A 56,866-nucleotide genomic window follows, 5' to 3' on the forward strand; every position below is an offset into this window, starting at 1 on the left:
ACGCTCGGCGCCTGTGGCGGGTGGCTGCGGATGGCGCGGGGCCACAGGCCCGCTTCCGCAACCCGTTTCCACAGGTCCGACGACGTCGGTAGGTGCTACCGCGACCGGACCCGCACCCTGGTGACAGGACCGGTGCCCAGCGGGGGCCGCGCACCAGATCGGAGGAGGCGCCATGGAGGCAGCCACGCAGGCAAGCGCGTCGACACTCATGCAGGTCGCCCCGGAAACGGGGGAGGAGGCCCTGGCACCGTCGTCGGTGCCGGACGTATCGGTGGGGGTCGCACCCGCCCGTAGAGCTCCCACGGCTCAGGTCCTGGCCATCACCGGTGCCCGTGGGGGCCTGGGGGTCAGCGCCCTGCTGCTGCACCTGGCCTGGGCGCTGAGCCGGGCCGGGAGGCGGGTGGCGATGATGGACCTGGACCCTGCCGGCGGCCTGGACCTCCTGTGCGGGCAGGCCGTGCTGACCGGGCTGCGGTGGGCGGATCTCCCGGTGGAGGAGTCGGCCTTCCGGCCCGGTCACCTGGTCGGGGCGCTGCCCGTGTGGCACGCCATACCGGTGCTCACCGGTGACGTCCGCGGCGGGCCGACGAGCTGCGCGGACGCGGTTCTGGAGGCGATGCGCGCCGAGCACGACGTCGTCCTGGTGGACCTGCCCCGCGGAACGCCCCCGCCGTCGGAGGCCCGGGTCCTGCTCATGACCGGGCTCGACCTGCGCTCGGCCGTCGCCGCGGAGAGCCTCATCCCGCGGCTGCGCAGTTCTCAGCCGGGCAGCCGCGCCCCAACGGTCCCTGGTGGCCCTAAGGGGGCGACCTCGGGGCCGCGGGTGTGGCTCGTGGTGCGTCACAGGGGCGAGGACGTCGCCGCCGAGGACCTTGAGCTCATCACCGGCTGTCCGGTCCTGGGGCGGGTCCCCACCGACCGGGTCCTGACCAAGCGCCTGGCCCTCGGAGAGGACCCGGTGCGGGCCCGCTCGGCCACCCGGCGCGCCGCCACCGCCCTGGCACGGGAGCTGCTGGCCCGGGTCCTCGTCGCTGAGCCGTCCGAGCTGTCCGATCCGGTCCCGGCCGGCCGGCGGAGCGTGGGACATGAGCGGGGGAGCGCACCATGGCCCCGGTGAATCTCGATCTCCCCGGCGCCGCTGCCACCCGCGCCGCCCCGGGTCCCGACGGCTCCGAGCTCGCCCGGGTGCGCAGCGCGCTGGCCCGCGGTGCCGGGATGGACGAGGCCCTCAACGACGCCGCCGACCCCACGACCGGCCAGGTGGGTATGGCCCGCCTCGGTGAGCGGGTGCGCGCCGACGTCGACGGTGCCGGTCCGCTGCTGCAACCCCTCGTTGAGACCGACGGCGTCACCGACGTCCTCGTCAGCGGTGGTCGCACCTGGATCGACCGGGGACGCGGCCTCGAGCCCGTCCCCGCAGCCTCCATGGAGGAGCCCCAGGTACGGGCCCTGGCCGTGCGCATGGCCGCCTCCGCCCACAAGCGCCTCGACGACGCCTGCCCCGTCGTCGACGCGACCCTGCCAGACGGCACCCGTCTCAACGCGGTGCTGCCGCCCCTGAGCGCCGACGGCACCCTCATCAGCCTGCGCACCAAGCGCCGACGCGGCTTCACCCTGGCCGAGCTCGTTAAGGCCGGCACCATCGCTCCAGGCCTCGACGACGTCCTGATCGCACTGGTGACCGGCCGCGCCAGCTGCCTGGTCACCGGAGCCACCGGAACCGGCAAGACCACCCTCCTGGCCGCCCTGCTCGGGCTCGTGCCGGAGGACGAGCGCATCGTGTGCATCGAGGAGGCCAGCGAGCTGCGCCCCGACCACCCCCACGTCGTCCACCTTCAGGAGCGCGGTGCCAATGTCCAGGGCGTCGGCGCGGTCTCCATGACCTCCCTGGTGCGTACCGCCCTGCGCATGCGCCCCGACCGGATCGTCCTGGGCGAGTGCCGCGGCCCCGAGGTGCGCGATGTCCTCACCGCCCTCAACACCGGGCACGAGGGCGGCTGGGCCACCCTCCACGCCAACTCGCCCGCCGACGTCCCCGCACGCCTGACCGCCCTGGGAGCGCTCGCGGGACTCGACGAGGCCGCCGTTGCCGCCCAGGCCGCCAGCGCGCTCGACGCCGTCGTCCACCTGCGCCGGCAGGCAGGCGCCTCCGGGGCGCGGCGGTACATCGCCTCCGTTGGTGTGCTGCGGCGTGAGACGACCCCCGCCGGTGCGGTCCTGGTGTGTGAGGAGGCACTGCGCGTGGACGAGGGCGCCCACCTGAGTCCGGGCCCGGCCGCGCCCGCGCTGCGAGAACGGATCGGCTCGCATCCCTTCTCCCGCCGTGGTCTCGCAGGCTCGCTCGCCCTGGGGGAGGGCGGGCCGAGATGATGAGGGCGGCTGCTGTTCTGCTCGTCGGTCTATCCACGACTGCTGCGATGGGTGATGCCGCGCCTGGCCGGGTGCCCGTACCGGTGGCTGTTCCGGTCAGCGGTCCACCGGGCGCGGGCGCCTGGATCGCCGCGGTCCTGGTCGCTCTGGCCACCGCCGTGCTCCTGCTGCCGGCCCGCCGTGGGTTACCGCGCGGCTGGGTCACCGATGCCTCCCCGGGCGGTGCCGGTGCGCGGGCCCCGCAGAGCACTCTCAGCCTTCTGCGCTCCCGGTGGAGGAGCTCACCTGAGCCGGACCTCGGGCTGCTGCTCACCGAGGTTGCCAGCCTCCTGCGCGCTGGTGCCACCTCACAGAGGGCCTGGACGCGCTCTCTCCAGCGCGCCGGCCTCACCGAGGGCACCGAGCCCGATGACGACGGCGTGCCGCCCGCGCTCCACGCGCTCGCGGACCTCCAGCACGACTCCTGGCTGCCTCGCCGGCGCGACGGCCACCTGCTCTGGCGCCCGCCTCCTCCGGGGCGGCGGGCCCGGCAGCGGCGCGCCACGGCCGCCGCGGTACCGGGAGCCATTGCCTCCTGTCGTCTGTCGACCGCTCTGGGGGCGCCCCTGGCCGACATCCTCGAGGCCGTGGCCGGTGGTGTCGCCGAGTCGGGTCACGCCGAGGCCTCCCGCCGGGCGGCCCTGGCCGGCCCGCGTACCACCGCCCGGCTCCTGGCCTGCCTGCCGGTGGTCGGCCTGGGGCTGGGAGTGCTCGTGGGCGCCGACCCCACGGCCCTCCTGCTCGATGGCGGGGCCGGCAGCGCCCTGGGTGCACTCGGCGTCATCCTCATGGTGGTGGGCCACCTGGTCACTCGGCGCTTCGTGCGGGCCGCGACCGCCGACGGCGACGTCGTCGACGAGGCCCTCGTCCTGGACCTGGCCGCATCGGCCCTGAGCGCCGGGGCCTCGGTGCCCGGGGTGCTGACCGCCCTGGGAGAAGCCCTTCAGGAGGAGAGCGCCGGTGTCGTGGGCCGGGCTCTGCTGCTGGGGGCCTCGTGGAATGAGGCCTGGTCGGCACCCGATGATGAGCAGTGGCGCCGTCGGCGCAGTCGCCTGGAGTCGTGCCTGCGCCCCGGATGGGAGGACGGTGCCTCGCCGGTCGCCCTCCTGGAGGCGACGGCGAGGAGCCTGCGGGCAGGACGGCGCGCCCGCGACGAGGAGGCCGCTGAGCGCCTGGCGGTCCGCCTCGTCCTGCCGCTGGGCGCCTGCCACCTGCCGGCCTTCGTCATCCTGGGGATCGCACCGGTCGTCGCCTCAGTAGGCATGGGCATGCTCACCGGCTGAGGGGCGCTGCCCCGCCGGTCCTCTTGTCGTACGGGTGCGCGAACCCCCGACACCCTGGCACGATGGTGAGCATGGCAATGTCGAAGAAGCTCCTGAGCCGCGACGAGGTCGTGGTACGGCACATGCACACCCACATCAAGGTCCTCCTGTGGCGGTTCGTCGTCGAGATCCTTCTGCTCGTGGTCGGCGTCGTCGCCTCGGTCATGGCCCCGACCAGCTGGCAGCCCTGGGGCGTCCTGGCGATCTGGGTGGTGGTCCTCGTCCTGAGCGTCCCCCTGCTGCTCGTGCCGTGGCTGCAGTGGTACATGCATACCTACACCGTCACCACCAAGCGCATCATCACCCGCTCGGGCATCTTCAGTCGCATCGGTCATGACCTGCCCCTGACCCGGATCTCCGACATCCAGCTGGACAAGGACGTCACCGACCGCTTCTTCGGCTGCGGCACGCTGGCCCTGCAGACCTCCGCCGATGACCCGCTCCTCCTGCACGACGTCCCTCAGGTCGAGACGGTCCAGGTCGAGATCTCCAACCTGATCTTCGACGACACCCAGGGTGCCATCGACGCCGACCCCCGCAGCTGAGCAGCACGGACGCATAGATACATAGACAGACGGCGGCCGCCCGCTCCCGATGAGGAGCCGGCGGCCGCCGTCGTAGTTCTCAGCCGAAGGGTCAGTCGAGGGTCTCGACGACGCTGATGGCCTGGGCCACGCCGGTCAGGGTGGCGGCGATACGCACGGCCTCCCAGACCTGCTCGGTGCTCAGGCCCTCGCCGCGCACCGTGGCCTCGTGTGCGGTCACGCACTTCTCGCAGCCGTTGATCGTGGACACGGCCAGGCTCCACAGCTCGAAGTCGACCTTCTCCACGCCGCCGGAGGTGCCGATGATGTTCATGCGCAGTCCCATGCGCTCGTTCTCGTAGGCCGAGCCCAGGAAGTGGCGCGTGCGGTAGGCGACGTTGTTCATCGCCATGATGGAGGCGGAGCCCAGGGCGGCGCCAATGGCCTCCTCGGACAGGTGGGTACGGGCGTCCTCCATGACCTGGACCAGGACGGACTCGTTGCGGGTCGCGGCGGCCGCGGCCACGAAGGTGCCCCACTGCTGCTGCTCGGTCAGCGAGGAGGAGCGGGACAGGGTGGACAGGTTGAGGGAGAGGTCCTTGGCCCAGTCAGGCAGGGCGGAGCGCAGGTTGTCGATGCTCATGTGTTCTCGTTTCGTCGATCGGGTGCTGGAGAGGAAACCGGGGCGTGCGCCCGTCAGCTCATCTGGCCCAGGGCGTCGATGGTGGCGGCGCCGGCCTGCCAGTTGCAGGCGCACAGCTCGTCGGACTGGAGGGCGTCGAGCTGGCGCAGGACCTCCTCGGTGTTGCGGCCCACGGAGTCGGCGGTCACGGAGACCGACTGGATGACGTTGTGGGGGTCGATGATGAAGGTGGCGCGGTCGGCCTCACCGGTGGCGCGCTTGATGCCCAGGGCCTCGGTGAGCTCACGGTTGAGGTCGCTGGCCATGGGGAAGGGCAGGTCCTGGAGCTTGTCATGGCTGCGGCGCCAGGCGTAGTGGGTGTACTCGTTGTCCACGGAGACGCCCACGACCTCGCAGTCGCGGTCCTTGAAGTCCTGGTAGAGGTCGCCGAAGGCGGCGATCTCGGTGGGGCACACGAAGGTGAAGTCCTTGGGCCAGAAGAAGACGACGCGCCAGGTCCCGGCGGGAACCTGCGAGGAGACGGTGGTGAAGTAGTCCTCGGGCTTGCTGGCCTCAACCTCCTTGAGGTTGCCGGGAACGACGGCGGTGAGCTCGTAGGCGGGGAACTGGTCTCCGATGGTGAGAACGGCCATGGGTGCCTCCTGAATCGTGCGAATCGTGGTGCGCGGTGGTGTGAGCCGGTGCGGGTCGGGCCTGCGGCGACCTGCGCGGGGCCGGCGCCGTGCGGCTCCGTCGACCCAACCGTAGGACGAGAAGCCCATAGGTGCAACCAAAACTTCTCCTATGTTTAAGAAGGTATACCTTATCTAGTGACGCTGTGGTGACGCCGGCCAGTCCCGGCCGCGTGAGCCCGAACCGGCCGGGGACCTTCGATGCCGTCGGGGGCGGGGATCCTGTGCCCGTGCGCGTGAGAGGCCCTCGCTGGGAAGGTGGCGGAATGAGTCGCTGCCTGCTGGTGTTACTCCGGTCATCCGGGCCCGGCCGATCCATCCTGGCCTGGCCCCACCACCACCGCGCACCAGGTCAGGAGAAGCCATGAGTCCTTGTCTCAGCCGGATCAGCGTCCTGGAGCAGGTTCCCCTGTTCGAAGGGGGAGAGGCCCGTCGGACTCTGGAGGACCTCGTCCGCTTGGGGCGCGGACTGGAGGAGTCCGGCTACCACCGCCTCTGGCTGGCTGAGCACCACAGCACTGGATCCTTCCTGTCCTCCGCGCCCGACCTGCTCATGATGCACATCCTGGACGCCACCGGCCGCATCCGGGTGGGCTCGGGTGGTGTCATGGCCATGCACTACGGCTCGCTCCAGATGGCCGAGCGCTTCGCCACCCTGGCCACCCTCCACCCCGGCCGCGTCGACATGGGCCTGGGCCGCGCCCCCGGCGGCGACATGCGCGCAGCCGGAGCCCTCAACCAGGGCCGCGTCATCGACCCCGACGCCATCAACACCCTCATCGAGGAGACGGTCGCCCTCCTGCGCGACGACCTGCCGGCCACCCATCACTACGCCTCCATCGAGGTCCGGCCCCGTCCGGCCCGGATGCCGGAGGTCTGGCTCCTGGGATCCTCGGGCCAGTCGGCCGCCTGGGCCGGCGCTCACGACCTCAATTACGCCTACGCCCAGTTCTTCACCGGTCGCCAGCAGGTCGAGATCATGGACCACTACCGCGCCCACCTCCCCGACAACCCGGAGACCCGGGGCGACGGCGCGCACCACCGCGGCGGCAGCGCCGGCCACGACTCCATCCACGGGGGCCAGACCCTCTCCGCCCTGTGCGTCAGCGCCGCAGCCACCCGCGAGGAGGCCCGTGAACAGGCCCTTGTGGCCGCCGACGCCCGCTTCAGCCTGCGCACCGGCCGTCCCATGCGCTTCCGTGACCCGGCCACCCTCGACGCTCCCTACCGCGCCGAGATCGAGCGCTACCTCGAACGCGACACCGCCATCATCGTGGGCACCTACGACGAGGTCGCCCATGCCCTGTCCTCCTTCGCCGAGAACCACGGCACCGAGGAGGTCATGCTCGTCAGCTACATCGACGACGTCGAGGTCAAGATCCGCCAGTACGCCGAGCTCGCCTCCCGGCTCCTGTGAGTCGGTGCCCGCCGGCATTCTTCTGCGGCGGGGTGCCCGATGCGATCGGTGCCTCGCGCTACGGTCGGTTTCATGAGCCCCGCGAGCACCCGGTCCGCGTCCGAGCCGTCATCGTCCTTCCCGCCTCCGGTTGTGACACCCGAGCAGGCGGCGAGCCTGCGGGCGGACCTGTCCAAGTCCGGCTGGGGCGTGGAGGCAGTGGCCACGCTCCTGGGCGAGGCGGCCGACGCCGCCCTGCGCCGGGAGATCCGCCTGCCCGCCCTGCGCTCCGTGCGCGCCGCCCTGGCCGCCGGGACCGACTCGTCTCCCGTGGCCGTCCTGACCGCCCTGTTCATGCTCGGTGAGCCGGTCCTCGCCACCGTGCTCGACGCGGCCCTGCCCCGCACCGGAGCGGCGGGTGCGGCCGTCATCGGCCTGGTCGGCGAGCCCGATGAGGCCGGATACGTCCGCGCCCGCGTCGACCTGCGCCCCCATGAGGCCGTCGACGACGCCGGTGAGATCCGCTGGTGGGTGGCCTCTGACCTGGGCGAGCTGGTCACCGGCCGGGCCCTGGCCCCCGACCACGTCCTGGGCATCGGCGGCGCCGGCCTCACTCTGGCCGGCCTCACGCCGCGCACGCGGGTCCGTAGCGCTCTGGACCTGGGCTGCGGCTGCGGCATCCAGACCCTTTACCTCCTGCGGCACGCCGAGCACGTCGTCGCCACCGACATCTCCGAGCGGGCCCTGGCCTTCACCGCCTTCAACGCGGCCCTGGCCGGCGTGTGCGTTATGGGCGACCCCGATGCCGGCTCCGGGGGCGGAGGCGGTCGACTGGAGCTTCTGCGAGGCTCCCTCCTGGAGCCAGTGGCCGGCCGGCGCTTCGACCTCATCGCCTCCAACCCGCCCTTCGTCCTGACCCCTCCCGCGGTGCGCGAGGCCGGTCTGCCCCTCATGGAGTACCGCGATGCCGGCGGCCCCGTCCTGCCGGAGCTCGTCGCCGGGCTGAGGGAGCACCTCGAGCCGGGCGCTGCTGCCGTCATGCTCGGCAACTGGGAGCACCGTGGTGCTGACTCGTGGCGCGAGGCCGTCGCCACCTGGATCCCCGAAGGGCTCGACGGCTGGGTCATCGAGCGCGAGGTCCAGGACCCGGTCGAGTACGCCACCATGTGGCTGCGCGACGGCGGCCTGACCTCCGAGCGCGACGCCGAGGGCTTCGACGCCGCCCTGGGGGCATGGATCGACGACTTCGAGGTACGCGGAGTCCAGGGCGTCGGCTTCGGCTACCTCATCGTCCATCGTCCGCTAAGGCCCCGTGATCCCTGGCGTCTCCTGGAGGAGGTGACCACCTCCGGTCAGGGGGTCCTGGGGCATCATGTCGCCGAGGTGCTGGAGGTCCGGGAGCGGCTCGCCGGTCTCGACGACGACGCCGTCGCCGACCTTCGTCCGGTGCTGGCCCCCGACGTCACCGAGGAGCGCCACCTCATCCCGGGCGCCGCCGAGCCCACAGTCATCCTGCTGCGCCAGGGAGGCGGGCTGGGGCGTACGATCCGGGCCTCCACCGTGGTGGCCGCCTTGGCCGGGGTCGCTGACGGCGAGTTGAGCGTGGGCCAGATCGCCTCCGCGGTCGTCGCACTGACGGGGGAGGACGCCATCGGACTGCGGGCGGAGATGGTTGAGGCGACTCGGCACCTTATTGCCGTGGGCTTCCTCACTATCGATTGAGAATTGCATGCCGAAAGAAAATCAAAAAGACGTCGGCCTCCGATAAGTGTGTGGTAGGTAAACTCTTTTTTTGAGACCGACGATTCATGTTCACCGCCTCTTCTTAATTGTCGTGACCTCCTCACTGTTAATGATACGCAACTGCGACACGGGTTGATTGGCGATATTTCGGGGGAAAGTGGTTGCGTCGCGCAATGATGTGCGATTGTTGTTCTCTGAGGGGCGTCTCGGGTGTCGGGATGGCTGTGAGGGCTCCACATTTCTCAGCAGTCAAGTTTGTGGTGCGTCTCAGTGCTCCCGTCCCTCGTGGTCGGAATTATATCGGCATGCCCCTCGTATCAATATGTTCGCGACGTGGACATGAAGGACTTCTGTGCAAATTCTCTGCCGCGTTCATTTCTGTTGCCATTGTTGTGGTGACGGTGGTGGCTTTTCCGTGGCCGGCTCCGTCTGCGGATGCAGCCACGAGCGACTTCAGCGTCCCTCTGGGGGAGACTTCGGCACAGATCTCCTACGTGCGCAACACCGAGGGGAGCGACACCGTCACCGATCTGGCGGGCGGCTACTACTACTCGACGCTCCCGTGGCAATGGGCCGCCGCGCGCGCCTGTATCCGCTACTCGCCCGCCGGTGGCGACTACTCCACCAGCGTCGTCAAGGGGGGGGCAGCGGAGCCTACGCCACCGTCGGCTACGGGCGCTAGGAGCTCAATGGGAGCTGTCCGGACTTCGAGGGAGAACCCTCCTGGGGCAGTCAGTCCTCCCTGGGGTTCCAGCCCTCCAACACCACGTCCATCAAAGCCGGCCAGGTTTTTCTTGTCGGAATGATGAGGCGCGTCAACCGTCCCATCTGCTCCGATACCAGCGCGGTCACCAACCCGGCCAGGCCGGAGACGGCCTACTACAGGAGCTTCAATGTTCGGACGGCTGGAACGATCGAGGCGAACTTCCCCTGGGTGGAAAAAGACACGATTAACACCTGTACCGGAAAGATCGATTCTGACGGCAGGCTGATCGTTGGAGACTACGGTAAGGAGGAGGATAGGGTTCCAACTTCTTACGCCTATGACTCCAAGGGGAATGTTGGACATTATGGGGCAACTACGTCTATATGTATCAGAATAACCGTCCGGTGCGATTCGACGGATATATGACCCAGAACTATACGGACAAGAGCGGGCGCAGCTGCTCGGACGACATCCTCGATATCAAGTCCGACCGTTCGGACACCGCCTGGACCGACCCGAGTACCGGTATCAGGTACGAGCTGAAGCTCTGGGGCTTCGTCAACAACGGGAGCTCCGGCAGATGTCAGGCCCAGCTGTCCACGGCTCGTTGACGATTCCTCAGTTCAGCTACCTCAACGCCTCGCCGGAGGGCACCTACGGCCACGAGAACTGGGGCACCCCCTCCGGTCTCACCCCCACCTGGAGTGGCGAGGCAGTGGACCCGCGGACCTACAGCCTGCTGGCCCCTCACGACGCCGCCACGGTTCAGGAGGCGGGCACCAGCCCGCAGGCCGTCGTCGACCGCGACACCGGCGATGTCCGGACTTCCGGTTGGTTCCTCTGCAACGTCACCTGTACGGCGGGGAGTCGGGGAACGCCGCTGCTGCGCCGTGATGGAACCACCCGCCTGGACCAGTCCGACTCGGTGGACCTCAACAAGCGCACGATCCGTCTCGATGAGACCCGGCTCGCCGAGCGTCAGGACGAGATCGCCGTCAAGTGTGTCTGGCACAACGAGTACGTCGTCGGCCGGGGGAGAGTCACTCTCGTGACCGTTGTCGACGGCGGCAGCGCCAGACCCGAGCAGTGGACCATGTCCGCCACGCCCGCCACCGAGGGGCTCTTCGGACAGAAGACCATCACCGGTGCCAGCGGCTCCGCTGCCGTCGGCAAGGTGTATACCGCCGGCGGGACCTACACCCTACCTGGCTCCCGCTGATCCTGGTCCTGGTCGGCGTCGCCGTCCTCATATACCTGGTCATGGCGACCCAGCACAACAACGACGAGCAGCAGCGCCTGGCCGAGATGTACACCGCCTCCGTGGACTCGGCCGGGCCGGAGGCCATCGCCGCGGAGCACGCCTCCGCCCAGACCTACAATGACAATCTGGAGGGCGCCCCCATCCTTGACCCCTGGCTCGAGTCGTAGCGTCCCGACGCCCCCCAGTACCAGGCCTATTTCCACGAGATGGACATCGACCCGGTCATGGCCCGGATCGTCATCCCCTCCATCCACGTGAGCCTGCCCGTCTACCACGGCACCGACAGCCGGACCCTGGCCGACGGCGTCGGGCACCTGTTCGGCACGAGCCTGCCGATCGGAGGCCCCTCCACCCACGCGGTCCTCACCGGCCACACCGGCCTGTCCACCGCGACCATGTTCGACAACCTCACCCAGGTCAAGAAGGGCGACGCCTTCTACGTCTCCTACCTGGGGCAGACCCTCAAGTACGAGGTCGTCGACATCGCCGTCGTCAAGCCCGAGGAGACCGACTCCCTGCGCAAGGTCCCTGGACGCGACCTCATCACGCTCATCACCTGCACGCCCTACGGTGTCAACTCCCACCGCCTTCTGGTCACCGGCGAGCGCGTTCCCATGGACCCCACGGCCGCTGCGGCCGAGGAGGCCGAGGCCCTGCCCGCCCCCATGCAGACCTGGATGAAGGTCATCGTCGTCGCCGTCATCATCATCCTGACGGTGGTCGCCGGCATCCTGGGGCGGCTGTGGTGGCTGCGTCGGTGCGCCCGCCTCGCCGCCCGTGCCGAGCGCACCGAGGACAGCGAGGACACCGAGGACTCGGCCGGTATCGGCGTCTCGCACGACGCCCAGGACGCGGATGAGGCTGACGACGTCGGCGGTGCGGAGCGCTGGCCCGGTCGCCGTCTCAAGGACGTGTCCGGCCCCACCGGTCCTGATGGTTCCGTCGCTCCTGGCGAACGACAGGACGATCCGTTCAGTGACCTGGAGCCGCGTGAGCCGTGAGCAGTCACGCACAGGAATCGCGGCTGACTTCCTATTGGTTGGTGCGCTCAAGAACCTACGATCTGCCAGTGACCACCTTCCAATCGCGGACCTCCCGTTCCCTGGGACAGCTGCGTCTGCGTGGAAGCCTGCTGTCGCTGTCCTGTCTGGCGGCAACGATCGGCCTGTGGGCTCTGTTCGTGTGCACCCACGCCGGTCAGACCCTCGACGCCATGGCCCTGGAGGGCTCGGAGATCGGCTCGCACTACGTGAGCGACCACGCCCGCGCCCTGCTGTCGATGGTCTCGATGCCGGCGGCCGTCATCCTCGTCGTGACGATCCTGGTCATCGGCCTGCTGCGGCGCAGCCACCGTCGGGCCATCTGGGCCGTGGTGGCGGTGGTGGGGGCCAACCTGACCAGCCAGATCCTTAAGTATCAGATCCTGTGGCGCCCCGACTTCAACATCACCGAGCGCTGGGACAACGCCAACACTCTGCCCTCGGGGCACACGACCATGGCGGCCTCCGCCGCGGTTGCCCTCGTCCTGCTGTCCGGACGCCGTTGGCGAGCGCTGTCGGCCTGGGCCGGTGCCCTGTTCACCATCGCCATGGGCTACTCCACCCTCGTGTGTCACTGGCACCGTCCCTCTGACGTCCTGGCCGGGGTCCTCGTACCCGTCGGTTGGGGCGCTCTCGCGGTGGCCGGCGGCGCCTGGCGCGCGCCCTGGTCCCTACGCTCGAGAAGCGGGGAGGAGGGCTCCGGTGAGGTGCCCGAGCTGACCACCGTGGGGACGGTCCCGGTGACGGCCGGCGGTCCGCGCCTGTGGAACCAGTTCCTCGCCAACATCCTGCTGGCCTCGGTCGGCATCGTGTGCACGCTGGGCGCTCTCGGCCTGGGCGCCTGGGTGTGGTGGCACCTGGGTACTCCGGGCTCGCGCTGGCAGCTCTTCGGTGCCTACGCCACCGGGTCGGTGGCCCTCGTCGGAGTCACCGGCCTGACCCTGTCGGCGCTCGTGTCGCTCACCGACTGGGGCCGCACCCGTCGCAAGCACAACCCCCGCCACCGGGACTGACGGGCTCTCAACGCCGTCTGGTGCGGTCCGCGCGTTCGGGGACCGGAGTCCGCCGTCCCTCCACGTGGACACCGCCCACCTACCGGAGCTCCTACTCCTCGACGACGGCGGCCGGAAGCCTGACGGTGAAGGTGGTCCCGTGATCCTCGGACGCGGTGGAGGAGTCGACGTCGATGCTGCCGCCATGGGACTGGACGATGGCCAGGGCGATCGACATGCCCAGCCCCGTTGAACCGGTACGCCGTTCGCGCGAGGAGTCCCCGCGGGCGAAGCGTTCGAAGAGCCGGTCGCGCACATCCGGCGCGATCCCGGGGCCATCGTCGTGGATGCGCACGATGAGGGTGTCGCCCTCTCGAGCCAGTGTCGTGGTCACGTGGCTGCCGGCGGGGGTGTGGACCCGGGCATTGGCCAGGAGGTTGACGACGACCTGACGCAGGCGCGCCTCGTCACCGATGACCAGTGGCGGCTCGGGCAGGAAGTCCTCGGCCTCCTCCGCCGTGGCGCCGGCCGGGGGCTCGAGGACAGCCAGATCCAGCTGCCAGTCGTGCTCGGGGCCGGCCGCACGGGCATCGGCCACCGTGTCCACCAGGAGGCCGACCAGGTCCACCTCCTCGCGGCGCAGCTCGCGCCCGGCGTCCAGGCGGGCCAGCAGTAGCAGGTCCTCGACGAGCGCTGTCATCCGTACCGACTCGGAGTGCACGCGCTCCAGGGCGTAGGTGGCCTCCTCCGGCAGGTCGGCGTCGGCCCCCTCGCGGCGGATGAGCTCGGTGTAGCCACGGATCGAGGCCAGCGGTGTGCGCAGCTCATGGGAGGCGTCGGCCACGAACTGGCGCACCTGGGTCTCGGAGTGCTGGCGCGCGGCCAGGGCGGACTCCACGTGTCCGAGCAGCGTGTTGAGGGCGCCGCCGACCTGTCCGACCTCGGCGGAGGATCCCAGATCCGCCTTCTCCACGCGGTCCTCGATGCTCACCTCGCCGCGCTCCAGCGGCTGGGAGGCCACGCGGTGGGCGGTGCGGGCCACCCGCTCCAGGGGGGCGAGCGAGGATCGCACCATGGCTCGCCCGGCCAGGGCCACCACGAGGGCGCCCACCAGAGCCACCGCCAGCTCGATGAGCAGCTGGGTGCGGATGAGTGCCTTGTCGCCTTCCAGGGAGAGCCCGGTGATGACCGTGCTACCCGAGGTCGCGTCGCGTGTGGCCATCACGCGGTAGCTGCCCAGGTGGTGCAGGTGGACGGTGACGGGATGGTCCTCGGTGGCCTCGGAGAGCAGGAGCCGGCAGTCCTCCTTGGAGATGGCCGCGTAGTGACCGTCCTTGTCGATGTAGGCGGCGGCCTCGTTGCCGGAGGACGACGTCTCCGGGGTGATGAGCGTCAGGGTTCCAGTGGATTGTCCGGCGGCGTCGAGACCGGGAGGAACCCCCTGCTTGCCGGGGCCGCTGTCGGCTCCATCCGGCTCGTCCTTCCCTCCGGGCTGGCTGTCCTTGTCTCCCTGGGCCGCTTCATCGGAGGCCTTCTCGGCCTCCTGCGTCAGGTCGTGGCGCTTGTCCGCGGCGCGCTGGGCGGCGGCCATCAGCTGGTTGTCCGTGCGCGCCATGAGGGTGTGGCGCAGGCTGAGGGTGGAGAAGGTGCTCATGACCGCTGCCATGACCAGGACCAGCCCGAGCACCCCGACGACCAGGCGGGTGCGTAGGCTGTGCGGTCGCCTCAGGGGCAGGGCGCGCCATCGCGGGCTGCAACCGGCTCCCTGTCCGGCGCGCAGGCCCTCTCCCTCGCCGGCCGGTGCTGGAGGCTTCGACGTTCCCGGCATGTTCGGCACCCAGGGCCGTCAGGCGCGGTCGTCGGCGCCGGCGGCGGGCTTGAGCACGTAGCCGACACCGCGCATGGTGTGGATCATGGGCTCGCGGCCCTTGTCGATCTTGCGGCGCAGGTAGGAGATGTAGAGCTCGACGATGTTGGCCTGCCCGCCGAAGTCGTAGTTCCACACCCGGTCCAGGATCTGCGGCTTGGACAGGACCCGGCGGGGGTTGCGCATGAGGTAGCGCAGCAGCTCGAACTCGGTGGCGGTCAGCTGGATCTCATCCTCGCCGCGCCAGACCTCGTGGGAGTCCTCGTCCATGCGCAGGTCGCCGACCTCCAGCAGGGAGTCGGGCTTCTCCTCGCTGGCCCCCGAGCGACGCAGCAGGGCGCGCAGGCGGGCCACCACCTCCTCCAAGGAGAAGGGCTTGGTGACGTAGTCGTCTCCGCCGGCGGTCAGACCTGCCACGCGGTCCTCGACGGCGTCCTTGGCCGTCAGGAACAGGACCGGTACGTTCGGGCTGTGGCCGCGTACGCGGCGCATGACCTCCAGGCCGTCGAAGTCGGGCAGCATGATGTCCAGGACGATGACGTCGGGGTCGATCTCCTGAGCCGATCGCACCGCGGCGATCCCGGTTCCGGCGGTCGTGACCTCCCAGCCCTCGTAACGCAGGGCGGAGGCGAGCAGGTCGGCGAGCATCTGCTCGTCGTCGACGACCAGGACACGAAGAGGAGAGCCGTCAGCACGGGTGAGGTTCTCGGTGGGGGCGTTAGTCACGTCGTCTATTCAACAGGAAAGCGCTGTGCTCGACCACAGTGCAACCTGTGCCTCGACTGTGTTACCGATCTGAGACCAAACGGCGACCCAGTAGTTGCAACTGCTGTGACATGCTTATGCGGTCGTGCGTCTCGGTTGTTGATCCCCCACATCCGTGTGCACCAGAACGTTACTTCGTAGCGTAGCCGCATAGAGGGCGGTTCAGTGGTAACTCAGCCGCCTCCCTCAATCAGCGTGTCGTCGCCGGTGATCCGGTGGTGACCGATTTCCCCTAGCAAGCAGGAGAGTCATGGAATACGTCGATGGCAACGAGCGCCGCTTCGGTGCCGAGGACCTGTTCTTCTCAACGACGGATACCAAGGGTGTCATTCGTAGGACGAATCGAGTCTTCGATTCGCTGTCCCGTTACAGCGCCGAAGAGCTCGTCGGCTCTCCGCACAACATTATTCGCCACGACGATATGCCCGCAGGTGCCTTCAAGCTCATGTGGGACGAGCTCGAGCAGGGGCGCTCCTCCTGCGTCTACGTGCTCAACCGGGCCAAGGATGGGCTGGACTACTGGGTCTTCGCCACAGTCGCTCCGCTGGCCGATGGCTACCTGTCCGTGCGCGTGCGCCCGACCAACCACGCCATGTTCACACCCGTCAAGGAGATCTACGCCCGAGTGAGAGCCGCCGAGCGCGCCTATGCCGAGGAGGGGCACGGGCGCCGCGAGGTCGCCGAGCACGGGGCGGCGCTTCTGGCCGATGAGCTGGCGGCTCTCCAGTACCACGACCTGCACAACTTCGCCCGAGCCGCGCTCCCGCGCGAGCTGGCCCTGCTGGTGGTCGAGGGCGTCCGGGTTCCGCCGCGAGCAGAGTCGGACAACCCCATGTCCGCCGTCCTCCAGGCCGTCGCCGCGATCGAGCGGGACACTGACGAGCTCATCTACCAGCTGGGGGAGTATCAGGAGCTCATCAACGGCCTGGGCTCCTGGGCCGGTGGTGTGCGCTCGGTCATCGACCGCGCCAACCGCGTGGGATCCCTCATGGAGGAGGTGACCAGTCTCGACGGCGAGTCCTCCGTCCCCACTGTCTCCGAGCGCGTCAAGGAGCGCGGCGCCCAGGCCGTCGAGGTGCTCCGCCAACTCAACTCCTCCCTGGTCGCGCTCTACGAGGCGGCCTCCGAGGTGCGCTTCCGCAGCTCGATGATGCGTCTGCACACCCTGATGGCCGGTATCTTCGCCGCCGCCGTCCTGGACGGTCAGGAGGGGGAGTCCGCCGACGCCATCGGTGACCTCGCCGAGGCGATGCTTTCCGACCTGGAGGAGCTGGTTCCCTCCTGCCAGGAGGCCGCGAACCTGGCCGAGCGCCTGGAGGGTGACCTGCGCACCGTGGTCAGCAACCTCGACCGCGTCAAGCGGCCCTTCCAACGCTGGATCCGCGCTCTCCAGGACGAGGGCGCCCAGGCCCTGGTCGACGGCGTTGACGCCGAGGCCGCCCTGCAGGAGGCCATCACGGTGGGCGAGCAGGGCTTCCCGGAGACGGCCTCCCTGGCCGAGCTGGCGGCCAAGGCCCGCGGTGTCGTTGTGACCCTGGACGAGCCCGTCATTCGTGAGCGGGTGGCAACGGTGCGCGAGACCTTGAGCCACCTGGGGGAGTAGTTATTAGAAATCTACAAGATAGGTCCCAACTTACTGGTGACAATGTCATAAACAGCCTTCCGCGGGCCCGCGCGTGTCATTAAGGTTTTTCTGGCACTGTGCGAGGAGCTAAGGAAATAGTCCTCGACGAGGTGCTCCCGCGAACCATCTACCATGAAGGAGAGCACCCATGGAATCGCAGGTCGGGTACGAGCGTTTGTTCGATCCACAGGACATCTTCTTTTCCACCACGGACCTGAAAGGTGTTATTCAGAACACCAACAGGACCTTCGATACGCTGTCTCGCTACTCGCGTGAGCGTCTCATCGGGGCTCCGCACAACATCATTCGACACCTGGACATGCCGGCCGGCCTCTTCCGCCTCATCTGGGACGACCTGCAGTCCCAGCGCCCGGCTTGCGGCTATATCACCAACCGTGCGGTGGACGGCTTGGACTACCGGGTCTTCGCCACGATCGTGCCGCTGCGTCAGGGATATCTCTCGGTGCGGATCAAGCCGATGGACGCCGAGACCCGGAACAAGGTCGAGGAGGTCTACCGCCGGGTGCGCGCCAAGGAGCGCGATCTCGAGGCCCGGGGCGCCTCGCGCCACCAGCTCGGTGAGTTCGGCGGTCGCGAGCTGGCCACGGAGCTGACGGCCCTGGGCTTCTCCTCCCTGCACGACATGACCCTGGCGACTCTGCCGCGCGAGGTGGCCGCCCTGGTCGGCTCCGGGGTGCGCGTCCCGGCGGCCGCTCCCGAGAGCCTGGGCGCAGTGGCCCGGATCCTCAACACGGTGGCAGCCATGGAGAAGGACACCAACGCCCTGGTCTTCGAGCTCGACGAGTACCTGCGCCTCATCACCACCATGGAGGCCACCCACGGCTCTGTCCGGGCGGTGGAGGTGCGGGTGGGGCGCATCGGTCAGCTGGTCTCCCACGACGCCGGCAACGGCACCCAGACCAAGGCGCAGATGCTCGCTGAGCGCATCGCCGAGCTCACCGGGGCCGCGGGCTCGGAGCTGACCGGGCTGCCCTCGCGCCTGCAGGTCCTGCACCAGTCGGTCACCGAGCTGCGCTTCTCCGTGGCCCTCATGCGCCTGCTCACCCTGATGGTGGGGCGCTTCGCCCAGTCCATCCTCGACGGCAGCGAGGTGGACGCCGTGCACTCCTTGACGGACCTGTGCGAGGCGCTCGAGTCCGGTTTCCGCGGGCTGGGGCCCGTGCTGCGGGCCGTGGGCACCCAGGTCGCTCAGCTCAACGACGCCCTGCACACGATCACCTCCAGCCTCGACCGCGCGGCCAGGCGTCTGGGCCAGTGGGTCGATCTGCGTGGTGGCGGAGCCGGTTCCTCGGGCTCGCCCGTCGTCGACGAGGTCGCTCAGCTCACCTCACAGGGCTTCCCCGAGGTCCGTTCGCTGGCCGAGCTGGCCGCCGAGTGCCGCGGTCTGCACCTGCCCTACGACGAGAACATCGCCGCTCAGCGCCTGGCCGCCATGCGCGCTGCCCTGGCAGAGCTCATCTGAGGTCGGTGGCACTGGGGCCGTCGTCGACCTTCGGCCGCCCGCCTCAGGAGAGACCCGCTGAGACGAAAGTCGTTTTCTGCGCACTTTCCGTACGCTGCCCGGTTGGAAAAGGTGGGCGGTGCGTTACAGTCGGCTGAGAGTCGGCGCGAGTCGGCTCCCCGCGGTACGCCCTCGTCAGGGATCCCCGATCACCCGGATCGTCCCGATCGTCCGGATGATCTCCAGGACCTGTCGACGTCGTGAACCGCCCGCAGAACCGTCAGGCGCGGCCCGCCCGCGCACCGCCCGTGAGGAAGGCTTTACGTGTCCACCAAGCTCGTCATCGTGGAGTCCCCGAACAAGGTGCGCTCCATCGCCGGCTACCTCGGTCCGGAGTTCGACGTCGAAGCCTCCGTGGGGCACATCCGGGACCTCCCGCAGCCCTCCGAGCTGCCCGCCACCATGAAGAAGGGCCCGTACGGGAAGTTCGCGGTCGACGTCGAGGACGACTTCACCCCCTACTACGTCGTCAACCCTGACAAGAAGAAGACGGTCGCCCAGCTCAAGAAGGCCCTCAAGAACGCCGACGAGCTCTACCTGGCCACCGACGACGACCGCGAGGGCGAGGCCATCGCCTGGCACCTTCAGCAGGTTCTCAAGCCCAAGGTGCCGGTGCGCCGCATGGTCTTCACTGAGATCACCCGCGAGGCCGTCACCCGGGCCCTGAGCAACACTCGCGACCTGGACATCCACCTCGTCGACGCCCAGGAGACCCGCCGCATCCTGGATCGCCTCGTGGGCTACGAGGTCAGCCCGGTCCTGTGGCGCAAGGTCCGTGCCGGTCTGTCCGCCGGGCGCGTGCAGTCGGTGGCCACCCGCCTCGTCGTCGAGCGTGAGCGTGAGCGCATGGCCTTCCGCTCAGCCTCCTACTGGGGGGTGGAGGCCGACTTCTCCACCGTGCTGTCCCCGGTGGACGTCACCGCCCGTCAGGACGCCTCCTTCACCGCCCGCCTCGTCACCCTCGACGGGCGGCGCGTGGCCACCGGCCGTGACTTCAATGATGACGGCGAGCTGCGCCCCGCCGCCGTCAAGGCCTCCGCCGTCCACCTCCACCAGGTGGGGGCCACCGCTGTCGCCGAGGCCATCGGCCGGGGTCAGCCGCGCGTCGCCGGCGTGGAGGACAAGCCCTACAAGCGCCGTCCGGCCGCGCCCTTCACCACCTCCACCCTCCAGCAGGAGGCCTCCCGCAAGCTGCGGATGAACCCCCGTGAGACCATGCGGGTGGCTCAGGGCCTCTACGAGAACGGCTTCATCACCTACATGCGCACCGACTCCACGGTCCTGTCCGGTCAGGCCGTGGCCGCGGCCCGCTCGCAGGTCGCCGAGCTCTACGGGGCCGAGTACGTCCCCGAGCGCCCCCGCGTCTACGCCTCCAAGTCCAAGGGCGCCCAGGAGGCCCACGAGGCGATCCGCCCCGCCGGCGATCACTTCCGCACCCCGGCGCAGGTCTCCGGTGAGCTGACCGGTGCCCAGTTCCGCCTCTACGAGCTCATCTGGAAACGGACCGTGGCCTCCCAGATGGCTGACGCCGTCGGCTCGACCGCCACCGTGACCGTCGAGGTGCCGCTGACTCCGGCGGCCGGCGAGTCGCGCGACTCGGGCCCCACCTTCTCCACCGCCGGCCTGACGGCGTCGGGCACCGTGATCACCTTCCGCGGTTTCCTGGCCGCCTACGAGGAGGGCCGCGACGCCGAGCGCTACCAGGAGGACTCCGGCACCACCATCAAGGACGCCAAGGACGTGCGGCTGCCCTCGATGATCTCCGGCCAGGAGCTGGCCGCGCTGGCCGCTGAGGCCTCGGGTCACGAGACGACGCCGCCGCCGCGCTACACCGAGGCCTCCCTGGTCAAGGCCCTTGAGGAGCGCGAGATCGGCCGCCCCTCGACCTACGCGGCCACCATGTCCACGATCTCCGACCGCGGCTACGTCGACCACCGCGGCCAGGCCCTGGTGCCGACCTGGCTCGCCTTCGCTGTCACCCGGCTGCTGGAGGAGAACTTCACCGAGCTCGTCGACTACGACTTCACCGCCTCCATGGAGCGCGACCTGGACCGGATCGCTGCCGGTGAGGAGGATCGGGTCGCCTGGCTGCGGCGCTTCTACAACGGGCAGGGAGCCTCCGGCGCCGCCGTTGAGGAGACCGCTCCGACCGCCGGCGAGCTCGACGCGGCCGCCGCGTTGCGGGCCCAGGGACTCAAGGGCCTGGTGGACAACCTCGGCGAGATCGACGCTCGCGCCGTCAACTCCATCGAGATCGGTGAGGGCATCACCCTGCGAGTGGGGCGCTACGGACCCTACCTGGAGGACGGTGAGGGCAAGCGCGCCAACGTGCCGGCCGACGTCGCCCCCGATGAGCTGACCGTGGACAAGGCCCGTGAGCTCTTCGCCCGCGCCGCCGACGACGGCCGCGAGCTGGGCGTCGATCCGGTCAGCGGACACGTCATCATCGCCAAGGACGGTCGCTACGGCCCCTATGTCACCGAGGTCCTTCCCGACCCCGAGGAGGTGGCTGGAACAGCTGCGGCCGACTCAGCCGCTGCGGATGGGCAGAGTGCCACAAAGCCCGCGAGGACGGCGACGTCCACGAAGACGAGGCGGACGGCCAAGGCCGCCAAGCCCAAGCCTCGCACGGCCAGCCTCCTGCGCTCCATGGACCTGTCCACGGTGACGCTGGAGCAGGCCCTGGACCTGCTGAGCCTGCCGCGCGTCGTCGGGCAGGACCCGGAGTCGGGGGCGGATATCACCGCTCAGAACGGCCGCTACGGGCCCTATCTCAAGAAGGGGACGGACTCGCGCTCCCTGGAGACTGAGGAGCAGATCTTCACCGTCACCCTGGAGCAGGCCCTGGAGATCTTCGCCCAGCCCAAGCGGCGCCGGGGGCAGGCGGCCGCTCGGGGGCCTCTGCGCGAGCTCGGTGAGGACCCGGCCACCGGCAAGCCCGTGGTCATCAAGGACGGCCGCTTCGGTCCCTATTTCACTGACGGGGAGACCAACGTGACCCTGCGCCGCGGCGACGACCCGGCCACCGTCACGCCCGAGCGCGCCTTCGAGCTGCTCGCGGAGAAGCGCGCCAAGGGTCCGGCAAAGAAGCGCACTACCCGCAAGACCACCGCCAAGAAGACGGCCGCTAAGAAGACCACGGCCAAGAAGACCACGGCGAAGAAGGCCGCAGCCAAGACGGCAACGAGCAAGGCGGCCTCGAAGGAGGCGTGAGAGGCCGCTCCGGTGAGTGGTGCCGGCCGCCGCGGTCGACCCTCATCCAGGGAGGTTCCACGCGCCGGGGTGCACGCGATGCCCGGCCGGGGACGTTCTGCGCGTTCGGGGACAGGATTCCTGTCCCCGAACGCGTCGTCCGCAACCGACGGCGTCGAATGTCCCCAACCGCGCAGTGCTTTTCTTCCGTGAGCATCGTCGCGATCTCGGTCGCAGTTCTGCGACACCTCCGCGACGAGGCGGGCACAATCGGCCGGTATTGTATTTCGTGTACAACTCCCCACAGGCACTCCCGAGAGGAACCGTCATGTCACTGCCCAAGATCGCTCTCGCCGGTACCGCCGCGCTGGCCCTGTCTCTGAGCCTGGGCGCCTGCTCCCTGTCCATCAACGGCTCCGGTTCGGGCGACTCCGGCTCGCCGGCCGCCACGCAGGCCGAGCAGGACAAGCAGACCGAGACCAAGAACGCCGACTCCGATGACGACAAGGACGGTGACGACGCCCCCATCACGGACGCCACCTGGAAGGACATTCAGAGCAAGGGGCAGCGCACGGAGGTCTCCGGTGACTACGCCGTCCAGGGATCCGGAACGACGCTCAACCTGGTCGGCGACCTCAGCACGCTCACGGTCCAGGGCTCCGACGTCAAGATCGCCGCCGAGGATGTCGACACCCTCACTGTCCAGGGCTCCAACGTCACCGTCTACGCCCGCGACATCGACCACCTCAACATCATGGGCTCGGGCGTCACCGTGCACTGGCTGGACGACGACCCGACGATCCAGGACACCGGCGCCAACAACACCACCGGGAAGCTCTCCCAGTGAGGCTGCCGTGACCCAGCCCGCTGCACCGGCTCCGTCCGCCACCGTCCTCCTCGTCGATGACGAGGCCCCCATCCGCCGCTCACTGGGTCCGTACCTGGAGCGCAGCGGGTACCGGGTTCTGCTCGCCTCGGACGGGGTGGAGGCCCTGGACCTCCTGGCCTCCTACCAGATGGACATCATCGTCTCCGACGTCCTCATGCCCAGGATGGACGGGCGTGAGCTGGTGCGGCGGGTGAGGGCCAGCGGGGCCTGGACCCCCATCATCCTGCTCACCCAGGTCAACGCCTCCTACGAGCGGGTCTCGGCGCTTGACGACGGCGCCGACGACTACCTGTCCAAGCCCTTCGACCCCGCCGAGCTCGCCTCCCGGATCCGTGCCGTCCTGCGCCGCACCCGAGGGATGGCCCAGCCGTTGACCTCCGCCTCCAGGCTGGTGGCCGGCGAGCTGGTCCTGGAGCGGACCTCTCGGCGGGTGACCCTGTCCGGGCGCGAGGTGACGCTCACCCCGAAGGCGACGATGCTCCTGGACTACCTCATGAGTCATCCCGGTGAGCTCCACACGCGGGACGACCTGCTGGCCTCCCTGTGGGGCATTGACTTCGCCACCTCCACGCGTGCCGTCGACCACCGTGTCCGCGAGATCCGCCAGGCCCTGGGTGACGACGCCGCCCACCCCACCTACATCGAGACGGTCCCCTCCGTCGGCTACCGCTTCCGGGCCGGAGTGCAGGTATGAGTCAGTCGCCGACGCCCCCGACGTCGGACCTGCCGCCGTCGCTTCCACCTCGGGGATCCTCCCAGGACGGTCGTACCCGGTTCCTGTCGCCGACGGTGGACCCGGGCGGACCCCGGACCGTGGAGATCCGTCGGTCCTCCTCAGACACGCCGCATCCGCCGCCGGCCCGGCCGTCATCGGCGCCTCCGGCGGCTCAGCCGACGATATGGCAGTCAACAGCGGTGCAGCCTCTCACTGCTCAACCAGCGCCGGGTCGGCCCGCCACGGGCGAAGGCCGGGATGTGGAGCCTCCTTCCGGGCCTACTCCCGAGGCCGCGCCGGTCAATCCGGCCTCGGGGACGGCCAGGCCCTCCAGCAGGACGTGGATCGGGTGGCTGCTCGCGCTGCTCGTCATCGTCGGTGCGGCGGGCGCTGCCTACGCCGTCTACGGCCTGACGCCCCTGTTCATCACGACGACCGTCCCGCTCATGGTGGTGGGTTTCGGTATCGGTCTGCTGCTGCTCGCCCTCCTCAGCGCCGTGGGGCGACGCCGGCGGCGGCTGGCGGTCGAGCGGGCTCGTCATGAGGCCCAGCAGCAGGCGTGGGCCGGCCATCAGCAGTTCCTGCGTCGGCTGGATCACGAGCTGAAGAACCCGCTGACGGCAGTGCGTGCCGCCGTCGCCGACCTGCCGCAGGCCCACCCCCAGGAGGTGCAGGCCCGGGTCGACGTCGTCGACGCCCAGGCCCGCCGGATGGGGCGCCTGGTGACGGACCTGCGCAAGCTGGCCGACCTGGAGACCGCGGCACTCGCTCTGGAGGATGTCGACATTGCCGAGACCGTGCAGGACGCGGCCCAGGCAGTCAGTGAGGAGGGGGCCGCTCGGGGTGGGGCGCCCAGGATCCGCCTGGACCTGCCCCGGGTGCCGTGGCCGTTGTCGCACGTGCGCGGCGACGGCGACCTGCTCTACTCGGCCGTCTACAACGTCATCTCGAATGCCTCGAAGTACACCGCGCCGGGCGGGACCGTCGAGGTGCGCGGCCGTGAGGAGTCCGGAACAGTCACCATCGAGGTTGCCGATACCGGGATCGGGGTCCCTCAGGCGGACCTGCCGGCGGTGTGGAGCGAGCTGGCCCGCGCCGGCAACGCCCGAGGCCTGCCGGGTTCAGGACTCGGACTGGCGCTCGTGGCGACGATCGTGCGCCGCCATGGCGGCAGTGTGCGCATGGCCTCCCGCGAGGGCGTGGGGACCCGGGTGTGGCTGAGCCTGCCCGTCGCCGGTCCGGTGAGTGCGACGTGACCGTGCCCGCCACTCGTCCGTTGAGGTCCTGTCGCAGAACTGCGACAGGGTGGGAACTCCGCGGCGACAACGATTCAGTAACGTTCAGGTCATGACAAAAGCACTCATCTCCCTGCCCTCCCTCGCCCTGATCACCACCCTCGCGCTGAGCGGCTGCTCCCTGTCCGTCGGAGGCGGCTCGTCATCGCAGGCGCAGAGTCAGGAGACCCGGGTCAGTGCGGACTCCGACAGCTCCGCGGGAAGCGCCAAGGGCTCCGCCTCCGCCCAGGCGACGGGAACGGCCGCCTCCACGGGCCAGGCTGTCGCCGGCTACGAGCCCGGCCAGATCCCCCCGATCCCCATGATCGCCCTGCCTGATCTCAGCCTGCTCACCCAGTCCACGGGTGCCTTCACCCCGGACCTCACTCGCTCCATCACCTCCCAGCCCGGCGTCACGGTCAGGCCTGCCCGCTGCGATGCGAGCGGATCGCTCGTCTCCGGCTCCACGGTCCTCGGCGGCGACGGTTCCATGAGTACGAGCTCGGGAGCGACCGCGGTCACCAACAACGGTGATGGCTCGGGTACCTACAGCGACGGCAAGGTCTCCATCACCAACAACGGTGACGGCTCGGGGACCTACAGCGACGGCAAGGTCTCCATCACGATCAATGGTGATGGCTCGGGTACCTACAGCGATGACCACCTCTCCGTCACCGTCAATGGTGACGGCTCGGGGACCTACAGCGACTCCGCCACAGGGGAGGCCATCACCCTCGATGGCAAGGGCTCGGGCACCTACAGCCGCGGCGGGGTCTCCATCACCAACAACGGTGACGGCTCGGGCACCTACAGCGACGGCAAGGTCTCCATCACCAACCTCGGCGACGGCAGCGCCATCGTCAACGACGCCACGGTCTCGGCCAAGCCCGTCCCCAAGGCCGGCAAGGTCGGCACCTTCCCCTCCATCGACGCCGCCAAGCCGGTGCAGTCCTGCGGCACCGTCATCACCCTGGAGGACAGCGTCCTGTTCGACTTCGGCTCCTCCGACCTGCGCTCCGAGGCCTCGACCACGCTCACCAACCTGGCCACCGTCCTCAAGGACTCCAAGGCCCCCAAGGTTCAGGTCCAGGGCCACACCGACTCCGTCTCCGACGACGCCTCCAACCAGACCCTCTCCGAGCAACGGGCCAAGGCGGTCACCGAGGCGCTCACCTCCAACGGCGTCACCGCCTCGATCGAGTCCGTCGGCTACGGCGAGACCAAGCCGGTAGCCCCCAACGAGAACTCCGACGGCTCCGACAACCCCGCCGGACGCCGCCTCAACCGCCGTGTCGAGGTCTTCGTCCCGGCCTTCTGAGCCGGCGCCTGACCACCGGGCCACTGTCCCATCATGTCCAACCGACCGCCCTCACCACATCTGAATACCGGAGGAGAATCATGTCCCCGACCACCCGTCCCCTCAATGCCCGCCGCGCAGCCGCCGTCGTCCTCGTGACCCTGTCCCTGACCGGAGTCGGCGCCTGCTCCGTCTCCATCGGCGGAGGCTCGTCCGACCAGGAGACTGCCGCGGCAGCGGGCCAGGAGAGCTCGGCCCCGGAGCAGTCGGCGGCGGCCACCCAGACCACAACGGCGACGAACGAGTCTCAGGCGCCCCGATCGGAGACCACTGCGCCGAGTGCCCAGGAAAGTGCCCAGGAACAGGTCTCGCCTGCTGCCAGCGGTTCCAGCGCCCCCGAGGCCAGTGCCCAGCCCGCAAGCGGTGACCGTCCCGGTGCCCGGGCGACCCTCACCGACAGCGACTGGCTGAGCGACCTCGAGAGCGTGGACCGCACCGTCTCGGCGAACCCGTCCATGCTCCTGGACAAGTCCAATGACGACGTCCGCATCGAGGGCGACGTGGATAGCCTCAGTGTCGCCGCCAGCAACACGAAGGTCTTCGTCGACTACGTCGGCCTGCTGACCATCTCCGGCAGCAACGTGACTGTCTACGTCAAGGACGTCGACCGTGTCGTCATCAAGGGAAGCGGCGCGGAGGTGGTCTGGGCCGGCAACACCCCGAAGGTGGAGGATTTCGGGACCAACACCGAGACCCGTCGCCAGGGAAGCGGGGACTGATCTCGGCCGCGCCCCCGCCTTCCCCCGTCCGGATGCCGTGGCGGCAGTCGGCGGCGAGCAGTGGCAGTGTCTGAGGGACGTGGTGCTGAGGCGCTCGCGTTTCGAAGGCCGTGACACGCCCCTTCAAGATCGGCAGCACGGCTGTGTCGAGGGCGACCGTGGCCTTCAATCAGCTACGAGCGCCTCTACCGGATGTTCCTGAACCTGGTGACCGGGCCTACTCCTGGGTCCGGTCGCCAGGGCAACCCCGAGCCGGCGTGCCCCACCTCTGACCGCCGGAATCCCGACCGTATGTGGGTGGAACAGTACTTGACTCCATAGTGCACCTACTGTCTATAGTGTGCATGTACGGAAGGAGTTGCTATGCCGCTCTCGGTCGTCCTGTCCAACACGGCGGGAGTCCCCATCTATGAGCAGATCGCCCAGCAGGTCAGGGATGCGATCCTGACGGGCCAGGTGGAGGCCGACGAGATGCTGCCCTCGATCCGGGCTCTGGCCCGGGACCTGCGTGTCAGCGTCATCACCACCACCCGCGCCTACTCCGACCTCGTCACTGACGGCTTCCTGGCCAACGTTCCCGGCAAGGGCTACTTCGTCCTGCCCCGGGACTCCGAGCTGGTGCGTGAGCAGGTGCTGCGGGAGGTCGAGGAGCACCTCGACCGCGCCGTGGAGCGCGCACGCCTGGCCCAGCTCAGCGACGAGGAGCTCCACACCATGCTTCAGACCATCATCACCACCTCCGCCACATCCAAGGACAAGCAGTGAACCCCGTCGAGATCTCCCACCTGACCAAGCACTACCCGGACTTCAGCCTCAACGACGTCACCTTCTCCGTCCCTGCCGGATACGTGACGGGCTTCGTCGGGGCCAACGGCTCGGGGAAGACCACCACCATCAAGGCGGCTCTGGGCATGATCCACCCCGATTCTGGCTCGGCCACCACCGTGGGCCATGAGCGCATCGGCGTCGTCTTCGATGCACCGCCCTACAACCCCGAATGGCGCCTGAAGGACCTGGGCCGCGGCATCGGACGCTTCTACCCCACCTGGTCCCAGGAGCGCTACGACTCCGAGCTCCAGGCCGCTGGCCTCGCCCCCACCAAGAAGGTCAAGGAACTCAGCCGGGGCATGGGCATGCGCCTGCAGATGGCGGTGGCCCTGGCCCACGAGCCCGAGCTGCTCATCCTCGACGAGCCCACCGGCGGGCTGGACCCCCTGGCCCGCGCCGAGATGGTGGACATGCTCGCCCAGTTCATGGTGGAGGAGGGCCGCACCATCCTGTTCTCCACCCACATCACCTCCGACCTCGATCGGCTGGCCGACTACCTGGTCATCCTCAGTCGGGGCAGGGTCGTGGCCAATGGCACCGCCGAGGAGATCATCGGCTCCTTCCGACTCGTGCGCGGCACCCCGGAGCACCTGACTGACGCCGTGCGCCAGGCCAGCCTCGGGCTGCGCAGCACGTCGCTGGGGTGGGAGGCCATGATGCCGGCCGACGCCGCCGAGGCGCTGGCCGACCGCATCGTCGTCGAGGCCCCCACTATCGAGGACCTTGCCGTGCACATCGCCAAGGAGGCGGGCCGTGAATGACCTCATGACCGCGGATCGACGCGAGCACCCCGCTGAGGCAGCCGCAGTAGCCCAGGCGCCGGCCGGCCCGATGACGAGGGGGGCCACGGCCGGGCCCGGGCGGGTCGGTCGGGTGCTCTCCCTGGTACGGCTGCACCTCCTGGGCCTGCGGGGTGCTTCGCGCTCCCTCCTCGGCCTTCTCCTCATTATCGGCTCCTTCAGCGTCGTCACCGGCAATATCTCCCCGGTCAGCGGATTCCTCGCGGGGACTGCCCTGGTCGGGGGCCTATCAGGGGTAATGGCTGACCGCTCCGGCATCAACCGTCTGCTGGCCTCTTTACCCGTCTCCCGGGCCGAGGCCGTCAACTCCTACTGGGCGGTCGCGGTGCTGCATCTCCTGGCCGCCTCGGCCCTCTACGCCGTCGTGGGTCTCCCTATGGGCGTGCACCCGGGTCAGCTGCTCGTCCTCCCCCTCGTCCTCATCACGGGCCAGGCCCTGGGAATCCCTGTGTTCCTGCACTTCGGGCGTGGGCGTGGCCTGCTCATCTGGGTGATCGCGATCGTGGTCCTGGGGGCGTTGGGTCTGCTGGTGCTCAGCTTCGGGCCGATCCAGGACCTTGTGCTGGGGACGATGACGGGCGGCGTGCTCCTGGCCCTGGGGGCCGTCGCCCTTGTCGGCCTGTGGACCCTGAGCCACCGCCTCTACCTCAAGCAGGACCAGTGAGCGCCATGATGATAGGGACGTCGACGGGGGCAGCGCCGGATAGCAGGCGGGGCATCGCAGGGGCCACGCCGACTGGGCCGTCCGGCCCCGAGAGCGGTGGCGAGATGGCGCGTGCCAGGGTGGGGGCGGTGCTGCGACTCGACCTCATCGTGCTGCGCCGTCGTGGTCCGCTGTTCCTCCTGCCTCTGCCGCTGGTGCTGTTCATCGCCATGGACGTCCTGGTCGGCCGTCTGCAGACGACGGTGATGATGGGGGTCGCCCTGGGACTGTGCACCCAGTACGCCCAGGGCGCTGTCGAGGCGGCTCACCGCATGGTGCGCCTCCACGGAGCGCTGCCGCTGCGGCGCGGCGAGTTGGTCGGTGCTCGCTGGATCGAGGGGCTCGCCCTGGCGCTCCTGTCCTGCCTGGTCTGCGTGCCGGTGGCCGCTCTCACCGGTGACTGGGGTGGCCTCATGGCCGGCATGGTCGTCATCTGCCTGTCCGTGGCCCTCGGGCTGCCCTTGTTCCTGTGCCTGGCTCCGGAGAGGGCCCTGTGGATGTGGGGGCTGTGCCTGGGGGTGGGAGCCGGCGCCCTCTACGGCGGCGCTCCGCTGCTGGCAGGACCTGTGACTGAGCTACTGCGCGAGCCGGTACCCGTGGTACTTGCTGCCCTGGCCTGCCCCGCCCTCCTGGGCGCCTCCCTGGTGGTGGCCCTCCGCTGGTACGGGCGCCAGGACCACTGAGGCCCGGCCGGGGAAGAAGCAAGAAGAAGTAAGAAGTAAGGAGACCGACCATGCCCGAGTCCACGCCCATGTCCGTGCCCGTTGTGCCTGCCGCGCGGGCTGTATCCACCGTGCCCGCCGCCGTCGAGTCCTCCGGCGCTCGCGTTCCCGGTGTGCCTGCGGCGGTGCGGGGGACGGGAGCCCTGACCCGGTGGGAGACGGTGCGCGCCGTCATGCGTCTGGAGCTGGTTAGCTGGAATCAGGTGTACCTGACGACGATGATAGGGCTGATCCTCATCGTGCAGGCCGGTATTGCCGCGCACCGCTGGTTGGGGATGGTGCTCCCGCTTCCGCTGGTGCTCGTCCTGGCGATCTTCCCACCCTTCCTCCTCCTGACCCTGTGCGGGTTGGTGTGCCTGACCCTGTGGGATCCCTCGCGCTCCTCAGGTGCCCTACGGCTCTACGGGGCACTGCCCGTGACCCGATCGGAGGTGCTTGCCGGCCACTACCTGCTCAGCCTGGCCTACGGGGGTGCCTCAGTCCTCCTGGCCGTCATCCATCTTCTCGGGGCTCTCGGCGCCGCCGATCCCCTGGTCTGGGCGATCGTGCTGGCGTGGGTGGTGGCAGTGCTGGGGATCTGCGCAGTGATGTTCCCGGTGCTCGCCAGGTACCGCAGCCCCCTCACGGGGATCGTGGTCATGATGGCGGTGTTCGCAGTCCTGGGCCTGCTCGGCGGGTTCGTCATGGGCTCCGAGGCGGTATCCCTGACCGCCGTCTCCCAGTCCGGGACGCTCCTGGCCCTCACGGCCCTGCTCCTCGTGCTCGTCCCAGTGGGACTGGGCGTCTCCTGGATGATCTGCCGCCGCATCTACACCCGGCAGGACCACTGAGGGGCGCGCGGTGGGGGCGGGACGCGCTGCTGACGGTTGATCAGCAACAAGAGTCACGAGGAAGGACATGATCATGAGTGAGTCCACTGCGGTGCGCCCATCCGGCGCGCCTGCGGCGTCGGGGATGCGCGGGGCCGGCGTCCTGACCCGGTGGGAGATGGTGCGCGCCGTCATGCGCCTGGAGCTGCTCATCGCCTGGAGGCGACGGGATACCGCGGCACTGCTGGTGCTGTGCGCGCTCGGTGCCCTGGGGGCGGCCGTGCCCGGAGTGAGGGAGTGGCTGGGGCCCTTCTCCCCGAAGAATCTGGTGTACTACCTGTTCTCTCCTGTGTTGATGGTGGGCCTGATGCTATGGCTGCCCTCACGTGAGGCCCGGATGCGCCCGCTCTACGGGGCACTGCCCGTCACTCGTCTCGATGTCCTGGCTGCCCGCTACCTCCTGCTCGCGGTCGGTTGGGTGATCCTGTTCCTCGGGAGCTCCGCGGCGGTCCTGACCGTGGGCGTGGTATCGAATGATGCCGTGGGCTGGCACCTCATGTGTCTGTTCCTCTTCGGGATGTTCGTCGTGGTGGGGCCTCCTCTGCTCGCCGCGTATGGCGGGACCACCTCCCTGCCCGTACTCGCCATATGGGGCATGGTCATCTGCTTCATGGTTGGAGAGCTAGCGGGCATCGGCGCGCAGGTGGCACTGTCGGCCATGCCCCAGCAGGTGGTGCTGGCCGGTGGGCTCGGGCTCATCGCAGTGCTCTCCGCAGTGGGACTGGGCGCCTCCTGGTGGGGCTGCCACCGCATCTACCTCAAACGGGACCACTGAGGGAATCGCCTGAGAGCGTCAGTGGCGGTGGCTGGCAATGACGTCCTTTCACGGAGAGGGCGTTCCTTCGCCCGGCGCGCCCGCCGACGACCGGTCGGCGCTCCCGGGGCCTTCCCCACGGACCGTTACCCTGGGCCCGTGACCACCGCTGCCCCGCCCGCTGCTCCCGGCGCCTCCGATCCGCGTACGCCCGGCCCCGGTCTGTTCATCTCCTTCGAGGGAGGCGACGGCGTCGGCAAGACGACGCAGATCCGCATCCTCGCCGACCTCCTGGCCGCAGCGGACGTCGACCACATCCTCACCCGCGAGCCGGGCGGCACGGAGCTCGGCGTCGAGATCCGTCACCTCCTCCTGCACGGCGGGCACGTCGCGCCGCGCGCCGAGGCCCTCCTGTACGCCGCTGACCGCGCCCACCACATCGCCACCCGCGTGCGGCCCGCCCTCGAGCGCGGCGCCGTCGTCCTGGCCGACCGCTACCTCGACTCCTCGGTCGCCTACCAGGGGGCGGCCCGCTCGCTCGGTCCCCAGGAGGTCCGCAACCTCTCCCTGTGGGCCACCGAGGGCCTCCTGCCGGACCTGACCATCCTGCTCGACGGCGACCCCTCCCTGGCCGAGCGGCGAACCACCGGTCGCGGCGCCAAGGACCGCCTCGAGCAGGAGGGGGACACCTTCCGCACCTCCCTGCGCCAGCAGTTCCTCATCCTGGCTGAGGCCGAGCCCGAGCGCTTCGTCGTCGTCGACGCCGACCGGACCGTCGACCAGGTGGCCGACGACGTCATCGAGGCCGCTGTCGCCGCCGTGCGCCGCCACGGCGTTCACCTCGCCCACGGCGGGGCCCACCAGGGCGTGCTCCTCGGCCTGGAGGCCTTCGTGGAGGCCGCCGCCCGCCGCAGCGCCGCAGGGCCGGACGAGGAGGCGCGCTCATGAGCGTGTGGGAGGACGTTGTCGGCCAGGAGAGCGCCGTGGCCGCCTTCACCGCCGCAGCCCAGGCCGCCCGAGAAGCGGCTGAGCAGCGCGAGGCGCAGGCCGCCGCCGGAGTCGCCCCCGAGGCCGCGCGAGGCGTGGACGGTGCGCGAGGCGGGGGAGCGGGCTCAGGAGCGACGTCGCCGGCTGGGCTCGCCATGACCCACGCCTGGCTGGTGACCGGCCCGCCCGGATCGGGCCGCTCGAATGCCGCCCGCGCCTTCGCCGCCGCCCTGCAGTGCACCGGCCCCGTACCCGGCTGTGGGCAGTGCAAGCCCTGCCGTGATGTCATGGTCGGCTCCCACCCCGACGTCGTGCGCCTGACCACTGAGAAGCTCATCATCACGATGGACGAGGTCAAGACCCTCATCGGTGAGGCCCAGCGCCGGCCCTGGACCGGTCGCTGGCGCGTCCTCCTCGTTGAGGACGCCGACCGCATGGCCGAGCGCACCACCAACGTCCTGCTCAAGTCCATCGAGGAGCCCCCGCCCCAGACCGTCTGGCTGCTGTGCACCCCCAGCGCCGACGACGTCCTGCCCACCATCCGCTCGCGCTGCCGCCTGGTGACGCTGCGGATCCCGCCGGCCGACGCCGTTGCCGAGCTCCTCGTGCGCCGAGACGGCGCCGACCCCGAGCTGGCCGCCCGGGCCGCCCGGGCCAGCCAGTCGCATATCGGACTCGCCCGGCACCTTGCCACCGATGCCGACGCCTGGGAGCGGCGCCGGCGCCTCCTGCTCGCCCCGGTCTCGCTGCGTAGCGTCGGCGACGCCGTCCTGGCCGCCGCCTCCCTGGTCGATGCCGCGGAGACCGAGGCCAAGGAGGCCACCACCGAGCGCGACGCCCGCGAGAAGGCTGAGCTGACCCGTGCCCTCGGCCTGGAGAGCGACGGGAAGATCCCGGCGGCCCTGCGCGCCCAGATCCGCCAACTCGAGGAGGACCAGAAGCGCCGCGCCAAGCGTGCCCGCACCGATGTCCTGGACCGGGCCATGATCGATCTGCTGTCCTTCTACCGTGACGTGCTCATCACCCAGATGGGCAGTGACGTCGAGCGCGTCAACCTCGACCTGGCCGACGCCGTCGACCAGGCCGCCCGCACGACGACCCCCGAGCAGTCCCTGGCCCGGATCGGAGCCATCGAGGAGTGCCGCAGCCGCCTGCGCTCCAACGCGGCCCCGCTGCTGGCCGTCGAGGCCCTCATGGTCCAGCTGCGCCCTCAGGCCGGGGCATGATCGGCCGGGCATCGGCGCGGCGACGTCGATCTGAGCGGAGACGATGCGACTGGGGCAAAACCAGGACAACCGGCGCGGTATGTGGAAGGGTCGTTGTATGACGGCAATGGATTCCGGTTATGGCGGGCCCGCCGCTTCTCGGTTTCGGCCGATTGTCCGCCGATCGAGCGTGCAGGAGCAGGGCATCGCCTGGGGTCTTGTCGCTTTTGGCATCGTGGGCCTGGTCCTCGGGGCGGTCTTCGCAAGGTACCTGAACTATCGGGCGGTACTCATCTGTCTGGGAGCGTCGGCGCTCTGCTTCCTCATGGGGTACCTGACCCTGCGGCCGCGGACCGTCTTCGACCGGTCCGGCATTCACAGCCGGACGGTATGGCGTTCCTACGACGTTCCCTGGCCCGCCTCCCGAAGCGACTTCGCCGTCGGCCGGTACGCTCGCTCCACTCTGCGCAGGCTCAGTGGCTCAGGGCCGGGTGCGTACGCGACCGTGTACAGCAACGGCGACGAGGTGGAGCTGGGGGGAATGACCACGTGCGCGATGACCGAGGTCAGGGCCCGTCAGCTCATGGAGGTCGAGCTCGATCGGATCTGGATGTGGGCCATGTCCTGGGAGCTGGTGCCTCCTGAGAATGCTGAAGGCACCCCAGCCGGTGTGGGCTGAGACGACGGGCCATCTCATCCTTGAGAGGGATTATGCACCAAGCGGTTGTTTTATACGATGGTGCCCATGGAAACGAGAACAAGACAATGTCGTCGTCGAAACAGCATCGTTTCTGCGGTAATGAACAGTGGCGGAAGCGGTGGACCCGCAAGGACTGCGGGGCATCGTCGGGTGGTTGCTGGGGTGCTGGCCGCTGTGGCGGGTGTGTGTCTGGGTGTGGGGGCCGGTGCGGTTCCCGCGGTGGCGGTGCCGGCTCCGGCTGTGGCTGCGAAGGCTGTGGTGCCCGAGGGGCTGGAGTCGTTCTACAGCCAGAAGGTGGAGTGGTACGACTGCGGTGCGACCGGTGGGATGGAGAGGTCTGCGCAGAGGACCGGGTTCCAGTGCGCGAAGGTGAAGGTGCCTCTGGACTACTCCAGGCCTGATGGTCAGACCATTGAGGTCGCGATGAAGAAGCACCTGGCCACCGGTTCGGTGCGTCAGGGCAGCCTCTTCATCAACCCCGGCGGCCCCGGTGGGTCCGGGGTTCAGTATGTCGAGGGTGCTGCGGAGACGGCCTTCGCCGGTGTACAGGGCTCCTTCGACATCATCGGCTTCGATCCTCGCGGCGTCGGATCCTCCACTCCCGTTACCTGTGCAGCGGCCAACGGTGTGGATCCGATGAGTGACCCCGGCCAGGCGTCGGGTGACGCCCCGTTCGAGGAGCTCGCCCCTCAGATCGAGACGACCTTCCGGCAGATGGAGGCCAACTGCGCCGCCGACACCAAGCCGGCCGGGCTCCTCGACCACGTGGACACGATCTCAGTGGCCCGGGACCTGGATGTGCTCCGGGCACTGTCAGGAGACCAGAGACTCAACTACCTGGGGATCTCCTACGGCACCTACCTGGGGGCTCACTACGCCGAGCTCTTCCCGGCCAACACCGGCCGCATGGTCCTCGACGGCACCCTCGATCCCAGCATCTCCCTGTATGAGAGGCAAGCAGGAGCGATGAAGGGCTTGGAGCGCGCGCTGCGAACCTACGTCGACTGGTGCCAGGCGGGACAGGGGTGCCCGCTCACCGGCGGCACCGACGCCGGAGTGCAGCAGGTCAGGGACCTGTTCACCTCCGTCGATCGGTCGCCCCTGCCGAGCTCCGACCCGAACCGTCCAGTGACCGGGTCCGAGATCCGAATGGCGGTCATGTACAGCCTGTACGGTGACGAACAGAGCTGGAGTGGCCTCTCCTCCTCCTTGGACGAGGCGATCAATCAGCGCAACGGCGCACTCATCCGGCAGATAACGGGCCAGACTGTGGCCGAGGTCGTCAACACCACCGCCGTCCGCGAAGCCATCACCTGCCTGGACTACCCGGTCGATGGAGACATGGCTGTGTGGTCGGCCAGGCACGAGGAGATCAGGCGTGAGGCCCCTACCTTCGGGGGCTCGGCTGCGAGCGCTGATCTTGGTTGCCAGGCCTGGGGGCACAACGGGACCCGTCAGCCCGCTCCCATCCACGCCAAGGGGGCCGCCCCGATCCTGGTCGTGGGTTCCACCGGGGACCCGGCGACGCCGTACGAATGGGCCAGGTCCTTGTCTGAGCAGCTCGAGACCGGTCATCTGCTCACTCGGGAGGGCAATGGGCATACCGCTTACGGTCGCGCAGCCGCATGCACCAAGGCGATAGACACCTACCTGCTCTCCGGCGAGCTCCCGCCGCCCGGGCAGGTATGCCGGGGTGAGGCATAACGTCGCTGGGGAGGATGCGGCCGGGGCCTCCTGAATCGCAGTAACAAACCGCGCCCGTGCGGTGTTGTCGCTTTGTAATATAACGCTTATGAAAAACGGCGTGAAACAACGTACGAGACAGAGCGGCATCCTGCCGAACGGGCGTCGTCGGGTGGTTGCTGGGGTGCTGGCTGCTGTGGCGGGTGTGTGTCTGGGTGTGGGTGCCGGTGCGGTTCCTGCGGTGGCGGTGCCGGCTCCGGCTGTGGCTGCGAAGGCTGTGGTGCCCGAGGGGCTGGAGTCGTTCTACAGCCAGAAGGTGGAGTGGTATGACTGCGGTGTGACCGGTGGGATGGAGAGGTCTGCGCAGAGGACCGGGTTCCAGTGCGCGAAGGTGAAGGTGCCTCTGGACTACTCCAGGCCTGATGGTCAGACCATTGAGGTCGCGATGAAGAAGCACCTGGCTACCGGTTCGGTGCGCCAGGGCAGCCTCTTCGCCAACCCCGGCGGCCCCGGCTACTCGGGGGTGGCGATGGTGGAGAACAACGAGGTCCAGTTCTCACCGGACGTCAACGCCTCCTTCGACATCATCGGCTTCGACCCCCGCGGCGTCGGCGACTCGACTCCCATCACCTGCGACGTCCTCGGTGGAGCGCTGCCCGCTGGGGCTGCCCAGGCGGCCATGGGGGCTGACGACCCCCTGCCCGGCTCGATCGCCGCCGACGCCGCAGGAGCCGATCCCACCCCCTTCCCGGATGCCGAGGGTCCCGCCGCCGGCGAGGCGACTCCGGACGGTGCCGGCTTCAAGACGCTGATCGACGAGATCACCAAGAACTTCAAGCAGGAAGAGGCCCAGTGCGCGGCCAGCACCAAACCCGCTGGGCTCCTCGACCACGTGGACACGATCTCAGTGGCCCGCGACCTCGATGTGCTTCGGGCCCTGTCCGGGGACGAGAAGCTCAACTACCTGGGTTTCTCCTACGGGACCTACCTGGGGGCTCACTACGCCGAGCTCTTCCCGGCCAACACCGGTCACATGGTCTTCGACGGCGCCGTCGACCCCAGTCTGTCGCTGGGTGAGCGGGCCGCTGGACAGGCCAAGGGATTCGAGACCTCGCTGCGCACCTACGTCAAGCAGTGTCAGGCCGGGCAGGCCGGCCCGAGCTGCCCGCTGACCGGTTCCGTGGACGCCGGGACGCAGCAGATCCGCGACCTCATAGCCTCCGCCGACAAGACGCCGCTGAAGACCTCGGACCCGAACGTCACCGTGGACGGCGGCACGATCACCGCCGTCGTGCGTCGCCTCCTGTATGCCTCCGAGTACTGGAACGTCCTTACCTACGCCCTCGACCAGGCCATCACTCAGCAGGACGGCTCCTCCTTCCAGACGCTCTACGGCCCGACCACGACCGGTGTCAGCGCACCGACCTTCTACGCCGTCAACTGCCTCGACATCCCGGTTCAGGGCGACATGACCAGCTGGGAGAAGGAGTATCAGCAGATCCTTCAGAGCTCGCCGACCTTCGGCGCCTCCTTGAGCAACCAGGACGCGCGCTGCCAGGCCTGGGGGCACAACGGGACTCGCAAGCCCGCTCCCGTCCACGCCAAGGGCGCCGCCCCGATCCTGGTCGTCGGCACCACCGGGGACCCGGCCACTCCGTACGCCTGGTCCAAGGCCCTGGCCGAGCAGCTCGACTCCGGCCAGCTGCTGACCTGGGAGGGTGACGGTCACACCGCCTACGGGCGCTCCGGTGCATGCGTCCGCAGAGCGATCGATGGTTACCTCATCGGCGGGACGATGCCCAAGCCGGGTGCGACCTGCAAGGGCAACGAGTGATACCTGCCCTCACGGTGGGCCGCAGGTGTGATGGGTACCTGTCCTCATTCCGCCCGCAGGAGGAGGAGCGGGTGACTCGTCATGCATAGGCTGCCCCCCGTGACTACCGAGACTACCCCCCGGCCACACGCCAAGCGCGTCGCTGCAGCGATCGCTGCGCTCTTGGTGTGCACCGGCCTGACCGCCTGCCAGGGCAACACGGATATCAAGGCCACGCCGGCCACGGCGTCGGCCTCGGCTCCGGTCCCGGCCGGGCTGGAGAGCTTCTACACCCAGAAGGTCTCCTGGTACACCTGCGCCAAGAAGGGGACGGACCAGGCCGCGTCGGGTGAGGACACGGGCTTCACCTGCGCCAAGATCAAGGTGCCGCTCGACTATGACAACCCCGGCAGCGAGACGATTGAGATCGCGGTGAAGAAACGGGCCGCGAACGGGGACTCGATCGGGTCCCTGTTCGTGAATCCCGGCGGGCCGGGAGGATCTGGCACTGACCTGGTCGACAGCGTCGGCTCGTACTTCTCCAAGAACCTGTTGGGCTCCTACGACGTCGTTGGATTCGATCCCCGCGGCGTGGGCGCCTCAACCGCCATCGACTGTCTCACCGACGCCGAGCTCGATGCCGAGCGGGCCGGTGAGAATGACCCGGCGACGCCGTCGGCCACGGCCACCACCGAGCGAGCGCGGAAGATGAACGGCTCCTGCGAACAGAAGACCAGTACTCCGGGGCTTTTGGACCATATCGACACCATCAGCGCCGCTCGGGATCTCGACATCCTGCGTGCGGTCGACGGGCAGCAGGTGCTCACCTACCTCGGCTTCTCCTACGGCACCTACCTGGGCGCCACCTATGCCGAGCTCTTCCCGGGTAACACTGGTCGGTTGGTCCTCGACGGCGCCGTCGATCCCTCCCTGAGCGCGCAGGAACTGGCCCTGGGGCAGGCCAAGGGCTTTGAGGCCTCGCTAAGGGCCTACGTGCAGGACTGCCAGAGCTCGAGGAAGGGCTGCCCGCTCAGCGGGGACGTCGACTCCGGCGTCTCCCAGATCCGGGAGTTCCTCGAGTCCACGAAGACCGAGCCGATCCCCACCTCCGATGACAAGCGGCCGCTGACCCACGACCTGGCCCTGAGCGGGATCCTGGGGGCGATGTACCAGACCAGCCTGTGGACGTCCCTCAACCTGGCCCTGGACCAGGCGATGGGCAACTCGGGCGACCCGGACGGAAGCGCGCTGCTGACGATCGCCGACGCCATCTCCTACCGGCAGAGCGACGGAAGCTATTCCGGTAACGGCGCTGAGGCCCTCATGGCGGTCAACTGCCTGGACTACCCCGTTCAGGGGGACAACGCCTCCTGGGAGCAGGGCGCCACTGCCGTCAAGGAGGCCTCGCCCACCTTCAACTCCCAGCTGCTCTACCCTGACGCCTACTGCCAGGGCTGGGGCCACGAGTCGACTCGGAAGCGTGAGAAGATCGCGGCCTCCGGTGCGGCGCCGATCCTCGTGGTGGGGACCACCGGCGACCCGGCTACTCCCTACGCCTGGTCCGAGGCCCTGGCGGATCAGCTCGAGACCGGCCAGCTCCTCACCTGGAAGGGCAATGGGCACACCGCCTACGGGCGCTCCAACAACTGCGTCAAGAACGCCGTGGACACCTACCTGCTCAACGGGACGATGCCCGACAAGGGACTCACCTGCTGACCGATACGCGGGGGCCCGGCGAGCTGCTGCCGTAGCCCCCGGCGGATGCGGGTGGGGGTGGGTGGATATGAACAGATACGACCTCGGCCCCCGGACGGCATGACCAGCCGCCCGGGGGCCGAGGCCTGTGGACCAGCGCTCGGATCCGGCCCTGGGGCGCTACTGAGTCAGCTCACCGGCGATGGAGCGACCCATCCACGCGGCCAGCTCCGGCCCCCGCAGACCCTGCGAGAGCAGGAACTGCACCTTGGCGTAGGCGGCCTCCAGAGTCATGTCCCGGCTTCCAACGGCACCGCTGCGGGCGAGCGCGTCCCCGGCCTCGTAGTGCCCCAGGAGCACCTCGGACTCGTGGCACTGGGAGGTGACGACCACGGCCGTCCCGGAGGCGATGGCCCGTTCGACGACGGCAGTCAGCCCCGGCTCCTGAGAGGGGACGTTGCCGACCCCGAACGCCCGCAGCACCACGGCCTCGGGCAGGGGCGTCAGCAGCGCCTCCAGGCGCGTCGCGGTGATGCCGGGGGCCAGGTCGACGACGACGACGTCGTGGCGGGCGTAGGGGGCGGCGTCCTTCCAGCCGGTCCCCGTCGGCGTCTGTGCGGCCCACTGCCATGGGGCGCCGGTGGTGGCCAGTGGGGACGCATTGGGCGACTCGAAACCGGTGAAGGCCCATGACGAGGACTTCGTCGCCCGGTTTCCGGCTAGAAGCCGGTGCCCGAAGAACAGTGAGACCCCGCCGATGCGCCCGGAGGTGGCGGCCTTGAGTGCACCGGTGACGTTCGCTGCGGCGTCGGAGCCGAGCACCCCGAGCGGGAGCTGGGAGCCGGTGACGACGACGGGCGTGGACAGGTCGGTCAGTGCGTAGGACAGGGCGGCGCTGGTGTAAGCCATGGTGTCGGTGCCGTGCAGCACCACGAAGGCCGCCTCCGGGGTCTGATCGGCGTGGCTGCGCAGGTCGTCCACGATCGCCTGCCAGGACAGCGGTGTGGCGTTCGAGGAGTCGATGAGCGGGTCCAGCGAGGTCACCGACACCGAGCGCGCCAGGGGAGTGCCCTCCAGCAGGGATGTCAGCCAGCCCTCCAGATCGGCCCCGGGAACGAGGCCGTGGGGGGAGTCCACCATCCCGATGGTGCCCCCGGTGTAGGTGATATGTACGTGCATGGAGCGGCCTCCTGCCGGTCAGGCGTCGTGCGTCGAGGCGGACCCGGACCCGTCCACCTCGTCGGCGAGGACCTCGTCGAGAAGGTCTCCTCGGATGCGGCCCCGCACCGCGTACCAGCCTGCCACCATCATGACGAGGACGACGGCGAACAGAGCCAGAGTCCAGCGCCCGGCCGGGTCGGTCAGGTTCGAGGCGACGACGACGGTGAAGAAGGCCAGGGCCGCGTAGTTGGTCCACGGGGCGCCGGGCATCCGGTAGGCCGGGCGCACCTCCTTGCCGTCATCCACCCGTCGGAGGAAGGCGAGGTGGGTGACGAGGATGGCGCCCCAGGTGCCGGCGATGCCGATCCCGGCGAGGTTCATGACGATGTCGAAGGCGTCGCCGGGCAGATAGGCGTTGAGGACGACGCCGAGCAGTCCCAGGGCGGCGGTCATGATGATGCCACCGGCGGGAACCTGGTGCTTGTTGAGTCCGGCCGCGACCCGCGGAGCCTCGCCGGCCACCGCCATGGAGCGCAGTGTGCGCCCGGTGGCGTACAGGCCGGCGTTGAGAGACGAGAGCGCGGCGGTGAGGACCACGACCTGGATGATGTCGCCGGCGTAGGGCACGCCGATGCCGGAGAAGAAGGTGACGAAGGGCGACTCGGTCTTGGAGTAGGACGTGTAAGGCAGGACGAGAGCCAGCAGCATGACCGAGCCGACGTAGAAGACGAAGATGCGCAGAATCATCGAGTTGATCGCCTTGGGGAGGATCTTCTCGGCGTCCTTCGCCTCACCGGCGGCCACCCCCACCATCTCCGTGCCTCCGAAAGCGAAGACGACGCCGAGGGTGAGGGCGAGGACGATCGGGAATCCCTCGGGGAAGAAGCCGCCATTGCCCACAATGTTGTGAGCGCCCGCGGTAATGGCCTCCCCGGTTGAGGTGGTACCGGTGTGCAGCCCGAGGACAATGGCGACGATAGCGGCCACCATGAAGGACACGATGGCGGCGACCTTGATGAGTGCGAACCAGAACTCGGCCTCCCCGAACATCTTGACGTTCAACATGTTGAGAATGAAGACCAGTACGAGCGCGATGAGTGCGAAGGCCCACTGCGGTACGACCTGCAGATTCTTCCAGTAGTGGAGGTAAAGGGCCACCGCCGTGATGTCGGCCATGACGGTCACCGACCAGTCCAGGAAGAAGAACCAACCAGTGATGTAGGCGCCCTTCTCCCCGAGGAACTCGCGGGCGTAGGAGACGAATGCGCCGGAGGACGGTCTGCGGATGGCGAGCTCGCCCAGCGCGCGAACCATGAGAAATGCGAAGATGCCGCAGATGGCGTAGGCGAACACCAGACCGGCTCCGCCTTCCTTCAACCGGCCGCCGGCCCCCATGAAAAGACCGGTACCGATGGATCCGCCAATGGCGATCATCTGGAGATGACGATTCTTCAACGACTTGTTGTAGCCGGCGTCGCCGCGGTCCTGGACGAGATCGCCCTGGGGTGAGTCGATGGAGGAGTGAGAGGAATTCGGTTGTGATGACAGAGGTGTGGGGGAGGGGGTGGACGGAGAGTCGGCCATGGGGGTCCTTACGAGATCGAGATCTGTTGAATGATGAGCGGAGAATACCGGGAGCCGGCGGGTGCGGCTGAGTCGGTGGCGCCTACGACGAGTGCACTCATCTCCAGGGTGCGCACTGTATCGGCGATGTTCCAGTGCAGATCGGGGGAATCTGCGGTGAGGGAGGGGATGTCGGGCTTCGATGTTCCGCTTGTCCGCAAGAGGCAGTTCACTGTGTTGAGGAACACGGTCAACAGCGTTGTGCTGGATTGCGGTGGCGGGCGTCGGAACGGTATCTTCGGCTCTGCTGCGCACGTCAGAGCGCCGCCTTAGCTCAGTCGGCAGAGCGATTCACTCGTAATGAATAGGTCGTGGGTTCGATTCCCACAGGCGGCTCGATCAGCCCCGGGAGTGCATGTCTCCCGGGGCTTTCGTGTTCCCTGCGGGTGGATTCCGAAGCTCAGTTGTGGGTTCTGGCACATCCGCCATCCTCTCTGTGTGCGCGCCATGCATGCGCTGCGGGCGGCGGCTTTCCAGGGTTGCTGTGTCGCTAAATACCGGTACCGAGGTGGGTGCGTCAGGGGCTCATGGGCAGGAAGAGGGATGATTTTCTCGATCTCATGGGGCGTGGAGTGAGCTTCCCAGTAGTAGTCACTCTTCTCGCTGAGAGAATCCTCGACCCGCGTCTGAGCATCCTCTGGAAGGTTCTTCGTTGCGGTTCAGTCGATCTTCGGATACCTCCAGTCGGTCGAGGGAGTGAGTTGGATGGGTGCGGTTTGTATGATCGAGCCTTGTGGGGATCTCCAATGGAGACATCAGCGCTTTCACAGTTTTCATCCCTACCTGAAGGTTGCTTGGAGGGTGTGCTCCGATGATGTCTAGTTGCGGCATTAGGATGCTGAGCGCGGTCGGTAATGCGGGCGGCGAAAAGCTGTGTTGCATTGAGAGCAATGATTGTTTAATCTAACGTTGTCCGCAGCGGGATACATGCTTGAACCCGCTCCCCCGTCAGAATGAGGAATCATGGCACAGAAGACTCAGGTCATCCTCGTCGACGATGTCGACGGGTCCGAGGCCAACCAGACCGTCACTTTCGCCCTTGACGGCGTCACCTATGAGATCGACCTGAACGATGAGCACGCAGCCGCGCTCCGTGAATCCCTCGAGGAGTGGGTCGGAAAGGCTCGCCGTACCGGTGGCCGTCGTAGTTCTGGCCGTCGTCGTTCCAGCGGCCCTTCCGACACTCAGAAGATTCGTGAGTGGGCTCGCGAGCAGGGCCTGGAGGTTTCTGAGCGCGGTCGCGTCTCCGCTGAGGTGCGCAAGGCCTACTATGAGGCCAACCCCAACAACTGAGGGCAATGCGGGTGCCGGCTCGCGTGAGTCGTCACTCTGCAGTGAGTTAATCTCGAGCTGATTGCCACCTCGCACAATGGTCCTGGTTATGCGTTGAAGCGCATAACCAGGACTGTCGTGTTTTCAATACGTGAATATGCTCGTCATGTGGTTCCTGCGGAGGGAGGTGGCGTGCCCGGTTCTAGGACCTCCAGGACCTCGCGCCGTGCCTGCGATCCTGGCAGGATAGGCCCATGGCTTACACCCTCGTACTGCTCCGCCACGGCGAGAGCGAATGGAACGCGAAGAACCTCTTCACCGGCTGGGTCGACGTCCCGCTGTCAGACAAGGGCCGCGCTGAGGCCGTCCACGGCGGTGAGCTGCTCAAGGAGGCCGGTGTCCTCCCGGAGAAGCTCTTCACCTCGATGCTCCGCCGCGCCATCATGACCGCCAACCTGTCCCTGGACGCCGCTGACCGCCACTGGATTCCGGTGGAGCGCGACTGGCGTCTCAACGAGCGTCACTACGGCGCCCTGCAGGGCAAGAACAAGAAGGAGATCCGCGACGAGTACGGGGAGGAGCAGTTCATGCAGTGGCGCCGCTCCTACGACGTGCCGCCGCCGGCCATCGAGCCCGGCTCCGAGTTCTCCCAGGACACCGACCCCCGTTACGCCGGTGAGCCCATCCCCGCCACCGAGTGCCTCAAGGACGTCCTCGAGCGCCTCCTGCCCTACTGGGAGGGCACCATCGTGCCTGAGATCAAGACCGGCAAGACCGTCATGATCGCCGCCCACGGCAACTCGCTGCGCGCCATCGTCAAGTACCTGGATGACATCTCCGACGACGACATCGCCGGCGTCAACATCCCCACCGGGATCCCTCTGGTCTACGAGCTCGACGAGGAGACCCTCAAGCCGCTGAAGAAGGGCGGCCGCTACCTCGACCCCGAGGCCGAGGCCAAGATCGCTGCGGTGGCCAACCAGGGCAAGTGAGCCCACTGGTCTCCCGGATCCTGTGAATGACGCGGGCGGCGTCGAATCTGAAACAAGGTTCGACGCCGCCCGTCTCGTCGGTGCCGATCGGCTCCGGGGCGGGGAGGCGCTCAGTGGAGCGCGTCGGCGTCCTCGGCGTCGTGCGTCTCCGGCATGGAGGCCCCTGAGACGAGGTAGGCCACGCGGCTGGCCACCGACGTCGAGTGGTCGCCGAAGCGCTCCAGGAACCGGCCCATGAGGACCGCGTCGATGACCTGCTGGCGGCTCAGGTCGTGAGCTGGGTCCAGGATCATCTGGAAGGAGCGCCGGTGCAGGGCGTCGAGCTCGGAGTCGTTGGCCTGGATGACGGCGGCCAGCTCCAGGTCCCGGGACGAGATGAGGCGGGCGACGTCCTTACCGGCGCGCACAGCCAGCTCCGCCATCTCCAGGATGAGCCCCAGGACCGGCTCGGGCAGCGGCGGCTCGGGGTAACGGCCCCGGGCGATCGCCGCCACGTGACGCGCCAGGTCGCCCTGGCGCTCAAGGGTCTGGGCCATGCGCAGCGCGGACAGGACGTTGCGCAGGTCCCCGGCCACCGGCTGCTGGCGGGCCAGCAGCATGACGCACAGGTCGTCGATGTCGCGCTGGAGGTCGTTGATGCGCTCGTCGGCGTCGATCACCTGCTCGGCGATGACGATGTCCCCCTGGCGCAGGGACTCCGCGGCCCGTTCGATCGCGGTGGCGACCTGGTTGGCCATGGACTCGAGATCGGAGCCCAGCTGCTTGAGCTCCTGGTTGAAGATGGCGCGCATGAGGCTGCTCCTGTTCCGGGCGGGGGGCCGATGACTCGTGCCGATCGATGATGCGGCTTGACGGCGCGGCTCGACGGTGCTGCCAAGGCCGCCGCCAAGGGTGATGGTCCCAAGCACAGCAGCCTTACGACACCATCGCAAGCGGCGCGCCCAGGGGCGGAACCGGCCGGGAAGCGCCCTCGGCTCTCAACTACCCTAGAAACGTGGGTCCGATCGTCACCGTTCTTCTCGTTGCCGCCGCCGCGGCTCTCGTGGGCCTGGGGGTGGTGATCGGCGTCGTGCTGTCCCGGCGCGAGCGCAGAGCGGCCACGAGCGTCGCCGATCTCGCCGGCCTGGCCGGCACCGACACGACCGTCCCCGTCCTGGCCGCACTGCGCTCCACAGTCGTCGTCCTGGACGATGACGATGAGGTGCTGCGTGCCTCGGCAGCGGCCTACACCTTCAACATCGTGCGTGACGACGCCGTTGTCGAGCCGACCGTGGCGGCCATGGTGAACCGGGTGCGGGCCTCGGGGCAGGCTCAGGACGCCGCCGTCACCGTGTCTCGCGGCAGAGTGCCGGGTGCGGGCCAGTTCCACCTGCAGGTGCGTGTGGCCGGCATCGGCCAGGGACGCGTCCTCATCCTCATCGAGGACCACACCGCCGCCCGCCGGGTGGAGGCCATGCGCCGCGACTTCGTCGCTAATGTCTCCCACGAGCTCAAGACCCCGGTCGGTGCGATCCAGCTGCTGGCCGAGACTGTTGAGGCCGGTGCCGACGATCCCGACTTCGTGCGCGACTACTCCGGGCGCATGCGCAAGGAGGCCCGCCGCCTGGGCGTCCTGGTCCAGGAGATCATCGAGCTCACCCGCCTTCAGGAGGGAGACGCCCTGGCCGAGCCCGAGGTCGTCGACATCGACGACGTCGTGGCCGAGGCCGTGGACCGAGTCCGTGTGGAGGCTGACGGCCGTCAGATCACCCTTGTGGCCGGGGGGACCAGGGGGTTGCAGGTGCGCGGCGACGCCGCGCTCATCACCACCGCCGTGCGCAACCTGCTGGACAACGCCATCCGCTACTCCGAGCCCCGCACCCGGGTCTCGGTGGGCGTCTCGCTGGATGCGGAGGACCCCGACATCGTGCGCATCGCCGTGGTCGACCAGGGAATCGGCATCTCCAAGGAGGAGCAGGAGCGCGTCTTTGAACGCTTCTACCGCGTGGACAAGGCCCGTTCGCGGGCCACCGGCGGTACCGGCCTGGGCCTGAGCATCGTCAAGCACGTGGCCGCCGACCACGGAGGGACCGTTGAGCTGTGGTCGGCAGTGGGGCGAGGCTCCACCTTCACCCTTGTACTGCCGCGTCTGCCGGAGGGGGAGCCGGTTGAGGACGAGCCGGCCGGAGGCGGTGACGGCAGTGCCGGCGGTGCCGCAGCCGATGAGCCTGCGGACGAGTCGATAAGGAGCGTATCGTGAGCCCGGCAGCGTCCCCCATGGAGTCCTCCGCGGAGCCGGCTGCGATGTCGGCCGGAGAACCGGACGCAGTGTCCTCCGGCCTGCCGGCCATGCCGACGCCGGCATCGTCGGTCGGCCCGACTCGGATCCTCCTGGTTGAGGACGAGGAGAACTTCCGCGATCCGCTCGCCTTCGGTCTGCGGCGCGACGGCTTCGAGGTGGTCGAGGCCGAGGACGGTCAGCGTGCCGTCGACATCTTCGAGTCCTCCCGGCGTCCCGGAGGAGTCGGCCCCATCGACCTGGTCCTGCTGGACCTCATGCTGCCGCGCCTGGATGGGACCGAGGTGTGCACCCGCATCCGACGGACATCCTCCGTCCCGGTCATCATGCTCAGTGCCAAGGACACCGAGCTGGACAAGATCGTCGGCCTGGAGATCGGTGCGGATGACTACGTCACCAAGCCCTACTCCTACCGGGAGCTCCTGGCCCGTCTCAAGGCCGTCCTGCGCCGCAGCCGGGCGGTGTCCCTCGAGCCCGAGCAGGTTCTGGTCGCCGGCCGGGTGCGGATGGACGTGGAGCGGCACGAGGTCAGGGTCGATGGCGAGCCTGTCTCCATGCCGCTGCGGGAGTTCGAGCTCCTGGAGCTCTTCCTCAGACATCCCGGCCGGGTTCTCACTCGCCGCCAGATCATCGAGCGTCTCTGGGGACCCGATTACGAGGGAGATACGAAAACCCTGGACGTTCATGTCAAACGGCTCCGGGGAAGGGTTGAGATGGATGCCTCCAAACCGGTTCTCATCACCACCGTCAGAGGTCTTGGCTATCGCCTTGACAGTGGCTCGGAGCGCTGATCCCCTTTCCGGAGCCAACGCATTCCCGAACCGTCTTCGCTGTGACCGCTGTGAGATACGTCCCCGATCTTTTCGCGGAATGACCTGATAAACTAGAGGCCCGCAAACCAGTCTGGAGAGTCATCCTTATGACCTATGAAGTCGGTGAGACTGTCGTCTACCCGCACCACGGGGCCGCCCGGATCATTGATATCCGGCAGCGCAAGGTACGCGGTGAGGAGAAGACGTACCTGCAGCTCGAGGTCGCCCAGGGTGACCTGACTATTCTGGTCCCCGCTGAAAGTGTCGAGCTCATCGGCGTGCGTGACGTCGTCGACGAGACCGGGTTGGAAAAGGTCTTCGAGGTGCTGCGGGCACCGCTGACCGAGGAGCCCACGAACTGGTCACGTCGTTTCAAGGCCAACCAGGAGAAGATCGCCTCCGGAGATGTCATCAAGGTCGCTGAGGTTGTGCGGGACCTCTCCCGCCGCGACACGGACCGGGGTCTGTCCGCTGGTGAGAAGCGCATGCTGGCCAAGGCCCGTCAGATCCTCGTCTCCGAGCTGGCCCTGGCCCAGAAGACCCCGGAGGAGGAGGCCGAGTCCCGCCTGGACGAGGTCCTCGCCTCCTGAGCCGTTCAGAGCCCGTGCTCAGGCGGTGACGCACACGGTAGCGTCCTGCCCGTGAGCACCAGCCCTTCATCTCAATCATCCGCCCTACCCGGGGCCGCTCCGGGTAGGGCGGTCGCCGTTCTCACTGCGGCGGGCTCCGGCTCTCGTCTGGGAGCCAATGTTCCCAAGGCGCTCGTCCCGGTGGGAGGCACTAGCCTCCTGCGGCGGGCAACGGCCGGGCTCATCGACGCTGGGGTCGTCAGCCACCTCGTCGTCACCGCTCCTGCCGACGACGTCGAGCGCTTCCGCGCAGAGCTCGCCGGACTCCTCGACGGCTCCTCGGGCAGGGCACTGAACGGGACTGGGGAAACGGTGCCCACCCGGACATCAGGGGTGGGAACCACGGTCGAGGTCGTCTCCGGCTCGCCGCACTCCCGGCAGGCCTCCGTGGCCCTGGGGCTGACGGCGGCCCTGACCGCGGTGCCGCAGGCCGACGTCGTCATCGTCCACGACGCGGCCCGGGCTCTGACGCCGCCGGAGGTGACGCGACGGGTGGTCTCGGCCGTGCGCGCCGGACACGAGGCCGTGGTCCCGGCGCTGCCCGTCACCGACACCGTCAAGGAGGTCGAGGCCGGTGAGGCGGGGGAGCCCGAGCCCGTCGTCGGCACCCCTCAACGCGCCCGGCTTCGGGCGGTTCAGACCCCGCAGGGCTTCAGAACCGACACCCTCGTCGCAGCCCATCGTGCCGGTGCCAAGCGGGCCGGAGACGAGGCGCTCGCAGCCTCCGACGACGCTGGTCTGGTCGAGGCCTGCGGCGGCAGCGTCGTCGTTGTCGCCGGCGATGAGCGCGCCATGAAGGTGACCACGCCGATGGACCTGGCCCTGGCCGAGCTGCTCGTGAAGCAGTAGCCGGGCCAGGGGAGGCGTCCCGCCGAGGAGGATGGGGAGGGCTGACGATCAGTTCTGTTTCCCTTTCGGTACCGTCACCGGCCCGGATGGATCTATCGTCTCTCCCATGAGCACGACAGTGACTGCTCCGACGACGCAGGCCGGCTCCCGCACCCGGCTCCTGTCCTGGCCCGTGATCGCCTGGGGTCTGTGGGACTGGGGCTCGGCAGCCTTCAACGCGGTCATCACCACCTTCGTCTTCACCGTCTACCTGGTCAGTGACTCCTTCGGACCCAAGGCGGACAACGAGTCGGCGCTGTCGATCGGGTTGGCGGTCGCAGGTCTGTTCATCGCCCTGCTCGCGCCGGTGACGGGGCAGCGCTCGGACAGAGGCGGGCGAACCGTCTTCTGGCTCGGGGGCTACACCGCCGTGGTGGTTGTGGTCTCGGCGTTCCTGTTCCTCGTGCGACCGGAGCCGGGCTATCTGTGGCTTGGCATCGTCCTGCTGGGGGTCGGCAACATCTTCTTCGAGCTCGCCTCGGTCAACTACAACGCCATCCTCAACCACCTGGCCTCCAAGGACCGGATCGGCGCGGTCAGCGGGCTGGGCTGGGGAATGGGCTACCTCGGCGGCATCGTCCTGCTGCTCATCCTCTACGTCGCCCTGGTGGGTCCCAGCCCTCTGATCTCCTTCCCCGCCGGAACCGGCATGGGTGTGCGTGTCGCCATGCTGGTGTCGGCGGTCTGGTTCGGCCTGTCCGCGCTTCCAGTGCTCATCAACCGCTCCCGCCGACTGGGGCGCACGGGTGCGGAGGTGAGCGACGACGAGGTCAGTGAGGGGATGGTATCCGCCGAGCCGGGCCGGGACCGAGCCGGGATGGAGGCTGAGCCCGAGGAGGCCGTCTCCCACCAGGGGGAGCACAAGGAGTCGTTGCTGACCTCCTACAAGCTGCTGTGGCGCACCCTGCTTCAGCTTCATCACTTCCAGCCGCGCCTGCTGTGGTTCCTGCTGGCCGCCGCCGTCTTCAGGGACGGTCTGGCCGGGGTCTTCACCTACGGCGGCATCATCGCCCAGAACACCTTCGGCTTCTCATCGGGCGATGTCATCATCTTCGCCATCGTTGCCAACATCGTGGCCGGTATCGCCACGATTGGCGCGGGGCGGCTCGACGACCGGTTCGGTCCCCGCAACGTCATCATGGCCAGCCTCATCATCCTGGTGGTGGCCGGGCTGCTGGTGTTCTTCCTGCACACCGCCGGGACCGTGGCCTTCTGGATTCTCGGCCTGCTCCTGTCGGCCTGCGTGGGGCCGGCCCAGTCCGCCGCTCGTTCCTTTCTGGCCCGCCTCATCCCGGAGGGGCAGGAGGGAGAGATCTTCGGCCTCTACGCGACCACCGGGCGGGCGGTCTCCTTCATGGCGCCGATGATGTACGGCGTCTTCATCTACCTGGGGACGCGTGTCGTCGGCCCGGGGGCGAACTACTGGGGGATCCTCGGGATCGTCACCGTGCTGGCGACCGGGCTGCTCCTCATGCTGCGCGTGGGCGATCCCGTGTCCGACGAGGAGGCCTCGGCCGGGTAGGCGGCCCATGCCGGTATACCGGCCGGAGCGGCTAGGGGCAGGAACGGGCGGCGTCGATCAGGAGGACGTCTTGCGGGCCTCCCGCTCGGCACGCATGCGCTCGAGATCCTCAGGTGCGAGCGGTCCCTGGGTGGTGCCCGACGTGCCGTCCTGATGGTTCCAGCTCACGACGAGGCCGTCCTTGGCACCGAAACGGGCCAGGTGGATGCCGACGACGTGCTCGAGCCTCTCGAGGTGCTCGTCGTCGGCCTCCAGGACGAGCTGGAGGACGCCGTCGTGGCATGAGATCCCGACGACCCCGGTGACCGCTCCCTCGCGGTCGAAGGTCAGGGAGCCGGTGGCGTCGTCGTCCCACACGGCGGTGATCTTGCGGCCCATGTGGCTGGCCAGCTGCCTGCCGTACCGGGCGGGACGGTCGGTGGTCACGCGGGCGATGGAGCGCCGTGAGAAGGCGGACTGTGCTGAGGTGCTCATGCTCTTATCCTCTCGTGCTTCTTCGTCCATGACACCAGTACGCCCCGATGACCCCGATGACATCGCGATGCACTGGGGAGAAAGCGCCGGGAAAAGGACTCGGCCCGCAACTCGGATTTCCGAGCTGCGGGCCCAAGCCTCGCGAGGCTCCACCTGCGACCCGGGGTCCCATGCACCCGAGGAGGCGGATCCTCCTTCGCCAGAACGATCGCCCCGAGCTCCCTATGACCCGGTGCCATCTCAGGAGTGCGATCTGTCGCTGGGCTCCCCAACCCTCGAGACCGTCCCTGTCCGGCGGTGTTCACTATGTAACGCCACCACCCTGTGAAGACGAGGGGCAGAACCCTGGGAAAAATCTGGGAAATTCTCGGTCGGGTCGATTCGGTGACTCAAGCATTTTCCCGGACGGGACGGACGCTCATTATCGCTCAGAAATCATGAGACGCCACGGTGGTCAGATCGATGTGATGACGTCAGAGAAGGTCGGTCGGAACATTGAATGCTCTGGCAACCGCGCGCAGTTCATCGGTAGTAACCCCCTCACCGAGACCTCCCGTCATGAGGTTGCGGACCTCGTACATGGCGCCGGCCTCGGCATACTCCACCTTGTCCACGGCGGCCAAGGGGTCGGTATCGGAGCGCACCATGATCCCGTGCTTGGACCACATGACCATGACGTGGTCGCGCAAGGCCTTCACAGTGCCTTCCATCAGCATCTGAGAGCCGGGGACCATGAAGTCGAGCACCTCAATGCCAGCCGGCAGCTGAACGATCGTCTCCGGCTCCCACCGCAGGATGCGGTGGTTGAGCTCCTTGGTGCTACGGATATCTCTCATGTGGGACAGCTGGACCAGGTAAGGGGGCTGGGCGTGGATGACGGATTGAAAGCCCACGGCACGTCGCTCAACCTGATCGTTATGGACGGCCAGATGGGAGTTGAACTCGCTCGTCGGCCTCTGGTACTCCCGCTTCGGGTGGGTGTACCAGGTACCGGTGGCTCCGCCATCGTCGATTACGAAAGCGGACACATTCGCCTCGGGCGCGCCGGCAATGTCGCGTAGGCGGCATCCTGAGCCGGTGACGAAGACTGTTCGGCCGGCTAGCGCCGGAGCCGGCAGTGGCAGCTTCGTACCAGGATGTGCCTGCGGAAGGTGCTCGGCCAGACCCAGCTCGTCGGCGTCGGCGGTGACCGACACCGAGATATTGCCGGCGCCTGCCTCAACGGCGTTCATATGGTCCAGCCGGAGTCCGGCGGCTCCTATTCGCGCAAGGATCTTATCCAGAGTCAGGTGAGTGGTCTTCTGAGTAGTCATGGTTCTGTTGTCTCCAGTCGTGTGTTTTCTCGTGCGGAGGAACGCTGGTCGGGCGCGGATCAGCCGAAGAGACGACGTTCTACGTCATCCCAGTTGGAGGAGGTGTCGAGGTCGGGCGTGTACCGCGTCAGTCGACTTGAGCTACGGATCAGGCGCCGTAGGTCGCTCAGATCTCCGTCGATCACACCGGCTCCTCGAGCGGCGATGACGACGTTTCCCAGAGCCGTGCCCTCTGCAGGGCCGGCTAGCACGGGGAGCCCGGTTGCGTCGGCGGCAAGCTGACACAGAAGCCGGTTGCGGATACCACCGCCGACGATGTGCAGCACCTTCACCTCTCGCCCCGAGAGCTCCACCGCCTGGCGCACCGCGCGGCGGTAGGCCAGTGCGAGGGAGTCGTTGATGCAGCGGATGTACTCCCCGATATCTCGAGGACACGGCTGTCCGGTGGCGTGCGCGGCTTCATCAATACGCGCCGCCATGTCGCCGGGACTGTAGAAGGAGGCATCATTGATGTCGACGACGGTTCGTAACGGCTCGGCGGCTGCCGCGGCGGCGTCGGCCTCAGGCAGGGCGATCTCCATGCCCTGGTCGTGCCAGGTGCGAACGGCCTCGTTGAGAACCCAGAGCCCCATAATGTTCTTGAGATAGCGAACGGTGTGGTCCACACCGAGCTCATTGGTGAAGTTGGCGGCCCGAGAGGCCTCAGTGAGCACCGGCTCGTCAAGCTCCAGGCCGACCAACGACCAGGTTCCACAGGAGACGTAGGCGAAGTCGGAGTCCGTGGCCGGCACGGAGACGACTGCTGAGGCCGTGTCGTGGCTGCCGACAGCGATGACGGGAGTGGGCCTCCCATCAGGACCGAAGATGTCCGCCGCCTCGGGCCGAACTGTTCCGATGACGGTTCCCGGCTCGATGATGTCAGGAAGGAGACCATCCAGGTCAAGACCGATCTCCGTGCGCAGGCGCTCCAGCAGGGGAAGGGACCAGGTCCTGCGGCATGCATCAACCAGTCCGGTGGTCGATGCATTGGTCACCTCGGCGATCCGCTTGCCGGTGAGGAAGCAGGCGAGAAGATCCGGTAGGAGCAGCAAGGTGTGGGCGTCGGTGCCGTCAGACTCTCGAGGTAAGCCGTCGTCTCGATCCTGGGCTATGAGCTGGAACAATGTGTTGAAGTCCTGCACCTGCAACCCGTTGATGGCGTAGACCTCCTGCGCGGGGATCCTGGCGAAGACCTGTTCGGGAACCCCCCGGGTACGTGCCGAGCGGTAGGCGTGGACCTGGGTGGACAAAGCACCGGAGGCATTGACCAGCCCGTAGTCCACCGCCCAGGTGTCGATGCCGATCGCGGAAAGAGGGCCAACACTGCGAACAGCGGTGAGCAGCCCCTGGCGCACCTCGTTCCACAGGTGGAGCACGTCCCAGAACAGACGCTCGCCGTCACTGGTAGGTACAGGGACGACGCTGTTTGAGAAACGGCGGATCTCGGTGAGGGAGAGGCGTCCGTCGGCGATGGTGCCGACCATGACGCGTCCGGAGGAGGCGCCGAGGTCCACCGCACCGATGTGGACGGGAGTGGCGTCGGACATGAGAGAACCTTTCGGATGTTGGTGTCAGGAGTGGATCCGGGAGGGGTCTGGAACCGGTCGGGCGGGGCAGGGGCTCCGCCTGCCTGCCCCGCTCCGGATCCGTCAGGGACTCAGGCCCCCCAACCTGCGGCGTTGCCTCCGACGCGCTCCGAGCGGACGCGTTCGAGGTACCCGGAATCGAGGAAGGCCCGCATCGGATCGGGGGCCAGTCCCTGGGACTCTCGCAGCTCGGCGAGCATCGGTCGCACGTCGGTGTTGAAGGCGTCGATAAAGATGTCGTTGGCCGCCAGGACGTCGCCGGCCAGCTGAGCCGCCTTCAGGGCCTCCCGGTCCACCAGCAGCGCCTTGGCAGTGGCCTCCTGGACATTGGTCGCCGAACGGATCTCTCCGGGAATCTTCTCCTCCAGGTTGTGGCACTGATCGAGCATGAAGTTGACACCGGAGTCAGGTGCCAGCGCACCGGCGGCGACGATCTCGTTCATGATGCGGAAGAGCTGATAGGGATCGGCCGCCCCAACAATGAGGTCGTCGTCGGCGTAGAAGCGTGAGTTGAAGTCGAAGGCTCCCAGACGTCCCAGGCGGACCAGCTGGGCGACGATGAACTCGATATTCGTTCCTGGTGCGTGGTGCCCGGTGTCCAGCACCACCTTGGCTCGCTCGCCGAGGGAAAGGCAGTGGACGAGGCTGGTCCCCCAGTCCGGTACGTCAGTGTGGTAGAAGGCGGGCTCGAAGAACTTGTACTCCAGGACAAGAAGCTGGTCGTCGTCGAGCGCCGCGTAGATCTGGGACAAGGAGTCGGCAAGTCGGTCCTGGCGCTCGCGGATGGAGTCCTGGCCGGGGTAGTTCGTTCCGTCCGGTAACCAGATCTTCAGTGCCGGGGCGCTGGTGGCCCGCATGATGTCAATGCACTCCAGGTGATGGGCGATCGCCTTGGCACGAACCCGCTCATCAGGATTGGTCAGGCTGCCGAGCTTGTAGTCATCGTCCTGGAACACGTTGGAGTTGATCGTCCCGATCCGAATGCCGCGGTCCTCGGCGTGCCGGCGAAGGGCGTCGTAGTCGTCGGTCTTGTCCCACGGGATGTGAAGGGAGACTCGAGGGGTGATGCCGGTGAAGGCGTTGACCTGAGCGACGTCGTCGATCTTCTCGTACGGGTCACGGGGGACGCCTGCGGTGGTGAAGACGCGGAAACGAGTGCCAGAGTTGCCGAAGGCCCAGCTGGGCAGCTCGATCGTCTGGGTCTTCAGCAGGTTGAGTGTCTCCGGGGATAGGTCGGACAGGGTTGGGCTGGTCATGGCGGGTCTCCGTTCCTGTGGGTCTGATTCGTTGGGTTGTCAGTGTTTTGGGGCGAGAGAGCGTGGTTCCGAAGGCGGGTTCGTCCCAGGTGTAGCGGGGATGGTCGAGGCCCGGCTCTCCTGAGGCCCGGCCTCGACCGGTTGGCGATCACGCGTTGATCACGCGCTCTCCGTAACGTTCGATCTCGATCTCCTCCAGGCTCTTTCCCTGGGTCCTGGGGGCGCCGATCGTTCCGACGGCGGTGGCGACCACCAGGAATCCGATGAGGATGACGCCGTCGATCAGCAGTCCGCCCGGGCGGGCGAGGATGACGGGGAAGATCAGGGAGATGAGGCCGGAGGCCAGACGCACGACGAAGAAGACGATGCCCTGGGCCGCCGAGCGGTACGGGGTCGCGAACAGCTCGGGAGACCACACGGAGTAGAAGGCCTGCGCTGACGGACCTGCTGAGAGGCCCCAGATGATCGTGTAGCCGAAAGCGGTCCAGGCGGCGTCGGACGGGCCGAAGACCAGGATGATCCAGGACGCGATGGCGAGCAGTCCGCCCGCCAGGTAGTGCCAGCGGTAGGGGATCCGGTCGACCAGGCCCATGAAGATGAACGTGGAGACGATGACGAAGCCCCAGGAGAGCATGGAGAACAGGTCGGTCTGCAAAGTCTCGTAACCCATGGAGCTGAGGATCGTGGGCAGGAAGATCCCGTTCTGTGAGGCCGCCTGGTTCCAGCATGTGTAGATGACCGCGAGGAACACCAGGGCGGTGATGTTGACGCGACGGTTGAACAGCTTGCGGAAGGATGCCCACATCGAAGGGGGCTTGGCGTCCGCTCCGCCCTTGGCGGCCTCCCAGGTCTCGGACTCCTCAAGGCCGCGCCGGATGTACCAGGTGGTCAGGGCGATGACGACAAGGTGGGCGAAGATGATGCGGCTGCCGAGCAGACCCAATGGAGTCAGCGCCGCAGCCAGGCCGAAGCCGATGAACGGGCCGAAGGACCAGGCGAGCTGGGTGGCGCCGATGTGCCTGCCGCGCTGATTGGTGGGAGCGAACTCCGCGATATAGGTCCAGCCCGCGGGAACGGAGGCTCCCACTGCCAGGCCGATGATGATGAAACCGGCGAAGAGCATGGCCAGGTTGGTCGTGAAGACGACGACAAGACCACCGAGGGCGTAGAGGAGCAGGTCGTAGGTGTAGATGAACTTACGTCCGTACTTGTCACACAGAGGCCCGCCGATGAGGGCGCCGATGGCGGCGCCGAAGGCATTGGCGCTGAAGGCGGCCAGAAGGCCGGCAATGGTGCCGTCGTCGTCGGGGAAGTACGCCTTTCCCCAGAAGCCGAGTGATGTTGCGATCGCGATGATGGAACCGGAGTCGATGTAGTTCGACATGGAGACGGCGGCAGTCGCCTTCCAACCGGTTAGAGGGGTGCGAGCCATTCTCTCCTCCTTGAGAGATCTGTAGGTGGACGGAACAGGGCCTTACGCGAGGTAGAAGTACTGGGCAAGGATCTCGGGCGTACCGCCGTTGGGCTGGACGAAGTACTGGGCCATCTCCTTCTGCCAGCGTGTATTGACGTCCTCGTCCTCCATCGCCCTCATTGCGGCGGCGGTGTCATCGGACTCGAAGTAGCCGACG

General features: G+C 68.3%; 52 protein-coding genes and 1 tRNA gene (1 of these 53 cut by a window edge). 40 read left to right on the forward strand and 13 right to left on the reverse strand.

The genetic code is table 11. The annotated features are described in order from the left end of the window. The first annotated feature begins 172 nt into the window (after positions 1 to 172). The 4 genes from BKH33_RS12670 (at position 173) to BKH33_RS12685 (ending at position 4,276) form a co-directional block, all read left to right on the forward strand. On the forward strand, positions 173 to 1,117 hold the full coding sequence (locus BKH33_RS12670; protein WP_003782372.1) for a cellulose synthase operon protein YhjQ/BcsQ: 945 nt from the start codon (positions 173 to 175) through the stop codon (positions 1,115 to 1,117). Beyond that, a complete protein-coding gene (locus BKH33_RS12675; RefSeq protein ID WP_003782370.1) occupies positions 1,105 to 2,370 on the forward strand; it encodes a TadA family conjugal transfer-associated ATPase in 1,266 nt (421 codons plus the stop codon). Before BKH33_RS12670 ends, BKH33_RS12675 begins: the two co-directional genes overlap by 13 nt. Positions 2,371 to 2,417: 47 nt before the next feature. Next, entirely contained in the window at positions 2,418 to 3,692 is a 1,275-nt protein-coding gene (locus tag BKH33_RS14220; RefSeq protein ID WP_143228662.1) for a type II secretion system F family protein, read from the forward strand. A 71-nt stretch (positions 3,693 to 3,763) separates the two neighbouring features. After that, positions 3,764 to 4,276: a PH domain-containing protein gene (locus BKH33_RS12685; protein ID WP_043538648.1), complete on the forward strand. Its 513-nt coding sequence runs from the start codon at positions 3,764 to 3,766 to the stop codon at positions 4,274 to 4,276. Positions 4,277 to 4,367: 91 nt separating this feature from the next. On the opposite strand, the gene ahpD is transcribed toward BKH33_RS12685, so the two are convergent. Both ahpD and BKH33_RS12695 read right to left on the reverse strand, forming a co-directional pair. Further along, entirely contained in the window at positions 4,368 to 4,898 is a 531-nt protein-coding gene (ahpD, locus tag BKH33_RS12690) for an alkylhydroperoxidase, AhpD family (protein WP_003780380.1), read from the reverse strand. A gap of 53 nt (positions 4,899 to 4,951) precedes the next feature. After that, on the reverse strand, positions 4,952 to 5,530 hold the full coding sequence (locus tag BKH33_RS12695) for a peroxiredoxin (protein WP_003780378.1): 579 nt from the start codon (positions 5,528 to 5,530) through the stop codon (positions 4,952 to 4,954). A gap of 403 nt (positions 5,531 to 5,933) precedes the next feature. Here BKH33_RS12695 and BKH33_RS12700 point away from each other — a divergent pair, with 403 nt between their 5' ends. The 8 genes from BKH33_RS12700 (at position 5,934) to BKH33_RS12725 (ending at position 12,728) form a co-directional block, all read left to right on the forward strand. After that, a complete protein-coding gene (locus BKH33_RS12700) occupies positions 5,934 to 6,986 on the forward strand; it encodes an MsnO8 family LLM class oxidoreductase (RefSeq protein WP_003780383.1) in 1,053 nt (350 codons plus the stop codon). A gap of 72 nt (positions 6,987 to 7,058) precedes the next feature. After that, positions 7,059 to 8,687, forward strand: a complete 1,629-nt coding sequence (locus tag BKH33_RS12705; protein ID WP_043538646.1) for a DUF7059 domain-containing protein — start codon at positions 7,059 to 7,061, stop codon at positions 8,685 to 8,687. An 826-nt stretch (positions 8,688 to 9,513) separates the two neighbouring features. Next, positions 9,514 to 9,840, forward strand: a complete 327-nt coding sequence (locus tag BKH33_RS13975) for a hypothetical protein (protein ID WP_198482883.1) — start codon at positions 9,514 to 9,516, stop codon at positions 9,838 to 9,840. Further along, positions 9,837 to 10,025 carry a hypothetical protein gene (locus BKH33_RS13980; protein ID WP_003783836.1) on the forward strand — a complete coding sequence of 63 codons (189 nt, stop codon included), beginning with the start codon at positions 9,837 to 9,839 and terminating at the stop codon, positions 10,023 to 10,025. The genes BKH33_RS13975 and BKH33_RS13980 overlap by 4 nt, the downstream gene beginning before the upstream one ends. Further along, a complete protein-coding gene (locus BKH33_RS14225) occupies positions 9,995 to 10,633 on the forward strand; it encodes a hypothetical protein (protein ID WP_003783828.1) in 639 nt (212 codons plus the stop codon). Before BKH33_RS13980 ends, BKH33_RS14225 begins: the two co-directional genes overlap by 31 nt. Positions 10,634 to 10,674: 41 nt before the next feature. Then, the gene (locus BKH33_RS14230) at positions 10,675 to 10,842 is read left to right on the forward strand and encodes a hypothetical protein (protein WP_003783846.1); all 168 of its coding nucleotides are present in this window, start codon (positions 10,675 to 10,677) and stop codon (positions 10,840 to 10,842) included. A 39-nt stretch (positions 10,843 to 10,881) separates the two neighbouring features. After that, positions 10,882 to 11,676 (forward strand): class C sortase, encoded by a 795-nt coding sequence (locus BKH33_RS12720; RefSeq protein ID WP_003783851.1) that lies wholly within the window; start codon positions 10,882 to 10,884, stop codon positions 11,674 to 11,676. Beyond that, on the forward strand, positions 11,673 to 12,728 hold the full coding sequence (locus BKH33_RS12725) for a phosphatase PAP2 family protein (protein WP_003783826.1): 1,056 nt from the start codon (positions 11,673 to 11,675) through the stop codon (positions 12,726 to 12,728). The genes BKH33_RS12720 and BKH33_RS12725 overlap by 4 nt, the downstream gene beginning before the upstream one ends. 91 nt (positions 12,729 to 12,819) lie before the next feature. Here the strand turns inward: BKH33_RS12725 and BKH33_RS12730 are convergent, their stop codons facing one another. Both BKH33_RS12730 and BKH33_RS12735 read right to left on the reverse strand, forming a co-directional pair. After that, a complete protein-coding gene (locus BKH33_RS12730; RefSeq protein WP_232621526.1) occupies positions 12,820 to 14,535 on the reverse strand; it encodes a sensor histidine kinase in 1,716 nt (571 codons plus the stop codon). An 18-nt stretch (positions 14,536 to 14,553) separates the two neighbouring features. Beyond that, the gene (locus BKH33_RS12735) at positions 14,554 to 15,300 is read right to left on the reverse strand and encodes a response regulator transcription factor (RefSeq protein WP_003783844.1); all 747 of its coding nucleotides are present in this window, start codon (positions 15,298 to 15,300) and stop codon (positions 14,554 to 14,556) included. A 289-nt stretch (positions 15,301 to 15,589) separates the two neighbouring features. Between BKH33_RS12735 and BKH33_RS12740 the strand changes: the two genes are divergently transcribed. The 20 genes from BKH33_RS12740 to BKH33_RS12835 all read left to right on the forward strand — a co-directional run bounded on the left by BKH33_RS12740 (position 15,590) and on the right by BKH33_RS12835 (position 39,411). Continuing rightward, the gene (locus BKH33_RS12740) at positions 15,590 to 16,942 is read left to right on the forward strand and encodes a PAS domain S-box protein (protein WP_003783822.1); all 1,353 of its coding nucleotides are present in this window, start codon (positions 15,590 to 15,592) and stop codon (positions 16,940 to 16,942) included. 169 nt (positions 16,943 to 17,111) lie between these two features. Then, positions 17,112 to 18,446, forward strand: coding sequence for a PAS domain-containing protein (locus BKH33_RS12745; RefSeq protein ID WP_003783805.1), 1,335 nt, complete (start codon positions 17,112 to 17,114; stop codon positions 18,444 to 18,446). A 303-nt stretch (positions 18,447 to 18,749) separates the two neighbouring features. After that, a complete protein-coding gene (topA, locus tag BKH33_RS12750) occupies positions 18,750 to 21,698 on the forward strand; it encodes a type I DNA topoisomerase (protein ID WP_003783813.1) in 2,949 nt (982 codons plus the stop codon). Positions 21,699 to 22,005: 307 nt separating this feature from the next. Next, the gene (locus tag BKH33_RS12755; RefSeq protein WP_003783806.1) at positions 22,006 to 22,524 is read left to right on the forward strand and encodes a DUF3060 domain-containing protein; all 519 of its coding nucleotides are present in this window, start codon (positions 22,006 to 22,008) and stop codon (positions 22,522 to 22,524) included. 7 nt (positions 22,525 to 22,531) lie between these two features. After that, entirely contained in the window at positions 22,532 to 23,260 is a 729-nt protein-coding gene (locus tag BKH33_RS12760) for a response regulator transcription factor (RefSeq protein WP_003783834.1), read from the forward strand. Positions 23,261 to 23,541: 281 nt separating this feature from the next. Beyond that, positions 23,542 to 24,537 carry a sensor histidine kinase gene (locus BKH33_RS12765; protein WP_003783832.1) on the forward strand — a complete coding sequence of 332 codons (996 nt, stop codon included), beginning with the start codon at positions 23,542 to 23,544 and terminating at the stop codon, positions 24,535 to 24,537. A gap of 91 nt (positions 24,538 to 24,628) precedes the next feature. Beyond that, positions 24,629 to 25,873, forward strand: a complete 1,245-nt coding sequence (locus tag BKH33_RS12770; RefSeq protein ID WP_003783815.1) for an OmpA family protein — start codon at positions 24,629 to 24,631, stop codon at positions 25,871 to 25,873. Positions 25,874 to 25,953: 80 nt separating this feature from the next. Next, positions 25,954 to 26,631, forward strand: a complete 678-nt coding sequence (locus tag BKH33_RS12775; RefSeq protein WP_003783819.1) for a DUF3060 domain-containing protein — start codon at positions 25,954 to 25,956, stop codon at positions 26,629 to 26,631. Between the two features lie 363 nt (positions 26,632 to 26,994). Further along, the gene (locus BKH33_RS12780; protein WP_003783855.1) at positions 26,995 to 27,396 is read left to right on the forward strand and encodes a GntR family transcriptional regulator; all 402 of its coding nucleotides are present in this window, start codon (positions 26,995 to 26,997) and stop codon (positions 27,394 to 27,396) included. Next, positions 27,393 to 28,220 (forward strand): ABC transporter ATP-binding protein, encoded by an 828-nt coding sequence (locus BKH33_RS12785; RefSeq protein ID WP_003783843.1) that lies wholly within the window; start codon positions 27,393 to 27,395, stop codon positions 28,218 to 28,220. Before BKH33_RS12780 ends, BKH33_RS12785 begins: the two co-directional genes overlap by 4 nt. After that, complete coding sequence (locus tag BKH33_RS12790) at positions 28,213 to 28,923, forward strand: ABC-2 transporter permease (protein ID WP_003783838.1); 711 nt, start codon at positions 28,213 to 28,215, stop codon at positions 28,921 to 28,923. The genes BKH33_RS12785 and BKH33_RS12790 overlap by 8 nt, the downstream gene beginning before the upstream one ends. 104 nt (positions 28,924 to 29,027) lie before the next feature. After that, a complete protein-coding gene (locus BKH33_RS12795; RefSeq protein WP_232621525.1) occupies positions 29,028 to 29,645 on the forward strand; it encodes a hypothetical protein in 618 nt (205 codons plus the stop codon). Between the two features lie 50 nt (positions 29,646 to 29,695). Next, positions 29,696 to 30,514, forward strand: a complete 819-nt coding sequence (locus BKH33_RS12800; protein ID WP_003783829.1) for an ABC-2 transporter permease — start codon at positions 29,696 to 29,698, stop codon at positions 30,512 to 30,514. Between the two features lie 73 nt (positions 30,515 to 30,587). Next, on the forward strand, positions 30,588 to 31,328 hold the full coding sequence (locus BKH33_RS12805) for an ABC-2 transporter permease (RefSeq protein ID WP_232621524.1): 741 nt from the start codon (positions 30,588 to 30,590) through the stop codon (positions 31,326 to 31,328). Positions 31,329 to 31,466: 138 nt separating this feature from the next. Then, positions 31,467 to 32,255 (forward strand): dTMP kinase, encoded by a 789-nt coding sequence (tmk, locus tag BKH33_RS12810; RefSeq protein ID WP_003783811.1) that lies wholly within the window; start codon positions 31,467 to 31,469, stop codon positions 32,253 to 32,255. Beyond that, positions 32,252 to 33,520, forward strand: coding sequence for a DNA polymerase III subunit delta' (locus tag BKH33_RS12815; protein WP_076142791.1), 1,269 nt, complete (start codon positions 32,252 to 32,254; stop codon positions 33,518 to 33,520). The genes tmk and BKH33_RS12815 overlap by 4 nt, the downstream gene beginning before the upstream one ends. A 169-nt stretch (positions 33,521 to 33,689) precedes the next feature. After that, entirely contained in the window at positions 33,690 to 34,178 is a 489-nt protein-coding gene (locus BKH33_RS12820) for a hypothetical protein (RefSeq protein WP_003779390.1), read from the forward strand. A 120-nt stretch (positions 34,179 to 34,298) separates the two neighbouring features. Continuing rightward, the gene (locus BKH33_RS12825) at positions 34,299 to 35,903 is read left to right on the forward strand and encodes an alpha/beta hydrolase (RefSeq protein ID WP_050998437.1); all 1,605 of its coding nucleotides are present in this window, start codon (positions 34,299 to 34,301) and stop codon (positions 35,901 to 35,903) included. 88 nt (positions 35,904 to 35,991) lie between these two features. Next, entirely contained in the window at positions 35,992 to 37,716 is a 1,725-nt protein-coding gene (locus BKH33_RS12830; RefSeq protein ID WP_043538495.1) for an alpha/beta hydrolase, read from the forward strand. An 81-nt stretch (positions 37,717 to 37,797) separates the two neighbouring features. Then, the gene (locus BKH33_RS12835; protein ID WP_050998436.1) at positions 37,798 to 39,411 is read left to right on the forward strand and encodes an alpha/beta hydrolase; all 1,614 of its coding nucleotides are present in this window, start codon (positions 37,798 to 37,800) and stop codon (positions 39,409 to 39,411) included. 159 nt (positions 39,412 to 39,570) lie between these two features. Here the strand turns inward: BKH33_RS12835 and BKH33_RS12840 are convergent, their stop codons facing one another. After that, positions 39,571 to 40,569, reverse strand: coding sequence for an asparaginase (locus BKH33_RS12840; RefSeq protein WP_003779383.1), 999 nt, complete (start codon positions 40,567 to 40,569; stop codon positions 39,571 to 39,573). Between the two features lie 18 nt (positions 40,570 to 40,587). Continuing rightward, positions 40,588 to 42,135, reverse strand: coding sequence for an amino acid permease (locus BKH33_RS12845; protein ID WP_003779432.1), 1,548 nt, complete (start codon positions 42,133 to 42,135; stop codon positions 40,588 to 40,590). A gap of 302 nt (positions 42,136 to 42,437) precedes the next feature. Between BKH33_RS12845 and BKH33_RS12850 the strand changes: the two genes are divergently transcribed. From BKH33_RS12850 to BKH33_RS12860, 3 genes are all read left to right on the forward strand, one after another. Further along, positions 42,438 to 42,510 (forward strand) — tRNA-Thr (locus BKH33_RS12850). Positions 42,511 to 43,137: 627 nt separating this feature from the next. After that, positions 43,138 to 43,467 carry a histone-like nucleoid-structuring protein Lsr2 gene (locus BKH33_RS12855; protein ID WP_003779393.1) on the forward strand — a complete coding sequence of 110 codons (330 nt, stop codon included), beginning with the start codon at positions 43,138 to 43,140 and terminating at the stop codon, positions 43,465 to 43,467. A gap of 233 nt (positions 43,468 to 43,700) precedes the next feature. Continuing rightward, positions 43,701 to 44,438, forward strand: coding sequence for a phosphoglyceromutase (locus BKH33_RS12860; protein WP_003779427.1), 738 nt, complete (start codon positions 43,701 to 43,703; stop codon positions 44,436 to 44,438). Positions 44,439 to 44,548: 110 nt separating this feature from the next. On the opposite strand, the gene phoU is transcribed toward BKH33_RS12860, so the two are convergent. Further along, positions 44,549 to 45,229, reverse strand: a complete 681-nt coding sequence (gene phoU, locus BKH33_RS12865; RefSeq protein WP_003779406.1) for a phosphate signaling complex protein PhoU — start codon at positions 45,227 to 45,229, stop codon at positions 44,549 to 44,551. 203 nt (positions 45,230 to 45,432) lie between these two features. Here phoU and BKH33_RS12870 point away from each other — a divergent pair, with 203 nt between their 5' ends. From BKH33_RS12870 to BKH33_RS12890, 5 genes are all read left to right on the forward strand, one after another. Then, positions 45,433 to 46,677 (forward strand): sensor histidine kinase, encoded by a 1,245-nt coding sequence (locus tag BKH33_RS12870; RefSeq protein ID WP_003779394.1) that lies wholly within the window; start codon positions 45,433 to 45,435, stop codon positions 46,675 to 46,677. Between the two features lie 89 nt (positions 46,678 to 46,766). Continuing rightward, a complete protein-coding gene (locus tag BKH33_RS12875; RefSeq protein WP_043538503.1) occupies positions 46,767 to 47,507 on the forward strand; it encodes a response regulator transcription factor in 741 nt (246 codons plus the stop codon). Between the two features lie 128 nt (positions 47,508 to 47,635). Further along, the gene (locus BKH33_RS12880) at positions 47,636 to 48,118 is read left to right on the forward strand and encodes a CarD family transcriptional regulator (protein ID WP_003779424.1); all 483 of its coding nucleotides are present in this window, start codon (positions 47,636 to 47,638) and stop codon (positions 48,116 to 48,118) included. Between the two features lie 51 nt (positions 48,119 to 48,169). Further along, positions 48,170 to 49,006, forward strand: coding sequence for an IspD/TarI family cytidylyltransferase (locus BKH33_RS12885; RefSeq protein ID WP_003779387.1), 837 nt, complete (start codon positions 48,170 to 48,172; stop codon positions 49,004 to 49,006). 106 nt (positions 49,007 to 49,112) lie between these two features. Next, entirely contained in the window at positions 49,113 to 50,567 is a 1,455-nt protein-coding gene (locus BKH33_RS12890; RefSeq protein WP_043538502.1) for an MFS transporter, read from the forward strand. 57 nt (positions 50,568 to 50,624) lie between these two features. Here BKH33_RS12890 and BKH33_RS12895 read toward each other — a convergent pair whose 3' ends face one another. The 6 genes from BKH33_RS12895 to BKH33_RS12920 form a co-directional block, all read right to left on the reverse strand. Beyond that, on the reverse strand, positions 50,625 to 51,041 hold the full coding sequence (locus tag BKH33_RS12895; RefSeq protein ID WP_043538493.1) for a DUF2218 domain-containing protein: 417 nt from the start codon (positions 51,039 to 51,041) through the stop codon (positions 50,625 to 50,627). A 473-nt stretch (positions 51,042 to 51,514) separates the two neighbouring features. Then, positions 51,515 to 52,354: a class II aldolase/adducin family protein gene (locus BKH33_RS12900; protein ID WP_003779366.1), complete on the reverse strand. Its 840-nt coding sequence runs from the start codon at positions 52,352 to 52,354 to the stop codon at positions 51,515 to 51,517. Between the two features lie 59 nt (positions 52,355 to 52,413). Further along, on the reverse strand, positions 52,414 to 53,940 hold the full coding sequence (locus tag BKH33_RS12905) for a rhamnulokinase (RefSeq protein WP_003779402.1): 1,527 nt from the start codon (positions 53,938 to 53,940) through the stop codon (positions 52,414 to 52,416). A 110-nt stretch (positions 53,941 to 54,050) separates the two neighbouring features. Further along, the gene (gene rhaI, locus BKH33_RS12910) at positions 54,051 to 55,235 is read right to left on the reverse strand and encodes an L-rhamnose isomerase (protein ID WP_003779378.1); all 1,185 of its coding nucleotides are present in this window, start codon (positions 55,233 to 55,235) and stop codon (positions 54,051 to 54,053) included. Positions 55,236 to 55,383: 148 nt separating this feature from the next. Continuing rightward, positions 55,384 to 56,667, reverse strand: coding sequence for an MFS transporter (locus BKH33_RS12915; protein ID WP_003779425.1), 1,284 nt, complete (start codon positions 56,665 to 56,667; stop codon positions 55,384 to 55,386). 42 nt (positions 56,668 to 56,709) lie between these two features. Further along, on the reverse strand, positions 56,710 to 56,866 hold the 3' end of the coding sequence (locus BKH33_RS12920) for an L-rhamnose mutarotase (RefSeq protein ID WP_003779397.1). Its footprint extends 236 nt past the window's final position; 157 of the gene's 393 nt are visible here — the last part of the coding sequence; its start codon lies beyond the right edge, outside the window; the stop codon is at positions 56,710 to 56,712.

The organism is Actinomyces naeslundii (assembly GCF_001956585.1).
Classification (GTDB): Bacteria; Actinomycetota; Actinomycetes; order Actinomycetales; family Actinomycetaceae; genus Actinomyces; species Actinomyces naeslundii.

Coding starts and splice junctions, on each gene's coding strand:
- BKH33_RS12695 (WP_003780378.1), bottom strand. CDS start 5,530: ATGGCCGTTCTCACCATCGGAGACCAGTTCCCCGCCTACGAGCTCACC.
- BKH33_RS12740 (WP_003783822.1), top strand. CDS start 15,590: ATGGAATACGTCGATGGCAACGAGCGCCGCTTCGGTGCCGAGGACCTG.
- BKH33_RS12900 (WP_003779366.1), bottom strand. CDS start 52,354: ATGACTACTCAGAAGACCACTCACCTGACTCTGGATAAGATCCTTGCG.
- BKH33_RS12755 (WP_003783806.1), top strand. CDS start 22,006: ATGTCACTGCCCAAGATCGCTCTCGCCGGTACCGCCGCGCTGGCCCTG.
- BKH33_RS13980 (WP_003783836.1), top strand. CDS start 9,837: ATGACCCAGAACTATACGGACAAGAGCGGGCGCAGCTGCTCGGACGAC.
- BKH33_RS12875 (WP_043538503.1), top strand. CDS start 46,767: ATGCCGACGCCGGCATCGTCGGTCGGCCCGACTCGGATCCTCCTGGTT.
- phoU (WP_003779406.1), bottom strand. CDS start 45,229: ATGCGCGCCATCTTCAACCAGGAGCTCAAGCAGCTGGGCTCCGATCTC.
- BKH33_RS12730 (WP_232621526.1), bottom strand. CDS start 14,535: ATGCCGGGAACGTCGAAGCCTCCAGCACCGGCCGGCGAGGGAGAGGGC.
- BKH33_RS12825 (WP_050998437.1), top strand. CDS start 34,299: ATGAACAGTGGCGGAAGCGGTGGACCCGCAAGGACTGCGGGGCATCGT.
- BKH33_RS12705 (WP_043538646.1), top strand. CDS start 7,059: ATGAGCCCCGCGAGCACCCGGTCCGCGTCCGAGCCGTCATCGTCCTTC.
- BKH33_RS14230 (WP_003783846.1), top strand. CDS start 10,675: ATGGCGACCCAGCACAACAACGACGAGCAGCAGCGCCTGGCCGAGATG.
- BKH33_RS12905 (WP_003779402.1), bottom strand. CDS start 53,940: ATGTCCGACGCCACTCCCGTCCACATCGGTGCGGTGGACCTCGGCGCC.
- BKH33_RS12670 (WP_003782372.1), top strand. CDS start 173: ATGGAGGCAGCCACGCAGGCAAGCGCGTCGACACTCATGCAGGTCGCC.
- ahpD (WP_003780380.1), bottom strand. CDS start 4,898: ATGAGCATCGACAACCTGCGCTCCGCCCTGCCTGACTGGGCCAAGGAC.
- BKH33_RS12745 (WP_003783805.1), top strand. CDS start 17,112: ATGGAATCGCAGGTCGGGTACGAGCGTTTGTTCGATCCACAGGACATC.
- BKH33_RS12685 (WP_043538648.1), top strand. CDS start 3,764: ATGGCAATGTCGAAGAAGCTCCTGAGCCGCGACGAGGTCGTGGTACGG.
- BKH33_RS12675 (WP_003782370.1), top strand. CDS start 1,105: ATGGCCCCGGTGAATCTCGATCTCCCCGGCGCCGCTGCCACCCGCGCC.
- BKH33_RS12780 (WP_003783855.1), top strand. CDS start 26,995: ATGCCGCTCTCGGTCGTCCTGTCCAACACGGCGGGAGTCCCCATCTAT.
- rhaI (WP_003779378.1), bottom strand. CDS start 55,235: ATGACCAGCCCAACCCTGTCCGACCTATCCCCGGAGACACTCAACCTG.
- BKH33_RS12895 (WP_043538493.1), bottom strand. CDS start 51,041: ATGAGCACCTCAGCACAGTCCGCCTTCTCACGGCGCTCCATCGCCCGC.
- BKH33_RS14225 (WP_003783828.1), top strand. CDS start 9,995: ATGTCAGGCCCAGCTGTCCACGGCTCGTTGACGATTCCTCAGTTCAGC.
- BKH33_RS12830 (WP_043538495.1), top strand. CDS start 35,992: ATGAAAAACGGCGTGAAACAACGTACGAGACAGAGCGGCATCCTGCCG.
- BKH33_RS12855 (WP_003779393.1), top strand. CDS start 43,138: ATGGCACAGAAGACTCAGGTCATCCTCGTCGACGATGTCGACGGGTCC.
- BKH33_RS12840 (WP_003779383.1), bottom strand. CDS start 40,569: ATGCACGTACATATCACCTACACCGGGGGCACCATCGGGATGGTGGAC.
- BKH33_RS12890 (WP_043538502.1), top strand. CDS start 49,113: ATGAGCACGACAGTGACTGCTCCGACGACGCAGGCCGGCTCCCGCACC.
- BKH33_RS12795 (WP_232621525.1), top strand. CDS start 29,028: ATGGCGCGTGCCAGGGTGGGGGCGGTGCTGCGACTCGACCTCATCGTG.
- BKH33_RS12835 (WP_050998436.1), top strand. CDS start 37,798: ATGCATAGGCTGCCCCCCGTGACTACCGAGACTACCCCCCGGCCACAC.
- BKH33_RS12805 (WP_232621524.1), top strand. CDS start 30,588: ATGAGTGAGTCCACTGCGGTGCGCCCATCCGGCGCGCCTGCGGCGTCG.
- BKH33_RS12770 (WP_003783815.1), top strand. CDS start 24,629: ATGACAAAAGCACTCATCTCCCTGCCCTCCCTCGCCCTGATCACCACC.
- BKH33_RS12775 (WP_003783819.1), top strand. CDS start 25,954: ATGTCCCCGACCACCCGTCCCCTCAATGCCCGCCGCGCAGCCGCCGTC.
- BKH33_RS12880 (WP_003779424.1), top strand. CDS start 47,636: ATGACCTATGAAGTCGGTGAGACTGTCGTCTACCCGCACCACGGGGCC.
- BKH33_RS12720 (WP_003783851.1), top strand. CDS start 10,882: ATGGACATCGACCCGGTCATGGCCCGGATCGTCATCCCCTCCATCCAC.
- BKH33_RS14220 (WP_143228662.1), top strand. CDS start 2,418: ATGGGTGATGCCGCGCCTGGCCGGGTGCCCGTACCGGTGGCTGTTCCG.
- BKH33_RS13975 (WP_198482883.1), top strand. CDS start 9,514: ATGAGGCGCGTCAACCGTCCCATCTGCTCCGATACCAGCGCGGTCACC.
- BKH33_RS12815 (WP_076142791.1), top strand. CDS start 32,252: ATGAGCGTGTGGGAGGACGTTGTCGGCCAGGAGAGCGCCGTGGCCGCC.
- BKH33_RS12845 (WP_003779432.1), bottom strand. CDS start 42,135: ATGGCCGACTCTCCGTCCACCCCCTCCCCCACACCTCTGTCATCACAA.
- BKH33_RS12860 (WP_003779427.1), top strand. CDS start 43,701: ATGGCTTACACCCTCGTACTGCTCCGCCACGGCGAGAGCGAATGGAAC.
- BKH33_RS12700 (WP_003780383.1), top strand. CDS start 5,934: ATGAGTCCTTGTCTCAGCCGGATCAGCGTCCTGGAGCAGGTTCCCCTG.
- BKH33_RS12800 (WP_003783829.1), top strand. CDS start 29,696: ATGCCCGAGTCCACGCCCATGTCCGTGCCCGTTGTGCCTGCCGCGCGG.
- BKH33_RS12915 (WP_003779425.1), bottom strand. CDS start 56,667: ATGGCTCGCACCCCTCTAACCGGTTGGAAGGCGACTGCCGCCGTCTCC.